The sequence below is a fragment of the Psychrobacillus sp. NPDC058041 genome (genome assembly GCF_042885655.1).
Lineage (GTDB): Bacteria > Bacillota > Bacilli > Bacillales_A > Planococcaceae > Psychrobacillus.
Genome location: NZ_JBHVRO010000003.1, coordinates 57,672 through 115,342, shown reverse-complemented (window position 1 = coordinate 115,342; position 57,671 = coordinate 57,672). Strand labels below are relative to the sequence as shown.

The following is a 57,671-nucleotide window of genomic DNA, read 5'->3' as shown; positions in this document are numbered from 1 at the left end:
GTTACACTAACTAAATATCATCTTAATGAAGATCTCATAGTAACTTGGTTAGAACAATTAAAGCAGTCTCTTGCAGATAATTATGCTGCTTCAAATGGTGAGTTGCAACCGTATTATGCTCAACTAGCATTTAAGAATTTTTTGAAATCCTCTTACTTTTTATTAGAAAAGGAAGCCATTCAAAATGGTATGAAAGAAACAATAAAACGTTTAGTTGTTCAAATGATTTATTAACAACTAAGGCTGCTCCAACATTATTTGAGCAGCCTTAACTGTTTATTCATTTGTTCCTAAAGGTGAAAGCGCCTTTGTTTGATCGATATAAATAAAAGCATCGTATCTCGCCGCTATTTTAGAAGGTACATAATTGCCATATGCTTCGTAATCAGGATTATATACTACCCCAATGGCGCGATGACCAATCAGCTCATTAAACATTGAACGATTTTTTTCATTAAAAATCAATAGCTTATCAAATGCCCCAGCAGCATATAATGCATCTTCCCAAGTGTCTTTTTTCGCAGGAGGTACATCCATACGTTTATAGGGAGCATCCCATTCATTCGCCGCGATAACAGTACCTCTATGCGTCCCAAATCCAACAGCAAAAACATCTTCTATTCTATTTTGCAATCGAAGAGTTTGCCCGACATTCACCATACCTGAAGCAGCCATATCCGTTGCGGAAGCATCTCCTATATGCGTATTATGTTCCCAAATGATTATTTTCGATCCTTTCCCATGGTAGTCCATTATTTCATTAATCACCTCTACCATATGCTCATCTCGAATATTCCAAGACAACTCATCACTTCGAACCATTGCGCGATAATATTTTTCCGCATTCCTAGCAACCAGTGCATTTATTTTTAAATTTAAGTCCGCCTCTTTTATGTCACTATAATTTTCCTCTTTAGTACGAATGGTAGTCAGTAGTTTTGACACCTCATCTACACAAGCTTCAGAAATGTTGATAGAAGAAATAGCATAAGTTTCAGGATGGCGATTATATGGTTCAAAGCAAGAGAATGCTTTTTTAGCATACTCCAATTCAATTCCTTTTGGATTTGTATTACTTAAATATGTAATCACTTCATCTAAGGATTCCCACAAGCTGTATACATCGATTCCATAGAATCCAACTTTCTCTTTCGTCTCATTTTGTCCATTATGCATCTTTAACCATGAAACAAATTCTGCTATTTCTTCATTTGCCCACATCCAAGTCGGCCACCGATTAAATGCTTTTAACACTTCTTCAGCGTTGGTTTGGTCATCCGTGTAGCCTTTAATAAATCTGTTTATATGCTGAGTCGAAGGCCAATCTCCCTCCACGCCAATAAGCGTAAATCCCTTCTCTTCAATTAACCGTTTGGATATTTCCGCACGAACTTTGTAAAACTCAGATGTGCCGTGACTCGCTTCTCCCAAAAGGACAATTTTAGCATCACCAATTGCTTCTATTATGGCTGTTAAATCTTGTTTTGTTTTGAATGGTTGAGCATTTTTCTTTATATCTTCAATTAAACTCAATGAAAGCACTCCTTTTCAGTACAGTTTGAGTTTTTCTAACCTCATTCATTCAACAATCACAAATAGATGTCAATAAGTGGTGTCCTGTTTAATAAAAAATGTAGACAACTCATTTTATAGAGTTTGCCTACAGTCTGATGAAATGATTGTTAAAATCATAGCCATTTCTCTATTTTACACAAGAAAAAGCCAGTACAACGGGAATTCTTTGTCTTCTTTTGAATTCCTCTTCACTGGTAAAATGCTCACGCAGTGGTGTACCTTCTCGTAAATCTACTACTTGGAAGCCTGCCATTTTCAAAGCATGGAAATATTGTTCTATTGTACGGTGGTACTTGACAACCACTTCATCAATCCATGGTTCTTTTCGTTCTCCCTCGATAAAATAATCGTCTACTATCCAATTCTCACGTCTGTCTCCTGACTGTTTACTGACAAAAGAAGAAGTCGTAAGTGGATGTTGAACGCTAAATATGAACCTACCGTTTTCTTTTAATGCACTGTATACATTAGTGAATAACTTTTGGACATCTTCTATGTAATGAATGGCAAATCGTGAGGTCACTATATCTAATTCATTTTTTGGAAAATGAAAAGTCTCCATTGTATCTAAATGTATGGTTCCGTTCATGCCAGAGATGTGATTATTTGCTGCTTCCACCATTTGTTTGGAACCCTCTACTCCGTGGTAGTGCTTTGCACCTTTCTCCAATAATTCCTTCCCAAAAGAGGCATCTCCACACCCTAAATCTAGAAAGCTCTTTTCTTGAAAGTTTCCAATAAGTTCATACATTATTGGTCCTTCAATAGCATTGTTCGGACTGTCTTCTCTACCCTTTCTTTTCATATAATTTGCGAAAAACTCCGATTGGTCATACACACTCGATCCTCTATATTCCATTATTTTTCCCCTCTTCTTCTATACAAGTCTTTGGTCTTATATCCTTCTCCAAGAACTATCTCCATCTCAAATAGTCTTTTTTCTTGCGTTTCTTTTCGTTTGGCACTATATACGTAACGCGCCCAATCCTTCTGATAGCCCGGAGTTAATTGATTATACAGGTTAAGTAATTTCTCATTTCTTTCCAAATACTTTATAATATCTTCAACGTTCTCTATATAATCATCTACACATTGACTAGTACTTGCACTCTTTTTCAATTTCTTAGGCGTTGATTTTAGACCAACAACGGTAAAAGTTTCATTCATACTAACCATTCTTGAAAATTTTAAGTCGCTTTGTAGAACATATCCTTCTTCATCTGAAACTATATAGGCGAGCATACTATCTCGCTCAATATATTCCGCATATGTTGGATTATTCTTTTTAGGATAAGCAATGTACAAATAACCGTTTTTCTCAATTAACTTCTTTTCAATCACATTTTTTAATGTATTAGCATAATCCTCTAGATTAAATACAAATATAAATACAAGATCATATTTATCCTTTTTTATAGTAATATCGAATTCTAATTCATCAAAATCACATATATCTTCCGGTTTATGAAGTATCAACTTTTTCAAATACTTCTCCATATTTAATTTTTCAATGACAGTTTTAGTTGAATTCACACCGTTTTCCCCTTTCACATGCAATTTTATAGGATTGAATAAATAACTGCTTTATATAATAGTATAAATTGAAAGCACAGGTGAAGCATGAAAAAAATAATAAATAATCTCACAAAGAAGCAATGGCTAATATGGGGTGGCTCACTATTATTTGCACTGTTTTTTCTAATGAATAGAGAGCTAATCATGCTGCTTATTGACGGAAATATAGATGCGGCTCAAACTTTTTTAAAGAAAAACATGGGGTATGCACTACTCTTCTTATTTTTAGTTATGCTAATTCAAAATTCCATTACCATATTTCCGTTAATACTTGTTATTTCTCTTAATATTACGTTGTTTGGTTTTATTAATGGTTTTTTATGGAGCTGGCTAACAAGCATTCTTGCTTCGATTGTTGTCTATTATTGCGTTCGCTATATTTTCCAAGAAACCATTTTGGAAAAATTTCACCCAAAACTAATCGAAAAATTAGATACTAATGGTTTTGCTTATGTATTCCAGGCAAGAATCTTCCCCTTTGTCCCGACAAGTTTGGTCAACATATTAGCCGGGCTAAGTACCATCCGAATCCTTCCTTATTTACTTGCAACTACAATTGGAAACTTTCTTTATTTTTTTGTGTTGTCATTAATTCCCGCTGGTATATTTTTTGCTGATTGGAATGAATACGTTATTTGGATTATTATAGTGGCAGCAATCGTACTATATTATTTAATAAAAAAGAAAAAGAAATCTATTAAAAATATAGATACCGCAGATTAGCTGAAACTTTTAGGAGTGGAAATATATGAAACTTGCTATCATTACAGACATTCATGGGAACGAACTAGCATTAAAAGCAGTTCTTCATGCAATTGATAAACGTAAGGATGTTGAAGAAATATGGTGTCTAGGGGACATGATCGCGATGGGTCCAGATACAAACGAAATACTCGATATACTGTTTGCACGTCCAGATATTCGTATGATTACGGGAAATCATGACGAAGCCATTTTATCGCTTATTTCAGGAGAAGGACATCCTGAAAGTTATAAACATACTCGTGAACATCACAAATGGATTGCAGAACGATTATCAACAGACAATTTTAAGAAACTAAAAAAACTACCGCGAATGATTGAAAAACAAATAACTGGCACTCGTATCATGGGAATTCATTATCATATAGAATTAGCTAAGCGCAATGCCCATATAAATGATGAACCTTTTTATAGCATACTGGAACCATCTTTAGGGAATATGGAGAAAATGTACGCTAATTATCCCGCGGATATTGTTTGTTTTGGACATCATCATCCAGAGCATTTATTTTCCAACGAACACCAAACTTACTTAAATCCCGGTGCTTTAGGAGTGTCTAAAGAAAATATCGCTCCTTATGCAATTATTGATTTCTCACCAATGAAACCTTTAATCAGTATTGATCAAGCTACCTACGACAAAAATGCTTTCCTTGAAAAGTTTGATGCTTTAAAGGTTCCACAAAGAGAAGTCCTGTTTAAGCTTTTTTATGTTGGCGAATAAAACAAAACGAACTACTAAAAGTTTAATCTTTTAGTAGTTCGTTTTTTAGAGCACTTTTGGAAATGTAAGGGTAACAGAGGTACCTTGGCCTAACTGACTTTCAATAACTAAACTCCCTCTATAAGAATCCATCAGCTTTTGAGCAATGGATAGGCCGATTCCATATCCACCTTTCTTCCGATTGCGTGATTTTTCCACTCGATAAAATCGATCTGTAACGTGGGGGAGACTCTCCTCTGAAATTCCGATTCCAAAGTCTTGAACACTCAATTTCCGTTGCCGATAATTTATGTTCACTCTTGTATCATCCTTTGAATACTTTATCGCATTATCGATTAATATTGTAAGCAGTTGTTCTAAGTGTCCCTCTTTTATCGCAAGAGGAGTGTCATCATATAATTGAAAAGAAAAACCAAATTCAGGGTGTGTAATTTCAAAATCGTTTACAACTTTTTCAATCACCTTTTTTGGATTAATCAAAGGAATCGCAGCATTTATTGTTTTTTCAGAATCAAGTCTAGATAGCTCTAGTAAATCTTTTACCAATTTATCCATGCGATCCACTTCTTTCAAGGAAGAAGCTAATGATTTATTTAACACTTCCACATTGTCTTTTCCCCACCTGTTCAACATCATTAAGTTTCCATTCAATACAGATAAAGGAGTTCTTAATTCATGGGAAGCATCTTCCACAAATTGCTTTTGCTTATTGAAAGAAGTTTCTAATTGATCCATTAGCTCATTAAAGTGGATGGCTAATTCAGAAATTTCATCTTGTGTTGGTTGAACTTTTACTCTTTCTTCTAAACCGAATTTTTTAATCCTTGCAAGTGTTTTGGAAATATCCTGAATTGGACTAACTATTTGTTTGGAAAGAAAAAATGCCCCCATTAAACTTAAGAAAACTGCACCGATTCCTGACAAAAACATAACAAATCCAAATTGACTTAATAGACCATCGAAAATCTCTAGGTTGCGTACAATTTCAATTGTTCCAACAAAACTCGTGCCAACTAACGGTTCTCGGTAAATAAGCAGCCGGTCATCACCTGATTTGATCAACTCAAACTGATCATTTTGGACTAAATGTGAAGGTATGCCCAATAATTCTTCTTCACTCACCGCTACAATACTATTTCCCTCTTTATCTAAAATTCGAATTGTTTCCGACTTCTCATTGATGGATTTAACAAACGTTTCATTTTCTTTAATAAGCCGACTAGATAGTTTCTGATTAGAATAATAGTTTTGCAAAGTAGTCATCTTTTTTTCAATGGATTGCTCTTCATAATGAGTCATCCAACTGTTTATAACAAAGTATTGCAATATATTATAAGAAACAAACAAACCAATCATAAGCGCAGTTGCCCATAAAACAATCTTCCACTTTAGCTTTAACTTTTTCATCATTTCATCACGTAACCTACACCACGGACAGAGTGGATATAATTGTCATCATCTATACTAATTTTATTTCGCAAATATCTTACATACACATCTACCACATTCGTTTCTACCTCTGTTTCATATCCCCATATTTTCTCGAGAATTAGTTCACGCGGAAGTACACGATTTACATTTTGTAAAAACATTAAAAGAAGTTCATATTCTCTCTTTGTCAAAGGAATTTCTTCATTACCTTTCATAACTGTTCTTGAAATAGTGTCGACTTCAATTTCCTTGAATTTTAAATATTTTACAATACACTCTTCATGCCGTTCATTTCGGCGAAAAATTACTCGCATTCTTGCTAATAGTTCTTCAATTGAAAAAGGCTTTGACATATAATCGTCTGCACCAACATCTAAACCCATGACACGATCCATTACGCTATCTCTTGCAGTGAGCATGATAATCGGTGTTTCTTTCGCCACTCTAATTCTTCTACAAACTTCTATTCCATTTAAGTGAGGAAGCATTAAATCTAAAAGAATAAGGTCAAAATGTTGCATTAATGCAGCTTCTAATCCACTTCTACCATCATGGATAACCGTTACATCAAAGCCTTCGTGTTTAAGTTCAAGCTCTAGAAACTCTGTAATACTTTCCTCATCTTCAATGATTAATACTTTTTTCAATATGAACCCTCCAACGAATTGAGTTATCTACATGTTATCGAACAATGGTAGAACAGACAAATTTCTTTATTGTTTTTTTCTTGTTCTTGCGAAAAATAATAAAAGGAGCAATATTACAGGCATCGCAATTGAAACAATTTGTACAATAAGTGGATCAATTTTCGTATTCCCTAAAATATGTACGGGTATTGACTCACTAGAGTGTATTTGTTGATCATCGTCACTACTTACCGTTACATACAACTTATATTTGCTTGTATAAACAAAACGAATTGGTAATTCAACTTTTACAGATTGCTGGGGCTTTAATGTATCCAGTAAAACGGGTACATCTGCACCGTAGTCCTCTAAATTTACGGTCATATGTTTCCCGATATCGGCCATTGTAATATAAACCATCGCATTCTTCAGTTCTGTGCTCGATAGATTGGTAATTTCGACTTGCACTGTCGTTTCCAGGCCAGGATAATTTTCCACTGCATCGGGTGAAAGGATTTTTATATCAACTGTATCTGAAGCAGATACGACTCCACTCGTTTGCATTACTATAAAAGAGAAGAGAAATGCCAAAGAAATGAATATTTTTTTCATTCTATTCTCCTCCTTTAAGCGTGATTTTATTGTTTGCGAACAACAATAGTACAATACTAAGTATTAAGAAGATGAGTACTGGTAGTAAATCTACCATCAATACCATGAAACCAAGCCGATTTACAAAGTAATCCTTTAACGTAAGCATGGATCGTGATAACGGACTAATTGTATCAACGATATGTGCAAATCCACTTTTTTTCATCGTTGTTGATAAGAACATTGGAATTGCCGTTACTAAAAAGAAGACAAACGCTAAAAGTGTAGAACTCTTAGTAGATGAGAGAATTGCAGAAAAGCCTAGAGATAATGCTGAAAATCCAATGACTAATGGAAAACAAATGAAATAAAGAAATACAATTGCTTTCAAAAATATATCTGTACCCATAGCTAGTGCATAAAAATAAGGAAGAGATAGTAAAGAAATAATGAACCAAAATAAGAGCAAACCTACTAATTTTCCAAACGTAATTTGCGCTTTAGACAATGGGGATAATAAAAGACTTTCAAGCGTCTCTCTTTCTCTTTCCCCTGCATACATATTCGATCCAATAATGATCGTAACTAAAATACTAATACCTAAAACTACTTTCATGAAAGTCATATTTACTTCTACTTGAGCAAGTAAACTTAGTTCTTTCACAGAGACAAAACTTAATGCAAGACCACTAAACAAAATAGTCACAGCAAAATATATCCACAGACTTTTTTTAGAAAAGACATTTTCTTTTATTTCTTTTCGGATAAGCGCCGTTATCATAGATGTATCTCCTTATCTACTTGATCTGTAAGGTAAAAGAATACCTCTTCCAAAGTAATCGGTTCCGTTGTGTCTGCTTTCATTGGCCCATATTTGTTCAAAAGTGAATCTAAGTAATCTTCTTCTATTAAATTCCCTTCTTTTACAATAGCAACACGATTACATATTTCAGAAATTTCTTTGAGCAAATGAGAAGTTATGAATATCGTAACTCCATATTTTTTGTTTAAATCATGTAAAATCATTTGAATATCTCTTTGTCCTTGTGGATCTAAACCAAGTGTAGGTTCGTCTAAAAAAATAAGAACAGGTTCATGAATAATCGTTTTTGCAATTCCGATTCTTTGCCGCATCCCTCGTGAGTATTGTCCAATAGGAATATTTGCCTTACTTGTCATACCAACTTGATGAAGTACAGTTTCTACTCGCTCTTTTTGTCTACTTTTTTCCACTCCGTACAGTTGTGCAAAGAATAGTAAATACTCTGCTCCTGTCATCCAGTTATAGTAGCCATGTGACTCCGGTAAAACACCTATCACTTTTCTAATTTCCCGTTCATTCCTGATAACACTTTTCCCTTGAATTAGAACTTCCCCAGCTGTTGGCTTTAACAAACCATCTAACATACGAATAGTTGTTGTTTTACCAGCACCATTTGGTCCTAAAAAACCATAAATATCTCCTTCATTTACATGTAAACTTAATCGATTAACTGCAGTAAACCCATTCGGGTATTCCATTGTTAAATCCTTCGTTTGAATCATATTGTACCTCCCTCTAATAGATGTTTAAAAAAGAAATGAAAAGGAAAGGATGGGTCCAACCCACCCTTTCCTTTTAGAATCTGCAATTATTCTTTCCCTTCTTTGCCTTCGTTTTCACTATCCGATTCGACTTTTACTATTTTTCCAGAGGCAGCATCCACTTTCACGTCTTTCATTTCACCTGAAGCTGTTTTTACTTCAAATCCGTAAACCACTACACCATCTTCATCTTCTAGTTCCGATTTATTAACAGTTCCAGGTACTTCTTTTAATGCAATAACTTGTGCTTCATCTGAAGTCAATTTTGCTTTTGCCTGAAGATCTGCGATATTATCGTCATTTTCTTCACCATCTGTTTCATTTCCTTCTTTTTTTCCTTTGTCATTTTCTTCATCGTTTGCACCATTTTCGATTTTAACGATGTTGCCATCTTCTGCATTAACTTTTACATCACTTACGTCACCAGCTTTTGTTTTAATTTCAAAGCTGTAAACTACTACGCCGTCTTCATCTTCTAACTCAGAGTCTTTTACAGTACCTGACACTTTGTGTAGTGCAATTACTTGCGCTTCATCTAAAGTCAATTTTGCCTTTGCTTGAAGCACAGCAATATTGTCATCGTCTTTTTGATCTTCCACTTGGTTCGTTGCTGGTGTTTTGCCACTTGCAAAAGCGGTAGAGAATAGGCTATTCCCTGCAACCGCTCCTCCAATCAGTGTTGCTGCTAATGCCGGGATAATTATTTTCTTATTCATCTATATTCCTCCTAAAAAGTTTTGGGTGAAGCTTTCTTACAGTCACTATTCTGACAGGTGCTTATGAAAAGTTACCAAAGCTTTTTTAAGAAGTTAATGAAAGTTTAATGAGGAATTTCTCATATTTTTTATATATCCCAGTCCACTTGCCCTCTTTTACATATGCTACTTGGAGTGATAAAAAAGGAGTGAAGAAGAATGGTTCAACCATTTCAGGGAGGACAAATGCAACAAGGATATCCGATGCCTTATGGACAACAAGGATATCCTATGATGCCTTATGGACAACAAGGATATCCTATGATGCCTTACGGACAACAAGGATATCAGATGCCTTATGGACAACAAGGATATCCGATGTATCAACAACCATATCATCAACAGGGTTATCATGGGTACCCAGTCCAAGGTATGCCTTATGGCCAATATGGATATCCTCGGCAACAAGGATATCCTGGATACCCAATGCCACGCTAAATAGATTTCCAATAATTTCAATGCAAAAAGGATATCTCATATGGATATCCTTTTTGCATTGAAATTATTAATTATAAAATTCTTTAGGGATGGCACCAATATTTCTTCTATGGTATAACAGAGGCTCTTTATCCTCATTTTGAATATCTAGAACTTCACCAATCAAGATTGTATGATCTCCTGCTTCAATTTGTTTAAACACTTTACATTGCAAAGCTGCAAGTGAATTCGTGAGCACAGGCAAATTCAATGACGATTCCTTCCAATCGCATTGACTGAACCGATCCTCTACTTTACTTGAAAATAACGTACATAAATCCCCTTGATCAGCCGACAATATATTAACCGTGAATTTATCTACTTTTAAAAAATCATTATAAGAATATACTCTTTTATCAATAGACCATAATATGAGTAAAGGTTCTAGCGAAACCGATGCGAAAGAATTAACCGTCAATCCCATTGGTTTTCCGTCTTGATTAAAAGCAGTTACAACTGTAACACCTGTGGGATAATTGCCCATTGCCGCTTTATACCTCGCTATATGTTCCATTTTATTTTCCATTTATTCAACTTCCAATCTTTTTTTCTTTTAAGCATATCAAAATCATTATATTCTTTCACACTTTCGAATTCTCCTACCATCATTTTGTTTAAATTTCCCCCAGGCAGGGTAAAGATAGTTAGAACACAAAAAAGAAAAATGGAGGAATTTTAATGACACTCAAATTAACTGTAGAAAATGCCGTACAAGCAAAACAAGAAATAGAGAAACTTGAGACACAGGGATATTCACGAGATAACATTCATATATTCGCCCATTTCAAAGAAAGATCCGACGATATTAACGACGCTTTAGATACGAAAGACGTTGGCATTAAAGAACAAGGCTTCCTTGAGTCCATGAAAAATTTATTTACATCTCGCGGTGATGAACTACGAAGCAAAATGGAGGCAGCTGGTTTATCAAAAGAAGAAGCTGCCGAGGCTGAAAAAGAGCTTGATAAGGGCAAATTAGTTATTATTGCTCATAATTGATTTATATTAGATCCCATTCCCTTTCTAAGAGGGAATGGGATTTTTTTCTTTGGAGATTTACTTACAGCGGGGTATAACCATTTTACCCATTAAACCGATATCCGGAGCCCCATATCGTCTGGATGTATAGTGGGTTAGCTGTATCTTTTTCAATTTTTTTGCGAATTCTTTTTACATGAACGGTTACTGTAGCCGTATCCCCTATTGAATCGAAACCCCAGATTCTTTCGTATAATTGTTCTTTGGAAAAAGCGTGGTTTGAATTCTTCACAAGAAATTTAAGTAAGTCAAACTCTTTGGTCGTAAATAGTACTTCTTTTCCGTTAACAAATACTTGTCTGGATGCTGCGTTAATATGTAGTCCACGTACAAAAATCTCCTCTTTATGATTATCTGCATGGATTAGCCTTTCATACCGGATTAAATGAGCTTTTACTCGCGCCACCAACTCACTTGGGCTAAATGGTTTGACAATATAGTCGTCAGCACCTAATCCCAAGCCACGAACTTTATCAATATCTTCATATTTGGCCGTAACGATAAGAATAGGTATGTTTATTTCTTGGCGGATTTGTTTACAGAGATCAAAACCATTTATATTCGGAAGCATTAAATCAAGTAAAATCAAGTTAAAACGTTGGCTTAGTGCTGCCTCCAGACCACTAAACCCATCCGATGCAATTTCTACTTGAAATCCCTCTATTTCCAAGTAGTCCCTTTCTAATTCAGCGATACTTTGGTCATCTTCAATAACCAATATCCGTTTACTCATGCTTATCATCCTCTGACTTTTTTAGTATAAAGTAAACTGCGAGACCTTTATTTGATATATTCTCTGCCCAAATGATACCACCATGTGCATCTATAATTTGTGAGGCTATTGCTAAACCAAGTCCACTTCCTCCCGTACTTCTTGAGGAATCCGTTTGGTAGAACCTACTAAAGATTTTTGAGAGCTCTGCTTCAGAAACCCCCGGACCATTGTCATAAACACTCACTTTAATCATTTCACCTTGATCATATAGTGAAATACCGATTTGTGCCGTATCTTTGTCCATATATTTTACGCTATTAAAGATAATATTTTCCATTACTCGAATAATTTTATCTCTATCTAGTTGAACATATACATTCATTGGTTCAGCATCAAACGATATTTGCACACCTTTTTCACTAAGCCCATCTTTTATTTCGTCTAAATAATCTTTTATAAATTCCTTCATATCAACCAATTCAAAATGAAAAGGTAACTTTTTTACATCTAATTTTGAGAACAACGAAAGTTCTTCTATCAATCGGTTCATATACGTAGCCTTTGTGTGGATTGTTTCAAGGTATCGCCCCTGCTTTTCTATCGTATTTGCAACACCGTCCTGAATTCCTTCTACGTAACCAAGAATTGAAGTGACTGGTGTTTTTAAATCATGCGAAATATTAGCAATTAATTCCCTTCGATTATTTTCATATTTTTCCCTCAACTGAAATGATTCTTTTAATTGCGATCTCATCGCATCAAAAGTTCTAACAAGCTGGCCTAATTCATCCTTATTAATAGCAGTCAGGTTAAAATCCAAATCCCCTTTACTAATTCTTTTGGAAGCCTCTGATAATTGATTTACCGGGCGCAAAATACTTCGCGACATGAAATAGGATAATATTACATTCGTTGATACGAGTATAAGGATTAAAGAGATAAAAATAATCGGGAAGAAGGTTCTGGCAAATTTCACAAATGGTTCTGAACTATTTAGCAGAATTATGGATCCTTCAGTACCATCATCAAAGTAAAAATCATGCTGTCTTATTGAATAATGATTATTTCCTAAATTCATACCTATCGAGTCATATCCTTCATTACCGAAGGGAGGTAGTTTTTCAGTCGAAATGTCTTTTAATTGGATAGGATTATATACAAGATCATTTCCTTTACGTATTAAAACTTTAGCATGATTCTTTTCTAATTGAAGCGAGATTAAATCTAAATACGTCTGATTGAGCAATTTCCCTTGATCTAGTGAAGCTACTTTCTTTAAACTATTAAATAATTCAATATTTGTGTCATCGGAATCTAGCCAATGCTGTTTTAAATTATTGGGTCCATATCTAGTGCCGTCACCGAATACTATATTCACTAAAAAGAAAATTAAAATGATAGTGAAAATTGGCGTTACAATCATTGCAAAATTGGAAAGAAATAAACGCTTTCGAATAGACATATAAAACTCCTTCCAAAAAGAATTATTATTTATAAGTAAATCATACTATGACTTTTTACAAACAAGAAACCAGTCAATAAAAAAACCATTCAAATTCAGCTGAGTACACTGACTTTAGATGGTTATTTTCAATGCTTCTATATGATTTTATCCTCTCAATGTTTCTTTGATTTCTTTGTATTCTTCTATGCTCACTTCTCCTTTTGCAAGTCGATTTTCTAACACGTTCACCGCGTCAATTCGGTTGTTATAACAATTCCCTCTTCCCCGTTTCCACATAATAATGTTTGTTATTATTAATCCGATCATTACTAAAAAAAAGAAGAAACCAAATGGTGGAAAATGTCCATAATGCATCATCTTAATCAGCTCCATTTTTTATTTTTTGGTTGTTCGTTTACTCCATGGTTTGAATACAGAAATAGCAAATATAAAAATAAGTGATGTGAGTTGAACAATTATACCTACCCATAAATTTGTGTGGAAAGTCTGTATGGAAGTTTGTTCAAATTGATTTAATGCATTCAATGTCCAACTATACATTCCCCATATATTTATACCAATGAGAAGTAAGGTCATGACTTGTTTTACGATAATCCAATAATATTTGAATAACCCCCATTTTGTTAAAACAGAAAGAAGTACTCCAGTCAAAGTAGCCCCAATAGTAGATGCTTTTATTGATGTACTAGACAACAAATGCATTATTTGATAACTACTTTCTATAAGTATTGGATTATCTGTTGTAGCTATTTTAATGCTCAATATGAGGAAGGTCACCATATTACCAAACATAATCGCGGAAAATAGTATATGAATAATTAACAAAATCTTGCGCGTCGTCATCGAAATCTTCATCATCTCACCTCCCTGTTCTTCATTAATATAGCAAACAGATATAAACTATATCTGAAGAATTTATAAACAATTTATAAACTATTTAGCATGAAAAGAAATAGTGAAGTCTATTGGAATTTGATACACTATAATTAAGAACGAATGTTTTATTATTAAAACAAAAGAGGTGAAATTTCTTGAAACCAGTCATACTCGCTGAAAAACCTAGTCAGGCAAAGGCTTATGCTGATGCTTTTTCAGTCAAGAGACATGAAGGATATTTAGAAATTAATCCATGTCCAACTTTCCCCGAAGGTGCTTATATAACCTGGGGAATCGGCCATCTTGTTGAATTAAAAGAACCGAAAGCATACGACAAGAAATGGGATAAATGGTCGCTAAACAGTTTACCTATTTTGCCAGATCGGTATGAATTCCAGGTTGCCAAAGGAAAGTTCAAACAGTTCACCATTGTGAAAAAGCTAATGAAATCAACTGATACGGTTATAAATGCATGCGACGTGGACCGCGAAGGATCTAATATCTTCTATAGTATATACAATCAAACCGGAGCAAGACGGCAAACGATTAAACGATTATGGATTAACTCACTTGAAGTAGAGGAAGTTCGAAAAGGTTTTGCACATTTACAGGATAATCGTAAAGACCTTTTACTATACGAGGAAGCGAAAGCTCGCCAAATTAGTGATTGGCTCGTTGGAATGAACGGTTCTCGCCTTTATTCTCTTTTATTGCAATCACAAGGAATTAAAGATGTTTTTCCCATTGGTCGAGTACAATCACCTACTATTTATTTGATTTATCAAAGGCAAATGGAGATTGAGAACTTTGTTTCGGAGCCATTCTATGAAATCGAAGCAACATTTAATGCAGAACATGGAACGTATAAGGGGAAAGCAAAAGCGAAGGAACCGAAAAGAGAAATCATTCAGGAGCTTCTTGCAAAACATGCCATTCACCCAAATTCTCCTGGAATTATTACTTCTGTAGAGAAGCAGGATAAGCGCATACCTCCACCTCAGCTCCATTCCCTATCGACATTGCAAGCAACAGCTAATCGATTGTGGAAAACGAGTCCTGCGAATGTATTGAAGACAATGCAAGGACTTTACGAAAAGAAGCTTGTGACGTACCCTCGTACGGATTCACGTTATATTACACCTAGTGAGTTCTCTTACCTTGCAGAGCAAGTGACGGGTTATCAACAGCTTATCGGACAATCGTTTCCCATCAGTTCGCTCGTTCCGAAGAAGCGATATGTGGACAGTTCAAAAGTACAGGAACATTACGCCATTATACCGACGAAAAAGATCCCTTCACAAGCCGTAATTGATAAATTGTCCAGTATGGAAAGAAACTTATATGAAGAAATCGTTCGGACGACGCTTTCGATGTTTCATACCGACTATTTATATACAGAAACAAAAGTGACGACGGATGTAAATGGATTACCTTTCTTTACGACTGGAAAAACAGAGCTAGATAAAGGTTGGAAAGCATTGTTCGTTCGTTCTTCAAAAGAGAGCGAGAAAGAAGAACCGACGTTGCCCTCTTTATATGAGCAAGAAAAAGTAGCTAGTGAAATTGCAATAAAAGAAGGAAAAACAATGCCTCCTAAACCTTATACAGAAGGACAACTCATTGCCATGATGAAAACATGTGGAAAGCTTGTGGATAATAAAGATGAAACTGAGATTTTAAAAGAAGTAGAAGGTCTTGGTACAGAAGCAACACGCAGTGGAATTATCGAAACGATTAAACGTCATGGATATATTAATGTAACTAAAAATATTGTGTCTATTACGGATAAAGGACGGGTTCTTTGCCAAGCAATCGAAGGGAATCTTCTTGCTAGTCCCTCCATGACCGCCAAGTGGGAAACCTATTTGCGAAAGATTGGTAATGGAGAAGGTTCTCAAGAACGTTTTTTGGGTAGCATCGCTAAATTCATTCATAGCCTATTACAAGAAGTCCCGAATCAATTAAAATTGAAAAATATTGATATAAAACTTGTTCCTTCTAAAACTTCTAACTCTAAGTATTCTTCATATAAGCAAGAACCAATTGTCCTTTGCCCAAAGTGTAAAGAGGGTTCAATTGTTGCCCGAAAAGGTTTTTATGGATGCACTAATTATAAAAAAGGTTGTACACAAACATTTAATGGTTTCTTTTTAAAGAAGAAGATTACTCCTAGTCAGATTAAACTTCTCTGTACAAAAGGGAGAACAAATGAGATAAAAGGATTCGTTGCAGAAAATGGGCAAACATTTAATGCTAGTCTTTCATTTATAGAAGGTAAATTAAAGCTAGAGTTTAAAGCTTAAGTAACATTTCATAGTTAACACAATGGATGAGAGAAACAGTGTTTAAAATACAACAATTTGAAAACCGAAAGAAGCTATTTTCTTCTTTCGGTTTTTATTTAGGGATTTATTAGATCGTCCTCTTGTTTATTCAAACGGATAAGCATATGCGATATGGCCCTTACGTCCTTTTGTAGTGACCGATTGAGATAATGAATTTAGTATTGCCTCTTCGGCAACTTCAGCTGCCCCTTGAAAAAGATCATTCATAATCGGATGATCATCCCTTAGTTGCTGCCTTGTTTCAACACTTTCCTCTGAAAAATGCGAAATTAATTGTGCCGTGGAAAAAGCAATGACTATATCTCCGCTGCCATTACTAAAATGACTTCCAGTTCTTCCAAGCCCGATTCCGCATCTCTTTGCCAACCGCTTTAGCTGTCTACTACTAAGGGGTGCATCCGTCGCGAGTACAATCATAATTGACCCATCCGCTGGTTTTGGAAAAGTGGGCATGTCTGATTTTTCTTCGACTTTATAATGATTGCTTTGAAAGTCTTCTTTTCTGCCAAAATTACTTAGAACTAAGCAACCTAATGTATAAGTTACATCCCCGTCCTGAACTATACGCGAAGAAGATCCTATTCCACCTTTGTAACCAAAACAGATCATCCCTTTTCCTGCTCCAACCGCACCTTCTGAGGAGGGATCTGTGGAAGCTTTTTGAATACATTCAATCGCATGCTTTGGCTGAATGGCCAGTTTCCGAATCGAGTTTAATCTACTGTCATTACATTCTCCTACAACCAAATTGACCGTTCCAGTAGATTCTCCAATCTCTACGTTTTGCTCTAACATATACTCCAAAGTGCCTTGCGTGACCGCAGGAATTGCAAACGTATTTGTCAGCATGATGGGCGACTCAATTAAACCTAATTCATCCACTTGCACAAGCCCAGTTGTTTTACCAAATCCATTTAATACATAACTTGCACCTACTACTTTTTGCTGAAACAAGCTACCGCTATGCGGTAGAATTGCTGTTACACCAGTGCACACATATTCTCCATCTTCTAAAGGAAGGTCCAATGTAACATGCCCTACTTTGACACCTTCAACATCGGTAATACAATTCTTTTTTCCAACTGGTAGACGCCCTATTACGATTCCTCTTTGTCTAATTTTTTTTGGCTGTTCTTTCATTGAACAACTCCCTCTATAGATGATTCTTTCCATCTATTCACATATGCTTTTTCAATAAACTCATTGTTATTAGCATATAGACGAATAACATCTTTTATTTCTTCTGCTAGATATTTTTCATTTCGATTGTTTGCAAGACTTTCATATCCTGAGCCTCTTTGTAAATAATCGGAACTTGCCACTGTATACCATGTTTCATCTTCTAGCAGTAATTCATTCACATAAATTTCTCGTATATGTTTTCCGTCATGAACAACTTCTACTCCTGCTATATGCAAACTTCCAACAAACCTACCTCTAAAGCCAGGCCCTCTTCCATCAGCTAAGCAAACTTGTGCATCAAGTGATTGTTCCAGTGCTTCTTTTATATATTTCCCTTGTATTTCAAACGAAGTAGGATTTAATGGAGATGGGCATACTTCAATCAATTTTTTCTTAGTCATTTCTTGAAATATTCCTGCATTACAAATTCCACTATTGATAAGACCGATATCGCATTTCAGCATATCCTTTAAACCATCTGCGATTAAATTCGTTAATGGATTTTCTTCGATAACATCATGCCATAAAGGCTGTTTGAGTGAATAGATTGGTTGGCTAAGTACTTCAATTGATTTTTCTTTATTTGTTTTTAATAAAGTTAATATATGCTCATCTTTTTCCGCATCCTTTGATGAAATAGTTTCTGAATGAAGCAGTTTTATTTCGCCTTCTTTGATATCCAGTTCAAGAATTCCTAAATGCTCCCCATAATTTCCAGCACTGTTCATGATTATGTTATTAATTACTTTTGCTTCGCTAAAAAGTTTATGATCATGTGCTGAAATAATAATATCAATTTCGGGAATTTCCAATGCGAGAGGTTCATCGGCAAATGTTCCAACGTGACTTAAGAGAATACAAATATCATAATTCCCAGCATTTCTTTTTATTTCTTCTTCAATGGCTTCTTTATAATCCGTCATGTGAATCCCAATACCATCATTAAACTCACCCATATTAGGAGATGATCCAGTGATTAGTATTCGGAGTCCATTTTTATTCAATATTACGCTTTTGAAGACACCATTAATCTACGTTTTGTCTTTTTTAAATAGATTGTTGCTAACGAAAGGAAAAGAACTATTACTAGCCATATGCTCAAGTGTATCTACCCCATTGAACATTTCATTGTTTCCAATAGTAAGGGCATCATAACCAACAGCTTCTAATAATTCAATTGCAGCTATACCTCGTGTTCCTTGCAACTCAATACTTTTAAAATCAGCAAAATCTCCACCATCCAGTATTAACGTGTGTTCATCCTTAAATTGCCTAATGAGTGTTGCAACTCTAGCAAAGTTTTCGAAATTACTATGTACATCGTTCGTATGTAAAATTTTCAGTTTCATCATAATCCTCCAAACACACTTTTTTCCATATTATAACACAAACATTACAAACACATTACTGGCGCCTGGCACCAGTAATGTGTCTGTAATACTTTAAGTTGAATATTGATGTTTATGGTGTGCAAGTCTAAAGAACTATTACATGACCAATTACCTTGTCTTATTTAGTTTTTTTAAAGATTAATAATTTATTGTGCATTCTTTGTATTCATTCCACTGTAATTATTTTTTCATAGCAGAAATGTAAATATCAACTACTTCTTACCTGTTTTTATTTTAATTTTAAATATTTTACAATTTCTTATTAAAACGGTAATTTTCTTTTGCTATAATCGACTGGCAGTACAAACATAATTCGAGGAGTGGAATAAATGACGAAAAATTGGAAACATTCTTTCTGTAAGATAGCTCTATCTTTATTATTAGTAATGTCAGTATTTTTACCATTTGTTACTGTATCAAATGTACAAGCTGCTGAGTCTATAACGGTTGCCGAAGCTATTGCGAATAATTCGGGTACCTCAACGGTTAAAGGATTCATTGTGGGTACAGCAAGCTCTGGAACTTCTTACGATCAAGAAGCACCTTTTACAGTAAATACAAATATCGGTCTTGCCGATTCTCCTAATGAAACCGATCCAACAAAAATTTTACCTGTACAGTTGCCAACCGGTTCTGTTCGAACAGGATTAAATTTAGTTGATAATCCTAGTTTATTTAAAAGTAAAGTGACAATCACTGGTACACTTTCTGCCTATTTCTCGGTGCCAGGCTTAAGAAATGCTAGTGCATTTACAATCATTTCTGAAGGTGAAACACCCCCTCCTACTTCTGAAGTAGAAGTAATGGACACTATCGTTGCTGCCCGTGCAGTATCAGATACAAATAAATTAATAAAAATTAAAGGGACTGTAACAACTGACATTGGATTCTGGGGAGGGAAAGCATTTTACCTCCAAGACAATACAGCTGGGATTTATGCATTTACATCTAACGCAGATGTGACTCCTGGAGATATAGTAGAGCTTGAAGGAAAAGTAAGCCCATATAGCGGGGAGCTTCAAATTCAACCTACTAAAATCACGAAAATTTCTTCAGGAAATGAACTCCCTGAAATACAAGTAATTACGCCTGCCGGTGTGAATGAAGAGACGCAAGGTGAACGAATTCAATTAAACAATGTAAAAATTACAAACCTAATCAAAACAAACGACTTTGGAACATTTGAATTCACTGCAACTCATGAAAACGGTGAATCTGTTATTATTCGAAACGACAACCGAAATGGGCTAGATTTCATTACATTTGAAAAACTTTTTAAAGAAGGTGATTCAGTTAATGTATCTGGAATCGCTTCTAAGTTCAACACAACATATCAAGTAAAAACTCTTGGACTCGAAAGCTTTGACCTAGTAAACAAACCTGCAGTTTATACTGATATCTTACCTGGAACAGTATCTGAAGGAACACAAATCAAATTAATTACACCAATTGAAAATGCTACAATATTTTACACAGTGGATGGTTCAACTCCGACATCTACAAGTACTAAATACACAGCACCAATAAACTTAATAAAAGATACAACTATTAAAGCAATTGCAGTAAGTGATACTACTTCAGAAGTTTTCTCATTCACTTATAACGTACTTAAATCACATGACTTGGTAATACGAGACATTCAAGGACGAGGACACTTCTCAGAGTACGAAGGAGCAACTGTTCAGAATATAACGGGAGTTGTAACTCACCTTTACAATTCTGCAAACTTTGTCATCCAAGATATCCATCCGGATAATGACAACACAACTTCTGAAGCGATAATTGTCAATAAAGCCGCTAACGGATTCAAAGTTGGTGACTTAGTTACAGTAGCAGGTACTGTGGAAGAATGGTATTACGCAGGGTATTCAGATATGAAAGAAAATGACCTTCCAATCACACGAATTCGCGCAACCTCTGCTGTAAAGACTGGAATCGCAGAACTACCTGCTCCATTAGTAATTGGACAAGATATTTTCCCCCCATCTGAAATTATTGACAATGACGGTTTAACATCATTTGATCCAGAAGAAGATGGTATTGATTTCTGGGAGTCCGTTGAATTAATGAGAATTGCCGTACCAAATGCTAAGGTCGTTGGACCACAAGGGCATGGAGAGATTGTTGTAGTAGCGGAAAACTCTCCTAATACAACATTCAATGTCCTAGGAGGAATTAATATTTCTCCAAATGATTACAATCCAGAACGAGTTACGATAGATATTGGCAATGACAAATATGATGCAAAATCTGGCGACTATTTTACTGGAAATATTGTAGGAGTAATGGGCTTTAGTTTCGGAAACTTCAAATTATGGACTAGTGAAGCTTCTCTTCCTCCAATCAATCGTATCGAAAAGCCAGTTGTTGTAACTGATATTAAACCTACCGATGATAAACTAACAGTTGCTTCATACAATATTGAAAATTTCTCTACAAATAAAGAAAATACACCTGATGAAAAAGTAGAGAAAATCGCGAAATCTTTTGTGGAAAACATGAAATCTCCGGACATTATTACATTAGTAGAAGTTCAAGATAATGACGGACCTATAGAGTCTGGAAAAACAGATGCATCCGCTAGTTATGAGCGCTTAATTGCGGCAATTACCGCAGCTGGTGGACCAGTCTACAAATGGACAGATATTGCTCCTGAGTATAACCAAGATGGTGGACAACCTGGTGGGAACATTCGAGTGGGATACTTATATAATCCACAACGCGTTACATTAGTAGAAGGAACAAAAGGTAGTTCCACAGACAAAGTGGAGTGGGACGAAGAAGGTAATTTAACTTTAAATCCTGGACGCATTCTTGATTTACCACAAGCAAACACACGTAAACCGCTTGCAGCCCAATTTGATTTCCAAGGGGAAAAAGTAGTTGTAATTGGAGCACATCTAAACTCTAAGGGTGGAGACCAACCTTTATTTGGAAAACATCAACCTCCGTTTTTAGGTTCGGAAGCACAGCGTATTGAACTAGCAACTATGATCAACAACTTTATTAAAAAAGGACAAGCAAAAGATCCTAATCTTAAAATAATTGTTGCTGGAGATATGAATGATTATGAATTCACTCCAACACTTGCCGCTTTAAAAGGTGGAATATTAACTAATATGGTAGAAAAAGTACCTGCGGGGAAACGCTTCTCTTATTACTATCAAGGAAACAATCAAGTGCTAGATCATATTTTGGTAACAAATAACTTAGCAGATTATACGAAAGTAGACATGATTCATATCAACGCAAACTACATGGACATTCACGGTCGTGCATCTGACCATGACCCAGTGCTGATCCAAGTGGAGTTTAACAAACCTAATACGTATACACTTTCTGCTAATAAAACATCGTTGGTATTAGAAGCAGGTCAATCTGAAACTATTAAGTTAACTGAAACAACAACAAAACACGACGGCTCTACTTCCATTAAAGACGTGACATCAGATGCAACTTATAGTGGATTTAACACAAAAATCCTTTCAGTAGAAAAAGGCATTGTTACCGCTAAAGCAGATGGAAAAACCGTAATAACTGCAACTTATGGAGAAAGTAAAGTTTCTATCGAAGTTTCTGTGCAATCAGCAAAAGCTGGCGAAGTAATCATAACTTCTGATGAAGTGGATACCTCTAAATCTGTAATTACGGTAGATGGAGCTGTACTACACGATGCTGGAAACGTTTATATTCGTTTCACAGAAGATGCTGTAAGTAAAATTGAAAAGGTAAATAAAGATGTAGTAATTAAACTAATGAATGGTTCATTCACGATTACCGCTGAAAACTTTGATATCCTTGCTACACATGGTGAATTTACACTCCACCTAAATTATCATGTTCCACCTGGATTATTAAAAGAAAAAAATAAAGACAAAATAAAAGACGACCTAAAACTAGAGGATATTGCTTTTCTTGATGGAAACAATAAGCAGATAACATCAACTTTTAAAGATTATTTCGTTATCGTTATAGAAGGCAAAAAACAGTCGGTTGAAGGTGCATATTATGATTCAAAATCAAAGAAATGGAAGTTTAAGAATTTGAAATAATAATAAAGCTGATATTAGAAATCACCTAGTTTATTCAATTCCTACATGAAAGCAAGATCTGACCGTTTTTAGTTGGTCAGATCTTGTTTTTATTACTTTTATTTAATTCGCATATACTCCACTACTTTTGTATCAATTAAGCCTCTTGTTTGTACTCGTTCATCAAAGTTTTCAATAAGATGATACGACTGAACTGCATCCAACAAATCATCATGTTCTGTTAAATCACGGTTCAAATGACCGTTTTCATATAATAGATTTTGAAGTTCTTCTGCCAGTTCACCTTCTATTGCCACTACATCTTCCAATAATGTTGCCTCAAAATAAAGCTGGTGCAATTTTAACAATCTGGCTAATTCTTGGACAGGGTCTTCATGGTCGTCCACTCTCAAGTCTATATAACGATCATTATATCCTCCATAGCTACCGTTCTCTTTTACGATCAATAATGCTGCAGACTGTTTTCCTCTGCTATCGCCACCTGCGATATCTCCAGCATGTAGTGCAGCTAGTAAACGTTCTGCTAATGAACCTTCTGTTTGTATAAATGTTGTTTTCATAGCCTCAACAGTATCTTGATCTACTAATATATTTCCTTGAGCAGCAAAGTTCTCTCCTGCAAAACCACCTGCCCAGTCAAAACAATCCTCGCCAGTGAACGTAATACTTTGCCCACTTGCGTCTACAATTCCTACTTGTCTTGAACCGGATTTATCATCATTTTGAACGAGCACTTTGAGAACTTCATCAGGAGTCATACCTTTTTCGAGCATCTCCAAGCCGTTCTTTCCATAATCTAAGTTTGCCCATGATTGTGTAGCTATTGCCCCTACTCCTGCTTTTGCAAACGGAACAACAGCTCCGACACTTAAAAATTTTGATGCTACCGCTACTCCTAATTCTTTTGTTTGTGGATCAAATCCAACAATAGAAAATGTCATAACCAAACCCCTTTCATTTTCATAACTCTTCTAATCTATATTGTATCTTTATATTCTGATAATTAAAAGGAAGATTCCATCCCTATTTTAAATATAGATCAAGCTCTCTCTTCTCCACTTGAGCAAATTATTAAAGGGTGTGTAATTAGTTTATAAGAAAAACACAAGCGTCCTTAAAGTGCATCTTGTCTTCACTATTTCTAGAGTGCTTTGGACGAAACATTGGCTACACTTTTTCGATAATCTTGTGGTGGATGTTTGTCCGTCGCCCTCTTGGAATTTGTGAGGACATGATGCGTTTGGTTTGGCTAATTAGAGAAAAAATTCTTCCCTACTCTCTTAAAAGCTTCCGAAGATACCATTTCGGAAGCTCTTCACTTCTTTATCGGTAGATGCTATCTATTTTTCTCTGTTTTCGCTTGCCAGATAAACAAAGAAAAGTACCAGTTCATTATTTCGATTATGCATATTGCCTTTATTATTTGCACTGTTGATTGAAGCGGAAGGCAGCGACTCCTAGGAGATTAGCAAGCAAATCAAGACCCTGGACGGAGCGTTCAATTGTTCAAAGGCTAAGAGCGCCACATCGTGTGGCAACGCCTTTGTGACCAACGTCGTGTTTGCCCGAATCGGCTTGATGCTTGCCCCGAAAGCGTCCGCCTGAAGCGGAAATTAACCCTTTCACGGCATAAAAACTTTATATAATTTTTTTAAAAAAAGACCTTCCAAAAGTTTTTAAACTAGTTGGAAAGTCTTTCTTATTTCACTGGGCATTACTTAGTATTTTTAGTTATCGTTTGATTTTCATAAACAATTTTTCCACCTAAATGACCAGTAGTAGCTAATGTAGTGATACCTGAAATACTTAATATTACGATCAGAACGGTTATTAACCCTTTTCTTACAGTTATGTTTTTAAGAATTTGAAATTTAGTATTTGGATGTTTAAATAAAATTTTTATTACTGCTAACAATCCAAAAATAATGACCGAAATATTTGCTAGTAATGAGTGTAACTCGACTGTATCGTGTATGGATCTTCCCCAATGTTCATACGCAAATCCTTCTGCCCCATCTCCTGTAAGCAAACTAAAAACTCCAGTAATCACACCAATTATAATTAAAACCGTACCAACCTTGTTCCAAAAGTCACTCTTTCGATATACATTCACAATTTCAATAATGCCACCTAGAACTAGAAGAGCAATTGGAAAATGAACAATCAGCGGATGTAAAGGCATAAATATTAGGCTCCTTTTAGTAGATTTAAATTCATTATAAAAAACAAAAATGAAATATTACTGAAAATAGAGTACAAATTTTATTCCGAAGCGAAATTAAAAGGCTTAAATGAAATTTGCGTTTCAGTCTTCCTGAAACTAACTAATTTTATTGACAATTACTTTTCTATTTGATAAATTCAAATACAATATCAAAGATAAAGAGAGTAACAACATCGGATAATTAAGCGAGCTAGGGATGGTGAGAGCCTAGTTAGGAAGAGTTGTGAACCGCACTTTAGAGATGCTTTATATGAAAAGTATTTATTAATACTTTTCATATTGCCGGAGACTCACCGTTATGGAGAAAGTGGCCTAAAATAGGCAAATTGAGTGGTACCGCGGGAGTGCAAGCTTTCGTCTCATTTTATTATGAGACGAGGGCTTTTTTATTTTTAGGAGGTGTTTAGATGAAACAGAAACTATTAAGCATTCTTCAAAATTTCACCATTGATTTAATCGAGGAGCATATGATCGAAGTACCCGTATATGAACATTTAGGAGACTACTCCTTACCATGCTTTTCGTTTGCTAAAAAACAAAAAAAGTCACCTTTTTTAATTGCACAAGATCTGGCGTCTCGTATTCAAGATGAAAACATCGAAAAAGTAGAAGCGATAAATGGATACGTGAATATTTTCATGAAAAGAACATCATTTAGCGATACCATCTTAAATACAATTCGCAAAGCAGGAAAACAATATGGTTCTACAAATTTAGGAGATGGCGATGTTGTAACAATTGATATGTCCTCTCCAAACATTGCAAAACCTTTTTCCATGGGCCATTTGAGATCCACAGTAATTGGAAACTCTATTGCATTACTACTAGAAAAAAGTGGATACCAACCTGTTAAAATCAATCACCTTGGAGACTGGGGTACTCAGTTTGGTAAATTACTTGTAGCTTATCGATTATGGGGTGACAAAAAGAAAATCGAAGAAGCTCCCATTCAATCATTATTAAAACTTTATATTCGCTTTCACGAGGAAGCGGAAAAGGATGAATCATTAAATGACAAAGGTAGAAGAGCTTTTAAATTGTTAGAAGATGGTGAACAAGACGCGTTGGAGCTTTGGGACTGGTTTCGAACAGAATCCTTACATGAGTTCCAAAAAATCTATGATTTACTTGGCGTAACTTTTGATTCGTTTCATGGGGAAGCATATTATAACGATAAAATGGATCCAATTGTGGAGGAGTTGCTTCAAAAAAACTTATTATTGGAGTCCGACGGAGCACTTGTAGTAGATGTCGGCGAGAACATTCCGCCATGTTTAATAAAAAAGTCTGATGGCGCAACCCTATATGCAACAAGAGATATTACTGCTGCAATTCATCGAAAAAAAAATTATCATTTCAAAAAATCTTTGTATATTGTAGGAAATGAACAGAGCTTGCACTTCGTTCAGTTAAAGAGTGTATTAAATAAAATGGGATATGAATGGTCAGAATCTCTTCAACATATTCCTTTCGGATTAATATTAAAAGACGGTAAAAAATTATCAACTCGGAAAGGCAAGATTATCTTATTAGAAGAAGTGTTGAACGAAGCAATTCAATTAGCGGAGAGAACAGTAGAAGAAAAGAATCCTTCATTAGTAAATAAAAAAGAAGTTGCTAAAAAAGTAGGAGTCGGTGCTATTATTTTTAGTGATTTAAAACAACATCGAAAGCATGACATTGATTTTGATTTGAAGAAAATGCTCCAAACTGATGGAGAAACAGCGCCTTATGTTCAATATACTTATGCAAGAGCATGTTCTATTTTAAGAAAAGTTCAAGATGTCGATACCATAGATGTTACTGTGGTAAATGATTTTGAATGGAAAGTAATTAAATCACTTCAACAATTCCCTAGCATCGTTAGACGAGCAACAGATGAGTACGATCCTTCGCTAGTGGCAAAGTACTCAATAGATTTAGCGCAATCATTTAACTCTTTCTACGGAAATGTTCACATCGTTAACAGTTCCAGTCATTTGCCATATCGCATTGCGCTTGTTCAATCAGTAGCTATAGTATTAGAAGAAGCTCTACGACTTTTAGGAATTAAAGCTCCAAGTGAAATGTAGCACCTTAAGAGCCTTTCCAAAGTGCTAAAGAATAAAGTGGCTAAGCTCTTATCTGAAGAATTTGAAGGCCCCAAAAGTACACCTTTTGGGTGCCTCTTTCATATTCTTTTCTCGTACTTATACTTCACTTGTTTCCCAATTCTTGACCGAATATTATATTTTCGGAGAAAGAGCTGCCGGCATCACTTTTGGTGGCAATTTCCCACCGCTAAGAGCATAATCAATATAGCTAGCAAATGCCTTTTAATTTATAGCATTAATATACTTACAATTATTAGGAATTGTATCGAACTAATCTTAAAAAGTCTTGTTCTCCGACGATTTCAATTGGTAATCCATGACTGATCATTTCTTCTACTTTCTTCATTTTTGTACTTTTAATCCCCTGTACATACTTTACTAAATCATTGTCTCCAACGACTAAAACGTTTGTAGTACTATCAACATTACCCTTACATTGGGCTCCACAATTAACAGCTAGTTGAGCTGCTTGAATCCTAGTCATTGAAACCATTCTCCCTGTGAACACAATATTAGCTCCGTAAAATGGATGCTTTGTTTTCGTCATTTTCACTTCGGTTTCAAGAAATTGCATAGATGTATCTTCTTTATTTTGTTTTGATCGGGTGAGATGTTTTTTCGTAGGATTTGGGCTGCCTATTTTTAGTTTGTGTAGGTTTAATAGTTCTTGCACAGAATTTGTTCTCGTTTTCTGCATAGCCTCTAATGTTATTAAAGCCGCTGCTCGAGCATCTTCCAGAGCATCATGATGCCTTAGGCTAATGCCTAAATAATTCGCCAAAGTAGAAAGTTTGTGATTATACAAATTTGTCCAAACTTTCTTTGCGATTTGATAAGAGCAACCATATTGGAAATTAGGGTAAGGTTCATGAAAGTTGGTTAATGATGCACGTAGAACGCTAATATCGAAACTAGCATTATGTGCAATGATTGTTTGATTTTCGACGAATCCTTTAAAATTTGGCCAAAATTCTTCAAATGTTGGAGCACTCATGACCATATCTTCTGTAATACCATGAATTTTTGTATTGTAGTAATGAAACTCACTTAATGGATTGATCAACGTATGTATCTCTTCTTTTATCTTCCCGTCTTTTACTTGCACTATTCCAATGGAACATACACTCGTCCGTAAACTATTGGCTGTTTCAAAATCAATTGCAACAAAGTCCATTTGTGCTCCTCCTCTTCAATTACTTAGATTTAGATTATCTCATATTCTATCAAACACTCAAAACCCCTTGCAGCTTTTTAATTCTACAAGGGGGTTGTCCATTATATTAGTATGTTTAATAAAGTCTATTCATAGGATTGATATCATCCAGTTGTCTTTGTCTTTCTAGTTTTTCTTCGTGTTGCTCCTGTACAGGATTTTCTTCTTCCTTCAAAACTTCACTTTCAAATGCATCTCGCCCTAAGTTAGGATCTATACCTCGAGACTGCTCACCATATTTTTTATCTTCCTCTGTAATACTTTCATCAATCGTCGGACGATGTTCTCGTACAATCTTATCTTCTTGCATAGAAGATCCAATATGGTTTACCTCTTTTGCTAAGTAAGGATCCGTGGCAAATGTCTCACCTCGAACAAAACGATCTTGTGGTTCATCAAATTTCCCATCTGTTTCATTGACAAATTCGTTAGTAGACTTAGTAAATCCTTGTTCTTTTGAATAGTCACTCAGTAGTTCTTCCTCTCCAGAAAATCGAGATTGGAAAACATCTGTTCCAACAGTATCTGTATATTCAATATCATTTTGATCCGTTCCAAAATTATCCGCATGAGTTAAAACTTCTGTGTATAGAACGATACTTCCATTTGAAACTTCTTTTGAGTAGCGTTCTGTTTCCTGAGCATTTAAATCTAATTTCCGTAAACCTTCTGTAACTGCATCTTCACCAGTAAACCAGGATTTAAATGTATCCATAAATGACCCAGCTTCATGGGTAGAGACATCAGAATGACGATTAAGCGTGTGTAAGTGTGCATGCTCTTTTGATATAACATGGATATCGCTTTCCGCGTAACCTTGCTTTTGCAGGAGTTCCAATTTTTCATACATCTCTTCCTCTGTACGAGCTATCTCAATTCGTCGATTTGATTCAATGTTCATGGTGATTCCTCCTTGTTTATGTCCTTATTTACTGTCTACCCTTGCAAGAACGCGGAAAAACCTATATATCATTTTTTAATATTCTTGTAATAAATAGATTAGAAATGCGCAGGGCCTTCCGCTCACCTGACGCTTCGCTTTCGGTACAGAAAACATCTACTATTCCCGCAGAAGTCGGCCCGCTCTCCAATCAACTAGTATATATGGGACGATTTATAATTGCTTAGTAACAACGATTACAGGATGGTATTATCACTACGTTTACTTAAACTTAATCCATCCTCTGCTAACTCTTCTTGTTAATTTCTATTAACTTAATGGATTGTAGTGAAAGGTGGCGATTCCAGCCGGAGGCCAACAGGATATTGGTCACGAAGGCGTTGCCACACGATGTGGCGCTCTTAGCCTTTTTTCCTCTGTGAGGCAGATGAAACATCACAACGAACGCGTAAGCGGCGGTGATGGTTTATCGCTCACCCCGCGGAACGCGTCCACCTGAAACGGAAACCCACGGTATTATCTATGAACACTGTTTTCTCAGAACGATAATTTATATGCTTTCTTGTCCTTTAAAAAAAGAGTTGCATCCGCATCTCTCCTCTTAACTATTTATATTAGCTTTTCTAAAACCTTTAATTACATCAATAATCGCAAAGACTATGAATAGGATGATAAGTCCAATTGTAAATGAATTTCTCATGTCAAAAGAAGTATTAAACAATCCTTCTAAATACGCTATAAAATCAGGATTTATCAAACTAGAATTACTCAATAAAACAATTAAAACGATAGAAGATATTACATGTCTTACTAAGTTAAATATTGCTACTCTCATAGTCCATTGACCTGCAATGAATTTATAGCATACTAAAGAAACTTCTACACCGATTGCTACGATGACAATAAACCAATAAGATTGCAAAACTTCTTGATTGAAGGAAGGTAATATCATCTGTAATTTACCGTGAATATATTCATACACACCGAGTAACCGAACTGCATTAAAATATACAGCTGTAAAGATTCCTATTTCCAATAAACTTACGAATACCATAGATTTAGATATTTTTTTCTCTTTCAAAATAGGAGAAATATTTTTCAAGTCGTCTGGTGTCCACTTTTTTAAACTAGTTGTTAATGGCAATTCATCTTTTGAAGTATCAGTACGCTCCAATATTGCAAAAACTAGGGTAATCCAAAAGAATGACTGGATCGAAGTACTTAGAATTTCCAGTATACCTTTCCCAATAGTAGCAAGAATGATATTAATCACTGTTTCATTTGCGTTATACGTGAATACACTCTCCGATATCGAAACTATGAGAGCAATAGTAGCTGCAATTGGTAATATCATTTTCAATAAAGTTACATATACATCGAAATAACGTGGTCCTATCAAATGCATTGGTCTATCTAAATAGCCGCCTGCAAGAGTTACGGGGCTCCCAAGATTAACAAGGGCTTCTTTCACATCTTCCTCTGAATAATTTTCTGGTAGCATATCCTCAATTGTCGACTGTAACTCAAGTGCAATATCCTTTCGATTCTTTTCAGGAAGTCTACGAGTTACTTCCTGGATATAAATATCAATTAGGTGCATCGCCTTCATCTCCTTTTAATAATGTATAAAGTTCTTTTGACGTTTTTTCCCATTCAGCTTTCAACTGCTCGAATATTTTAATTCCATATTCGCTCAACACATAATACTTCCGGGGTCTGCTTTCCGTTGTATCCCAGTTGCTTACTACTAGCTCTTGTTTCTCTAATCTTCGAAGCAACGGATATAGAGTGCTTTGATCAATTTTAACTTCAGACTTTTCCAACAATTGAACAAGTGAATAGCCGTATTGCGGAGTACGTAGCTGACTGAGTACCGCTAAGGTCAACGTCCCACGTCTTAACTCTGTTACTAATGAATTTAATAGTTTAGTCATTTTCCACCTCGCTATTTATACTATGTGACATACACTATACTTTATACTATGCATCATACACTATTGTTGTTCCTACATCAATTTTTTCATCACAAAAAAGCCAAGTCATGTAATTTAATCACGACTTGGCTTACTTTATTTCTTTTTTTTATCTTTGTATACTTTATGTTTTCCATCTGAAAATTCAACCTCTAAGTCGAATTTTGTGTAATCTTCCACATCAAATGCTTTGGATACTTTCTTTAAAACATCTTCTTTGCTCATATCTTTTGATAAGTCTATTTTTTTAAACATTGGCTTCATCTCTTCGTATGCTTTATCGCCTTTTAACTTCTTCGGTTCAATTCGATTCACATATTCAGCCTCTATTGTCGAACCTTTTGTTTCCATCGACGCTTCAATTGCATCTTTATGATCTGCTGTATCTACGCTTAAATCGAAAGATCGAAAACCAAATTCACTCTTTTCTTTCTCTTCTGCTGTTGACGCACTTTTCACTTTTTCTTTATCTCCGCAAGCGCCCAATAACAATGCGATAACTAATAAAGCACATCCATATATCGAGTATTTTTTCATTTTCATGATATCCCCTCGTTGTGTTGTTTTATTGCTAACTAAGGTATATCCATAAAAATAGTTTCGTAAACGATATGATTAATCGGGATAACGTTCTTCACTTGATGAAGTTGATTTTGTCTCACGCTTATGTTCTTCATCTTTTACTTTTTCATTTAACTCTTCTACAGGAATTGGATCTACAGTTTGCATCTCTTCATCCCTGTCAAAGATACTTTCCTTTTCTGTTTTTATCAAATCAGGATTATCCAATATTCGTCCTTTTATGTCTTGACGATCGCGATCTTCTGACGATTTATCCATCATAATTATCGCTCCTTTTCTTATTGTTATCCTTTATTTAACCTCTTTCCTATACGTTAAACTTCTTTGCAAAAATTAATTAATAAAATCTTGAAAACATTGACCACCATTTGTTTCTTTGGACTGGCCCTGAACGAGCTATGAGCAAAGAGACTTGTGCCATTGTTATCGGCAATGATGACTTTTTTCGAAGCGCCAAATATTTCGGTTCCCATTGATCCGCATATTTTTCTTTAAACATCTTTAACCCTTTAAAGTGGTAGACTGCCTGACCGTATAAGAAAATTTGATATGCAATTTTCTCCGTTAAGAAAGAATATTTAGATAGACCTACGTTTGCTAAGGGAGCCATTCCTAAATTGAACTTTAAGTAATTTTCTTCTTTGTACCACTCAAACAATTTGATAAACAAATAATCCATTGTGGCATTTGGGGCATTCTTTCCATATCTCATCAAATCAACGGAAACCATTTTTCCGCCATCGTATGCAGGCATTATATTACAAAAAGCTATGGTTTTCCCTTCAATATCAGTTACTAAAGCAATTGGAATAGATTTTAAATAGGAGGGATTAAACCATCCTAGAGAAAATCCTTTTTCTTTACGTCCATCTAACCACTCATCAGAAATTGGTTTTAAACTCGCAATAAACTCATCAGAATGAGGAGGTTGAATTACTTTAAGTTGATACCCTTCCCTCTCCAATTTATTTTTATTGGCACGCAAATTTTTCATTTTCTTTCCAGCCAACTCAAAGGTAGGAAGATTAACAAAAGCTTCTTCTCCAAGTTTAAAAAAATCATATCCATTTTCATGAAGATAAGGGAACATTTTAGAAGTAACTTGATAATATACCGGCGTATAGCCATATAAATTAGCACGATCATGAAATTCTTCCATTGCTCGAAGAATATCTTTTTTCTCCCCTATTAGATCGCCTAAAACGATTAATTTATCAGAATATTTTTGAAAAGTAACCATCACAGTTTTAGATTGATTCCAATATATATACTTATCATGTAGAAAAATTAAATGTGATAGCACGGTACCTCCATATCTTTCGAGATGTTCTTTAATTTCACTTTCATATGTTGTAGATTTTTCAAAAGGAAAATGCCGTGGTTTATTAAGTAAGTATCCAAAGGACATGTAAAGGATTGCAAGAATGATCCCTATAATCGCACTAGTAAATAAATCCGTTGAATCTGTTATAACGTATGGCTGCAATTTTACTGGAATTGTAATAATTGAAGACGGTAAGTTAACATATCCAATAAACAAAAATATCCCTAAAATAATTGTAATTCCAATAATATCGACAATTGATTTCCCCCAAGTAGGTACAAAATTTTCTCTATAGAAACGCTTCTTAGACATAAGAAGTATGAGGAAAACAACTAATACATATGTTGCATCTTCGTAGTCAAACCATTTGGATAAAGAAAAAACTGCTGCAATTACTAAAGCAACTAGGGTCAAATCGTAAGCCCATTTCACTCGATATTGAATTCCTCTAGTTAACATTAAGAGAGAAATCCCTAAACCAACCGTAAACTTATGTGACAAATTCATCACAGGTAATGCTAAAATTTCGTTTGCCAACTTTACTCTTTCAAGTGCTGCGGGAATTGCTGCAGATAATAATAAAATTATTCCAGCCAATAAAACAAAAATAGTAACAAACCAGTGGCTAATATTTTGCAAAATTATTGTTGGTATTCGATTTAACTTTTGATTTAGTTCTCCCCAGAAATAAAGTAATAAAGTAACTGCTCCCAGTAAAGCGGGAATGATGAAATAACTAATTCTATATAAAAGCAATATCAAAAGGGTAGTTTCCGTTGGAACCCCAAGCCCTTCCATTCCCAGTAAATACATGAGATCAAACGAACCTATTCCACCCGGTAGCATACTTATAATACCAGCGAAGGATGCCACAATAAAAGTCGCAAACATACTAGGAACCGATATTGAAACCCCTAAAAAATTTGAAATAATATAAATCAATAGAAAAGCAAAACTCCACTCCAAGAGAGAAATAACAGCTAAAGAAATAATACTCTTTTTACTAATACGTTCTGGCGCTAAAGTATCCTTCTTTCTCTTTATACTAATTAGTAAGATCGGAAAATATAACGCTATTCCTACAAGGGCAACGTGTATCCATTTAACTTGATTAAAAATAGGTGTATGAATAATTCCAAGTAACGGTAACCAACTTAATAGGGACATTCCAGATAAGTAAAAGAGAGTAATTAATCCTACCCCTTTCACAAGTGCTTTTTTCTCATAGCCGTGTTGGCCATAAAAAAAAGTTCGTATCATCATTCCTGAGATACCACCAAAACCTATGAAGTTGGACACAGTGTTAGCGGTCCAAGAATAAACTATTGTCTTTTTTATTGGCACATTCATCTTTAAATGCCTTCGTAAAACAAAGTCATATAGAACCATTGGAGAGACCGCAATTATTCCTGCAAAAACAATAATAAAAATGTGATTTATAGCTAACTTATTAAAATTATTTTTCAAAAGGGAAAAATCTAAATTTCTTAACGCTTGATTTGATTCAAAGTAGAATACAAATAGTATTAAAAATGGAAGAACTATTTTAATAAGGCGGGAAAACCAGGGGAGCTTCCAAAATTGTCTCATTGTTTATCAACTCATTTCTTTCATATCATTTCCAGTTAAGTTTATTTTATCATTAATCTAGTCGTATTGTTTCATTTAAAGTTTATTTTACAACAAACAGGGTAACATACATAACAATAAGAAAGGAGCGATCCATGATGAAAAACAAGCTAGCATTAACAGCCCTTGGGCTAGGCGCAGCATACCTAATGCGAAACAAAGATGCACGTGAAAAACTGTCTAAGCAATTCAATAATTTTGTCAATACACCAATAAGAGGGATGAAAGAGGAATATTCATCTGAACACTTCACACAAAAAAAGAATTCGTAGTTTATACTGTTTAAAGTATGGCATGGACTGTGAATATAATTCATAAAAAAAACGCCAAGGAGAAGTTTTCACCTTGGCGTTAATTATTTTATTAAACAACTTGCGTACGTTCATAGTACATAATTAGTTCATTGTAGTATTTATTTAGAGAAGATGTGGATACATTAAAATTCTCTGCAATTTCTTTCACTGTTAATTCAAGTGATTCAAAAAGACCTTTTTCTTGCCCAAAGCGAATTGCCCCAGCAGCTATTGCCACTTCCTTACGAGCATTCGGTTGTTGTTCGAATAAATAATCTTCTACTATTTCTATTAAATCATTATATGTACGATTATGTTTTACTAAGAAATCCATAGCAACTTGTAGAACACCAGCTTCAAAGAAAGTATACTCCCCACCTTCATAGCCATTTTCACCAAGTACGCGCCAAAGATCTATGCCGTTTTCCTTCACAAATTCTTGAACGGATTGTTCATTTTGTGACTTAAATCGTTTTGCAAAATTTACAAACAGTTCTTTATGGTCAGTTGGGAAAAATACTAAGCTAGAAACTGCTAAGTAATGGTTTTCTATAAATGTTCCATCAGGTAATAAGAAACAATACACATGCATACCAACAGGAACTGGCTTTTCACTTTCACGTCTTAGTTGAATAATCTCGTCCGTCAAAATATGCTTTACTGTCATATATGTTTCCTCTACGTCAACCACTTCACCGATTAAAACACGTGGTTCATTCCATTGTTCTAATACATTTAAAGTAGAAGGGCGAACTACTTTCTTGCGTTGTTTTTCTAAATAGCCTTCCCAAATCTCTTTTTTATGATGGAAAAAGAATTCATCCATTACAATTGCTTCAATCATTTCTTGATCTAAGTATTGTTTTAAAGGTTCACTCCATATTTTCACTAAGTCCAGATAATCAGGTAGGTCTATTCTTTCAGGATACTCATCATAAAAAGTTTGCAATATACGTTCCAACTCTTCTGATTGTACTTCTTCTATTGTAATTACCTCTTTGAATTCACAACACTTCTTGAATTTTTTTCCACTACCACATGGACAAGGATCATTTCGTCCTACCATTTAAACACGTCCTTTTATTAATAAAGATATCGTTTTAGTCTACCATATTTAAAACGGACTTTTAAGGACCGAACGACTTGGTGCATACTTCATAATTTGTCTTTTCTTTATTCTTACTAAGTGCTCTAAAATTTCAACTATATAAGTGGAATTATAAAGGGTTAGAAATTGGTTGAGTGCTTTCAATTTCAAAACTAGAGCGTACCAAATAGTATCAATCTGCAATCGTTTCTCATAAAAGTGTTATCTTCAATTTACAGACTTCCACCCATTCCATTAAGAAAAACCGATCAAATGACGCCGGTTCTTTCAAGAAGAGTAGCATATGAATGTCGTTGCTTTCCGCTATGGCGGACGCTTTTCGCGGGCATGGCTTCAGTCTCCTAGGCCAACAGGATGTTGGTCATGAAGGCGTTGCCTCAGGGAAGAGGCGCCTTTAGCCTTCCTTCCCCTGCATTCCTGCGGGGCCTTCCGCTCATGCACCTGTCGCTTCACTTTCGGTGCAGAAAACATCTGCTATTCCCGCAGAAGTCGCCGCCTGCGCTCCAAACTAGTATGTATGAGACGATTTAGAATTGCTTAGTAAGATAGATGACATTTAATCCTTTGAACATTAGTTAGGGAACTATATTTTATCCAGATGAACAGAATTTCACCAAGCAATTGCATCTCTTATTCAACAACGATTACAGGTTGGCATGATCACTACGTTCAATTAAACTATTTCTATCCGGTAAGCGATAGCTGGGCTAAACCTCTTTTAGGTACTACTCACTTAATGGATTGTAGTGAAAGGTGGCGACTCCAGCCGGAGGCCAACAGGATGTTGGTCACGAAGGCGTTGCCACACGATGTGGCGCTCTTAGCCTTTGTTCCTCTGTGAGACAGATGAGCAATCACAACGAACGCGTAGCGACGGTGATGGCTCATCGCTCACCCCGCGGAACGCGTCCACCTAAAACGGAAATCCAGTATTATTTAATTCTTTAAAGTACTATATAGAACACTGGTTTCCTAGCATCCCATTTCATATGCTTCCCATAAAAAAATGCACTGAAGTCGCTTTATCTCGACAACTGCGCATTTTCCATTCTATTATTGAGCTGTATAACCGCCGTCCAAAATAATTGCTTGTCCAGTCATACCTCTTGCAGAATCACTTGCCATGTATAGAGCCAAATCAGTAATCTCCAAAATATCGAGTAATCGCTTTTGCGGTACTAGCGGGTATAGAACCTCTTCCAATACTTGTTCCACTTGAATATTACGAGTTTTTGCTAAATCTTCAAATTGATTTCGTACGAGTGCTGTGTCTACATAACCTGGACAAATTGCGTTTACTGTAATACCATCATTTGCAGATTCTAAAGCAGCTACCTTAGTTAATCCAATGACACCATGTTTAGCTGAATTATAAGCTGCCTTGCCGGCAAATCCGATAACTCCATTAATTGATGCCATATTAATAATTCTTCCAAAACCTTGGCTCTTCATATAAGGAAATGCATGTTTAATGGCAATAAAAGGTGCAGTAAGCATGATTTTCACTAGTAGCTCAAACTTCTCTGTAGGAAAATCTTCAATCATCGATACATGCTGCATACCTGCATTATTCACGAGAATATCTATTCTTCCAAATGTTTCTACTGTGAACTTAATCGCTCTTTCAATGTCCGCTTCTTTCGTTACGTCACATACGATTCCTTTAACATTTCCGTTAATTTTAACAACTGCTTCATCAATCACTTCTTGAGACAAGTCCGATATAACTACTTGTGCACCTGCATTAGAAAATGCCTTTGCAATATCGAATCCGATACCTCGTGCTGCTCCAGTAATAAACAAAACCTTTCCTTCCATTAATAGAACCCTCCTCAAGTTTATAAACGAATATGTTGCACTGCCTCAATAATTCAATATAACCTTATATCCACTTCTGGCATTAAAGCCCTCTTCCAATAGCAAATTACTTTTGAGATTATTTACCTTGAATATCTTGAAGTTAACTCTACTCGTGCAAATAGCATTGTTAAAACGGAGAAGAGTCCAGATAAAAGAAAACTTATCCAAATCGTTTGTAATGATGTTAAACCACTAAATAGCGATACACTAATCAACCAACCAGCTACAATGGAATAAGGCAATAATCTGGATATTTTACGTTTTGAAAAAATGATGATTAACATGACAGGAATAGAAGCAGCATAAAGGTGCCCATAGAAAAAAAGAAAATCAAGCAAACTAAATCTTGCAAAATGTGTCACAATTAATAGAAAAAACAATAACAATCCCGAGAATATATACGATTCTTTCCTCATTTGCTGGTCATTCATCGAGATCTTCATAGGCAGACGGATATGCTTAATAAAATGAATTGTAGTAGCATGAATCTCCGCATTTATCGTTGTAGATAAAACACCAAAACAAAATAAGAAGAATAGTACCGAGAGAAAAATAGGATCTATTTTTGTTATTAGTTGAAACAAAAGTGTATATGTTTCTCCAAAAGATCCTTCAAAAATCACAATCAACAGCATTGCAGAAAGTGCTATAGGTATAGTGCTCCAAACAAAAGCGGTTGACCAAAAAGTAATACGGACTTTTTTCTGTTCAATCATATATAATCTTTGCCACGTCGAGCGGTCTGTAAGTACTTGTCCACAGCCCACTAACATAAAAGTCATAATAAAAAAGTAAGCCTCATGGTTTTTAGCAAACAATAAGTAGGGATGATATAGTCGAATACCGTCGTAAACTTTGAAAGCTCCTTCTTGTATGAAAAAGTACAATGGAATAAAAATGATTGCAGCAAAAATAAAAAAAATAGAAATCCCTTCAAATCTTTGTATCCACTTCATACCACCTAGCCCTGCTATGATAAAGCAATACAAGAAGAAGAAAAATAGAGAAACTATAAATGGTATGTTAAATAACATATCAAATAAGACGGCTGCTCCAACGGCTTGCATGAATAAAGAATCTAACCCTAAGAATAAAATTACAATCGTCATAAACCAATAGCCATCTTTTCGAAGCCTCTTTTGAAAAACATCACCGAGCGTTTCAACATCCGGAAATCTATATCTAATTTTATTAGCAAATGTTCCGAACATAAAAATCGAAAATGCACCTACTAGAGAATAACCAATACCACCTAAAAGACCATATTTTACTAATGATTCCGGAGAAGATAAAATTGTATTTCCTGTAATCCATCGTGCCAAAAGACTAATCATTCCCGACGAAATTCCAAAAACTAAAGAACCCGTAATATAGTGACGATAGGTTTTCATATTCCAAAACCTGTTGCTTTTTTGGGATTTACTCGATATTCTGATGGGGTTACACCATTTTGTTTTTTAAACATCGAACTAAAATAATGCTGACTGTTAAATCCCGCTTTTTCAGAAACAACAGCCATACTCCACTCTTTATGCTCTAATAATATTTTTTTTGCCATTTCCAACCGATATGCATTTAAATAATCTGCAAATCCGATTCCCACTTCTTCAAAAAATTTACGACTTAAATAAGTTGCATTCAAGTGAATACGATTTGCTACTATACTAAGGCTAAGTTTTTCGTAATATTCCTCTCGAATAATACGTAGAACTTCTTGAATGGAGTCATTTTGAGATATCCATTTTCTATACTTTTCAAGTAACCCCAACAATTCATTTTCTACTATAGGCTTTGTTAAATAGTCATTGACACCTATTCGTAAGGAAGATTGAGCATATTCAAACGATTGATAGGCAGTAACCATAATTATGTCCATTTTATAATTTTTCTTTAATTCTTTTGCCAACTCTAATCCGCTTTTTCCTGGCATTTGAATATCTAGAAATGCTAGAGAAATATTAATCTTTCCCGCAATTTGAAGAGCAATAGACGCATCTTGTGCTTTGTAGAACACCCAATTCGGAAAATGTGGTTTCATAATATATTCCAATTGATCTAGCTCTAATATTTCATCATCTACAAGTAGAATATTCATATCCATTCCTCCTTTCTCCTTTATTTAGTTAACGGAAATTTCACTTCAACAAGTGTTTCGTTACCAATGTATCTCATTTTTAAATAATGGACTTGTTCTGGAAATAAAAGATCTAATCTCTTTTGTATGTTTCGAACTCCGTATCCTTCTTCTTGTGGGCTATATTCTTTCTTTTCATTGATAGGTTCTATAAGATAGGAGTTCCATACTTCTATATACATAAATCCATCTGAATGATACACATTTATTTTCAAGCGTGCGGGTCCAATATTTTTCTCAAAACCATGTTTAAATGCATTTTCGACAATAGTTTGTATCATAAAGGGTGGCAATAAAGCATTTTTGCAACAAGCTTCGACATTTTTTATTACTTCTAGTCGCTCCCCAAACCGTAAACTTTGGATATCTAAGTAATTGTTTACATATGCAATTTCATCTTCCACTTTAATAAGAGAAGCATGCGTAACATATTTAAATTTAAAGAACTTCGCCATTACTTCTAAACCTTTTATTAGTTCTTCTTTTCTATCTAATCGGGCCAAACTTAACATAGTATTAAGCGTATTGAAAAAAAAGTGAGGCTGTATTTGCTGGTTTAACTGATCATAATTTGCGTGTTGTAACTCTTTTTCCAAAGCTAACTTAGAAGCTTCTTTCTGCAAATTGTCAATTTGTCGTTCAAAGATCATTACAAATGAAAGTGTAAAAGCTCCTACAAGAGGAGCTAATACACAAATTAAGACGTATAATGAGAAAGATTCCAAAGGCATCATGATGCATACGTCCTCTCTTTTATAACCGGTATTTCATTATATTAACTTCATTAATACGAATAGTAAATCTCTTATGCGTGCATTTTTAATAAGCTTTGTTAATGGTGATGGCTTTCCTCAGGAGTAATAGAGCCTTTATAAAAGTAATTCCTCTGCAAAATGACATGCAACCGAATGGATTGTATCAAGTTCTCTCAATACAGGTTCCTCTTGACTGCAGCGTTCCTTAGCGTATGGGCAACGAGTATGGAACCTACACCCTGTCGGAGGATTTAAAGGAGATGGAACATCACCTTTTAAAATGATTCTCTCCCCTTTCTTTGTTTCATCTATAACAGGGATAGCTGATAGTAGAGCTTTCGTGTAAGGGTGCATAGGTTTGTTAAATAAGGAAGACTTATCTGCAATTTCTACAACTTTTCCTAAATACATAACCATAACACGATCTGAAATGTGTCTTACAACACTTAAATCATGAGAAATAAATAAGAATGTTAGATCAAACTCCTTTTGGAGCTTTTTCAATAAGTTTAATATTTGAGCTTGAATAGATACATCAAGAGCAGAAACTGCTTCATCACAAATAATTATTTCCGGATTTACCGCGAGAGCTCTAGCAATTCCAATTCGTTGGCGTTGTCCCCCAGAAAATTCATGCGGATATCTTTCCAAGTATTCCGGGCGTAAACCAACATGTTTCATAAGCTCTAACATCCGAGCCTCTCTCTTATTGGGAGGGAGTACTTTTTGTATTGCCATTGCCTCCTCTAACATTTGACGTATCGTTCTTCTTGGATTTAAAGAAGCATATGGATCTTGGAAAATCACTTGAATATTTCCTCTAACATTACGCAACTCTTTTTTATTCATTTTTATAAGGGATTCACCTTTAAATAATACGTCACCATCAGTAGGTTCATCTAAACGTAAAATAGATCTTCCTGTTGTTGATTTCCCACAACCAGATTCACCTACTATACTTAATGTTTCTCCAGGATACAGTTCAAAATTTATACCATCAACTGCTTTTACAACTTGTTTCGGTTGAAATATAACTTCTTTTTTCAATACAAAGTGTTGCTTCAAATCAGAGACTCTTAATAACGGACTTTTCTGTTTGAGAATATTACTCATTGTGCAACCACCTCTTTTGTTAAACTATCTTGCCATTCATCAGAATACTTCCAGCATCTAACTTTGCTGTCTTCAGCGTATTGGATAAGATTTGGTTGCTTTTGAATACAAATATCCTTTGCAAAAGGACACCTTTCCGCAAATCGACAACCTTCTGGATATTCATATGGACTCGGTACAGTTCCTTCAATAATTTGCAGTTCTTCCTGGTCTTCATAAAGCTTAGGTAGTGATCCGATTAGACCTTGTGTATAAGGATGTAATGGATTTTTAAATAAACCTTTTGTCTCTTGATGTTCTACCACTTGTCCTGCATACATTACGCCAACTTGATCACACATTTCAGCTACTACACCTAAATCATGAGTGATGAAAATAATACCCATTCCAATTTTCTTTTGTAAATCTTTCATGATTTCTAATATTTGAGCCTGAATAGTTACATCTAAAGCGGTTGTTGGCTCATCCGCAATTAGAACTTCAGGTGTGCAAGCTAATGCCATTGCAATCATAATTCTTTGTCTCATACCACCACTAAGTTGGAATGGTTCCTGCTTCGCTCTTTTTTCAGGCGAAGGGATTCCAACAAGACCAATCATTTCAACTGATTTATCCCATGCTTGCTTTTTGGACAATCCTTGATGTAATCGGAGCGCTTCTGCTATTTGTTCCCCTACAGGTATAACTGGATTTAAACTAGTCATTGGTTCTTGAAAAATCATCGAAATGCGATTCCCTCTTATTTTTCGTATCTCTTCTTCAGACATCGTGACTAAGTCTTTGCCTTTCAATAATACTTGTCCATCGACAATTTTCCCTGGCGGAGATGGTATTAATCGAAGGATAGATAACGAAGTCATTGATTTTCCACATCCGGATTCCCCAACTATTCCAAGTGTCTCGCCTTTTCTTAAAACAAAATCTATGCCATCCACAGCCTTTGCCGTACCTTTATTGGATATAAAATGTGTTTTTAAGTTTTTTACTTCTAATACTACTTCATTTTTCATCTTTCTCCCCCCTAGTTCAAATCCATTCGTTTATTAAAAACTTTATACATAACGTCTACTAATAGATTCACGAAGACAAAGACTAAAGAAGCAACTAATACCCCACCCTGCACCATTGGAATATCTCTTGTTCGAATTGCATCGACAATCATTCGACCTAATCCATTTATAGCAAATACAGACTCTACTAAAACAGTACCACCAAGTAAACTACCAAATTGTAGCCCTACAACAGTAATAACAGGAATTAATGCATTTCTTAATGCATGTTTATAAATAATGACATGTCCTTTAAGACCTTTTGCTTTCGCTGTCCGTATATAGTCTTGGCCAACTACCTCAAGCATACTTGAACGAGTCATACGAGCAACAATAGCTGCTCCTCCTGCTCCAAGTGTAATTGCGGGTAAAATAATATGTGCTGTACTATCCCATCCAGCAACCGGAAGCCACTGGAGTTTTACAGAAAATACATACATTAGTAATAGTCCTAACCAAAAACTTGGAAGTGAAATTCCTATTAATGCGACAACCATTACACTAATATCGGAAAATGAATATGGTTTTACCGCGGAAATAATACCTGCGATTAACCCGAGTACAATTGTGATTAAAATACTAAAAAACGCAAGCTCCATTGTAATAGGTAAACGAATCATAATTTCATCCATAACAGGTTGATTGTTTTTGAGAGAATTTCCTAAGTCGCCTCTAAATACATTCCCTACGTATGAAAAATACTGTTCATGAAGTGGTCTATTTAAACCTAAATCTTCTCTTAGCTCGTTAACCGTTTCTTTAGATGCCCCTTCACCTGCCATAATAACCGCTGGATCACCTGGTACCATTTGCATAATTAAAAACACAACTAAAGTGACTCCTAATATGACAGGAACTATTTGTGCTAAACGCTTCAAAATAAATAAAAACATAAGTAATCCTCCTTTTATTTTTTCGTTCTAGGATCTAAAGCATCACGCAAACCGTCTCCAAAAAGGTTAAAGCCCAATACTAAAATCGCAATCATCAGACCTGGGAAAATAGCCATATAAGGAGCGCTGAAAATGAAATCTCTTCCACTAGAAAGCATTGCACCCCATTCAGGTGATGGTGGTTGAGCGCCTAGTCCTAAGAATGACAATCCTGCTGCTGATAATATAGCTGTTGCAAGTCTTAATGAGCCTTGAACAATAATCGGTGATAATATATTTGGGAAAATGTGTCGGAAAATAATAATGAAATCATTTGCCCCTAATGTTCGAATAGCATCTATATACTCAAGCTTTTTCACTTCCATCGTCGAACCACGAACAATTCTAGCAAACAATGGAATTGAAAAGACTCCTACTGCGATTGTTACATTTATAAGACTCGGACCAAGTGCACTAATAATTGCTAATGCCAATAAGATCCCTGGGAAAGCGAGCATCACGTCTAAACAACGACTAATAATTGTGTCCACCCATCTACCATAGTAGCCCGCTATTAGTCCAAGAATTATTCCAAAAAAAGCTCCAAAAGATACTGATGAAAAACCTACACCAAGCGATAACCTAGAGCCGTATAAAATTCTACTTAAAATATCCCTTCCTTTGTCATCCGTTCCCATCCAATGATGTATTGATGGAGATTGTAACTTGTCCGGAAGGTTAATCTCATATGGGTCATATGGTGCTAATATTGGTGCTAAAAAAGTGAGCGATATATATAGAAGAATTATTACTCCCCCTACAACTGCTGCTTTATTTTGACCTATTGTCCCAAAAAATGCTTTCCATTTTTCTTTTCTAATTTTCTTTCTAGCCAAGACTAACATCTCGGAATTGACTTCTGTATTATTAATCGTCATTTGATAAACCCCCTTGTTCTGCTTCCTTTTCGTAATAAGGTAACATCACGATATATAAGAAAAGAAAGAATGTAAATAGACATAGAAAGAATAGTCAAAATACTTTAAAAAACAGTAAATATTTTAAAAACATTATTAATTCTTTTATTTATAATTGAAAATTAGCAACACAAATAAGAATCATTTGGAGGGGAACTCATTGAAGAAATTTAAGTGGATTCAGTTTTTCGCATTAATAACTATTTTGATGCTAATAATGCAAGGATGCTCGACAGGAAGTTCAAGTAAAGGTGAACAAAAAGAAGAAGGACAAGTATCAACTGGCGACAAATCCGGTGGGAAGCTTGTTATAGTACGTTTATCAGATGCAACTGGTCTTGACCCACATTTCATTACAGATATACCTTCCGCAAACGTTGTTCACGGAAAAGTATATGAAACACTACTTGCTTTTGATAAAGACAGAAATTTTGTACCATTACTTGCAACAGAATGGAATCAAGTAGATGATTTAACTTGGGATTTCACATTAAGAGAAGGTGTTAAATTTCATGACGGAACACCATTTAATGCAGAAGCAGTAAAAGCTACTTTTGATAGATTACTAGACCCTGCAACAGGATCACCTCAAAAAGATAAATTAGGAATGATCAAAGAAGTAATTGTAAAAGACGATACACATGTAACACTTAAATTATCAACACCATATGCTCCACTACTTTCTATTTTAGCAAGCAATGAAGGAAGCATTCTAAGCCCTAAAATGATTAAGGAAACTCCTGATCAATTAGCAACACATCCAGTAGGTACTGGTCCTTTTGTATTTGATTCATGGAAATCTGGTCAAGAAATAACCCTAAATAAAAACAATGATTATTGGGGAGAAAAAGTCAAAGTGGATAGTGTAGTATTCAAAGTAGTTCCAGAAGATGCAACTCGTCTAGCAATGATTGAAAGTGGAGAAGCACATATTTCCGATCAGGTTCCAGTAACTGAAATTGATCGAATTGAGAATTCTGATAAGATGAACCTTTTCCGAACGGATGGTTTAGCGGTAGAATATGTAGGCTTTAACACAACAAAAGCTCCTTTCGACAATGTGAAAGTTCGTCAAGCAGTTAGTTACGCAATTGAAAGAGAAGCAATTATTTCTGGTGTTTACAATAATGTTGGAACACTTGCAAACGTTGCGATGAGTCCACAAGTATTTGGATATAGCAAAGACGTTAAAGCATATCCATATGATGTAAACAAAGCAAAATCTTTATTAAAAGAAGCAGGATACGATAAAGGTATCAAAGTTACTTTATTAACAAGCGACAGAAAAGAACGAATTAATATGGCTGAAGTTATTCAATCTCAGCTTAAGGGTATTGGTGTAGATGTTGAAATTCAAGTAATGGAATACGGTTCATATATTCAGCAAATAGAAAATGGAGATCATCAAATGCTTATTGGCGGTTGGGGCAACGCGACTGGTGATGGTGACTACAATCAATACAACCTCTTCCATTCTGCATCTATTGGTGCACCGGGGAACCATTTCTATTATCAAAACCCTGTAGTAGATAAACTTATCGAACAAGGACGTGTAGAAACTGACCCAAGTAAGCGCCAAGAAATCTACAAGCAAGCAATGCAAATTGAAATGGATGACGCTGTATATGTTCCAATTAGAAACTACGAGCATTTAGCAGTTTATAATAACAATGTAGAAAATTTTAGATTAGACGCTTCGAACTACTTGATTTTAAATGAAGTGACAGTAAAATAATTCACTTCAAAGAGACTGGTAATACTCCAGTCTCTTTGAACTTATTGGGAGGAAAAAAGATGAAATCTCTACTTATTAAAAAAGCTCGCCTTGAAACTGGATTTACTTATGAAAATGGGCGTGTTATTCAAACTGAAACAGATCTATTGGATGTACTTATTCAAGATGGAAAAATTATTGAAATAGATAAAAACATTGAAAGCTCTGATTATGAAGTAATCGAGGCTAATGGCAAATTATTAATGCCTTCCTTTAGAGAAATGCATATTCATGTAGATAAAACGTATTTTAGTGGTCCTTGGAAAGCATGTAAACCTATAACGAAAGGAATTCTAACGAGAATAGAAGAAGAGCAGGAACTACTACCAGCACAACTTCCATTTGCATTAAACCGAGCAGAAAACATGATCCAGTGGTTAATCTCACAAGGACACACACATATTCGTTCTCATTGTAATGTAGACCCACAAATTGGAACGAAGCATATTGAAATTACAAAAGAAGCTTTCAAAAAGTTTGAGGATCAGGTTACATACGACATTGTAGCTTTCCCTCAGCATGGGTTATTACTTTCAAAAGTAGAACCATTAATGAGAGAAGCTATGAAAATGGGTGCAACATTAGTTGGAGGAGTTGATCCAGCTACGATCGATCGCAATATAGACCTTTCCCTTAACACTACAATGGATATTGCAGTCGAATCTGGAAAAGGAATAGACATTCATATTCATGATCCGAATTCCCTTGGTGCTTTTGAATTTTATAAATTAGCAGAACTAACGAAACAAGCTAAAAAAGAAGGACAAGTTACGATAAGCCACGCAATAGCTTTAGGCGATCTTCAAGGAAAAGAATTAGAGGAATTAGTTGCAGTGCTCGCCGATACGAAAATTGACGTTACGTCAACTGTTCCAATCAACCGCCCTACTATTCCAATTCCTTATCTACACGAAAATGGAGTATCCGTTTCCGTTGGCCACGACAGTTTGACTGATCATTGGTCTCCTTTTGGTACTGGAGATACAGTAGAAAAATTAAGTATATTAGCAGAAAGATTTAAATTCATCGATGAGTATTCATTAAACCGTTGCTGGAAGTATGCTTCAGGAGGAATTACTCCTCTTAATGATGTAGGTACGAGAGTTTGGCCACAAAAAGGTGATTTAGCAAATGTACTTCTCCTTGATGCCGTATGTTCAGCTCAAGCAGTAGCTAGAAGACGTCCTATAACACATGTAATTTCAAACGGAAATGTTGCATATACAAATGAGGCTATTCTATCGAAGGAGGTTACAAAATGAGTAAAGTAAAATGGCTTTCTAATGTTAAATTAGAAACTGGAGAAAGATTATTAGACAATGGAACAGTTGAAACAGAAACCTCATTATTTCATCTAAAAATAGAAGATGGGAAAATTGTAGATCAATTAGCTGTTAATGAAACAATCCCTACCGGCCATGAAGTAATCGATATGCACGGAATGCTTGCACTTCCAACTTTTAAAGAAATGCATAATCATTTAGATAAAACATATATGACGTTAGATTGGAAAGCTTGTATTCCTGTCGCAAACTTAAAGGAACGATTAAATCTCGAAGCAAAAGAGTTATCTATTTTAGCCGATAGCGCAGAGCAACGAGCAAAGAAAATGATTGAAACTTTACTTCAATATGGTTCAACGCATATTCGTACACATGTGAATATTGATCCGTATATTGGTCTGAAAAATTTGGAAGGTATTATTGCTGCACTAGATTCATTTAAAGGCAAAGTAACTGCAGATATTATCGCATTCCCACAACATGGGTTATTACGTGAATCCGTACCTCAATTAATGCGGGAAGCGATGAGAAATGGTGCAACAATGGTCGGTGGATTAGACCCTGCTGGAATTGATAATGCGATTGAAAAATCGCTATACGAAGTAATGGATATTGCAACTGAGTTTGATGCCGATGTTGATATCCACTTACATGATGGTGGATTTGTAGGTTATTATACCGCGGATAAGTGGATTGATATCGTAGAACAAGCAAATTATCAAGGAAGAACGGCTTTGAGTCACTCCTTCTGCCTAGGGGATATTCCAGTTCCGCAGCAAGTTGTTGTTGCAAACCGACTTTCAGAAGCAAATGTTGCTATTATGTCTACTATTCCTATTAATATCAATCGGGTAATACCACCAATTGATCTGTTAGATGCCCATGGAGTAAAAGTACACTTCGGTTGTGATGGTTTTTATGACTCGTGGAGCCCATATGGAACGGGTGATGTATTAGAAAAAGTTACTCGCTATTGCGAACTTACACGAAAAATTGATGAGAAATCATTGAGGAATGCACTTAAATGGGTTACTGGTGGAGTTGTTGCTTTAGATGAGGATGGCAAAAAAGTTTGGCCGGAAGTTCAAGATGATGCAAGTTTTGTTTTTTGTGATGCAGCTTCCTCCGCTGAAGTGGTTGCTAGAAAACCAAAAAAACGTATAATAATGGTTAAAGGTGAACTAATCTAGAGTGAAAAGAGAGAAAGGGTTTATGCCTCTTTCTCTTTTCAATTTTTATTTATTGAAAGGAAGATATAACCATAAATATGAAGAAGCAATTGTTTACTTACTTAATTCTGTTACTCTGTGTCATAGCTTGGGGTAGCAACTTTGTTTTTGGATCAATTTTAGTCGCTATATTTGACCCAAGCATAATAGCATTTTTTAGACTTATATTTATCCTCATTTTCTTGTTTTTCATGACCTATAGAAATATTAACTTCCGGGAATTAACTTTACACAATTACATATGGTTAGGTGTAGCAGGTTTAGTAGGTGTATCGTTGAACCAATGGAGCTTTTACGCAAGCCTTCAATATACTGAACCTGTCACAGCAGCACTAATCCTCGCTTTATCGCCAATAGTTACCGCATTACTCTCCTCTTATTACTTTAAGGAAAGAAAGACTTTTCCATTTTGGATCGGCTCATTAATCGCTTTGCTTGGAGTTTGGTTAGTTATAACAAAAGGATCATTACTTATTCCGAGCTTCGGTAGAGGTGAGATATTAATAAGTATAACGATGCTATCCTTTTCAGTTTTCTTAGTTTTTGTTCAACATTTATCTAAATCGATACACCCTTCTACCATTACCTTATTCAGCAATATCTTTGGACTGATTGGTCTACTTCCTTTTGTTCCTTGGAGTAAAACCTATCTTGTGTTGTCTGTTCCACTGTCCTATTGGCTATTACTTATTATCACTGCGATTATTATGCATGGATTATGCACTTACTTATGGAATAGCTCTATTCAAAAAGTCGGTGCTTCAAAAGCTGCACTTTTATTAAACCTTGAGCCATTTGTTGCAATGGTTTTCGGGCTTCTGCTGCTAGGAATTACAATTCAACCATTACAACTGGTTGGTGCTTTTGTTATTATTATCGGTGTTTCTATTTCGCTCCGGACAAAATCAAGTAATTCCCTTTCCAACAAAATATAATGCTTTAATCCAACAGGAAATTCAATTGTTAGAAGCAACAAGAAACAAAGGCAGTGTTATATTAAAGTCTACTATTACATTTTTAGCAAAAGTGAGGGAAACTTTATGAAAGAACTAACAAAAGAAATACTTAAATTCAGTAGCGATCGAGGCTGGGGAGGAAATCACGATGCTCGTAGTCTTGCTATTTCTGTATCTTTAGAAGCAAGTGAACTATTAGAGCACTTTCAATGGGTTTCAGCTGAGGAGGCTATTGAAAATGATAAGGAAGCAATTGTTGACGAAGCAGCTGACGTATTTATTTACCTTCTACAACTTGCAAATGTGTTAAATATTGATCTAAAGGAAGCAGCACAGCAAAAAATGAAAAAGAATGAGATGAAATATCCGCTACCAAAACAAACAATGTAATATATAATAGTAAGGGTGGTTTAATTTAGTAAATTTAATAACAAAATATGTATATTAACCCAGTTATTTTTACTATCCTTAAACAAAAAAATACAATATTCTTAATAAGGCTTACTTAATACAATTATTGTAGGTCTAATATAATTTTAGGGGAATCCGTATGAAAAAATTATTGACTATCTTGGTGGTAACCGGAATAGTAGGAGCTAATATTTTTACTCCATCTAAAGTGGAAGCAGCTTCTGTTTCACAAGCAGAATCGCTTGTAAAAATAGCTGAACAAAATGCCGGTGCCTTGAAATGGCAAATTTCTTATGAACTGACGAAAGAAATAAAAAATCCCGATATGAAGGTATTTAACGCAACAAAAAGTTCTTATTTAAAAGCACAGCAAGAAATTGCTAAGCTGAGCGCTAAAGATAAAGTAAAATTAGAAAAACGATTGGAAGATAATGTAGGAATTCATTATCAGCGCGCAATGGGCTATATTGATGCAATCACTTCTGGGAAAAAAATTGTGGATAAAGCAACTCAATTTAATACCCTATACGGAAAGGATCCAACTTCCGATGTAACAGAAAAAAGTTATCACGAATTATCTAGTGAGATTCGTAAACAAGCAATATTACTTTACCGTGTTTACGGGAAATCAACACGAGATGCAATATTAACTAAATATAAGACCCCTGGCGAAAAGTCTCTTCAATCGTCCAAATATGTAATTACAGCGAAGATGCATTTAGATAAATTGGACGATTTGATTACTAAAAAAGCAAACCAAAAAACTGTTGAAGCTAGTGTTTCAGATTTCTTTGATTTACTAGATACAATAGAGGACGAAGCAATCATAGATGATTTATACGCTAAATACCAACAAAGTATTAGAAAGGATTCACACTTCCTTGCACAAGAAAAAGAAATTGTTGAGTTCTTTAAAAAATCGGACGAATATGTAAACGCTGAAGATCTAGAGGCAACATTTAATCTATATAGCAAGGAATACCCTGATTATGATTCACTTAAAGAAATGATAGGGTCTGCCTTCAAAGATTACGATGTAAAATACGAGACATTAAGCTTAGAAGTTCATTATATTATTGACGGTATTGCCCTAGTTTCACAAACTCAAAAAGCAACTATCGATGAAAAACATACCCTCAAATATACGACTATTTTCCTTTTGGAAAAAGATGAAGCTGGTGACTGGAAATACCTAGACTCATTAGATTTATCTGATATGTAAAACGTAGAATAATATATTAATAACTGCAGTAATACTCGTAGAAATACGGGTAGCTGCAGTTATTTTTATTACTAGGAAAAGTGCAAGGCATCCTTCTAGCGTTGATTCTGCCTCCTCGCTTCGCTGCGTGGTCTTCTGCTAACGTTATTCCCGCAGGAGTGTCGCCTTTTTCAACGTTTTTTAAGAAATGAAAAACTAAAATAGAGTGTGGGAATTATTGAAGTTTCCCTTCTACTCTTTTTTATCTTTATAGATAACCCTCCCACAAAAATTCTCCTATTAATATTGTGGCCACTTTAGTTACTCGTAGCAGAAGAACGTTCCTGACCGATGTAGACTAGGCACATTATCTCTTTTAATGAATAATTCTTACCTGTGTTTACTATTTATAAGGGAAGGAAAAAAGATTTTTTAGTTGTAACGACAATGTGATTAATATCGTCTAATAAAATGTTAGATAAAACAATTTATGGAGGGATTATTGGGTGATTGGAAATAGTAAAAAGTTATTGATTGCAGGATTAACTATTATTTTGTTAGGTATCCCCTTTTCGCAAAACGCAATTGTTTTAGCAAAAGAACAATCGAAAGTTGAACAAACCTTAAAACAAAAAAAGGAATTAACACAAAAACAAGCTCTAGATCTAGCTATAGAATTTAATAAGGTATCCAATTATGTACAGCGTGGTGGTGATTATAAGAAAGATGAATATAAAACATTTTCTTATAATCAGAAAACATATCGCTACTTATCTAGCTCAATCGATACGGAAAAAAAGTTAAAAAGCTACTTAGAAAAGGTTATAGTCCCTTCGGAAGTAGAGCATTTTATTAAAAGTCGAGGAATTATTGAGTATAAAGGCAAATTAGCTCAAGTTGAAGCGGATAGCGGCTCCCTATTACAATGGGAAAAAGCAACAGCTAAATATGTGAAAACCGAAAAGAACACTACTTATTATCGATTAACCGTTCCTGTTTGGAATACTAATGAAAAGCAAGATTTTATGGTTGAGTATCAATATTTAAACAATATAGGATGGAAAATTAGTAAAGAGCCTAAACAAGAGATAAGTGCCGCAATTTCGGCAAAAATAGCTATCGAAATGGCCGCAAAATTCAAAGCAGCTTCAAGTTATGTGCAAGCCGGTGGTGAATATGGACCTGGTGAGTACAAAACGTTTTCTTTCAATGGCTCTACGTATCGTTACCTATCGAGCAAAATTGATACCAAAAACAAATTGGTAAACTACTTAACACAATCGATGACCCCCTCTGCTGCTGAGCAGTTTATAAAAGACCGAGGAATTATTGAATACAAAGGAAAACTGGCTCAAATTGAAGCGGACGGTGGTTCTTTAGAGGAATGGACAAAAGCATCTGTAGAGTTCATTAAGACAGATAAAAATACGACATTTTATCGAGTAACTGTTCCTTATGGAGAGATGAAGGAAAAACAAATGTATATTGTGGAATATCAATATGTTGAAAAAGCTGGTTGGCGAGTTAGCAAAGAGCCATATTGGGATTTGGATATACCAGGTAAAATTAATCCCGTTTCAACACTTTTCAATTACTTACTTGTTGACTCAAAAGTTGCTCAAAATCAGTTTCTTCCTTACTCTTCTTTTAACGTAGCTGAATTTAAAAAAGGAATTAAAAAAGTAGAGTTCATTAAGTTAACAGAAGTCGGCAGAAGTGGTTCACAAGTAGAATATATCGCTTCTATTAATGTGGAGCTAGATAATAATTATTTTGGACCTCTTATGAGTGGTGAAAATAAGATGTATTTCACTGTTCAACCAACCGGATATATGGAATTTAAAATAGATCAGGTTGGTATTGTGAATATGTATTAAGAAAAACTCAAGCTTCTTTTAAGTGCATTTTGTCTTTATTATTTCCAAGGTGCTTTGGTCGAAACATTGGCTACACTATTACCGTAAGAATTTAGCTCGTGAAGTGACTGTGTCACTTCACGAGCCATTTTTTTCGGTAGTCTTGTGGTGAATGTTTGCCCGTCGACTTCTTGAAATTTGTAAAGTCATAATACATTTGTTTTGGATAATTAGAGAATAAATCCTTTCCTATTCTTTTAAAAGCGGACGAAGATGGAATTTCGTCCGCTCAGCGCTTCTTTATGAATGGATACTATCTATTTTTCTACAAGTCCGCCAGCTATAATCATATTCACACTGAATCAGTTAAACCCTAAATCATTATTATCACTGACTCTTATGGAGGATTTAGAAATGTATGTCTGACTTCCAGATTCTCCTTTTCGGAGAATCTTCTGGTATTATTTTCACCTCTACATCCTCTTCAATCCGGGAAGGGTATAAATCTAGATCGAATCGTAATGGATTTGTAAAAGATTCGGTTGGAAGTTCGAATTCAAGTTTCTGTTCCACATTAGAAATTTTACTCAATGAGCCTATTACATAACTCTTAAGATATGGTCTAAGCCCCCGATCATATATTAAAAATTCTTTTCCATCTGAATCTTTGAATTTTGGAAAAAATGTCAAATCATCATTACTTCGTATCGAAAAACTAACTTTTCCATCCTTCACCTGTAAATCAGAGAAAATCGATTCAGAAGGTTGTTTCAAGATTTTCTTTGATTCAGTATCTATTAAAATATACGCTTCCTCTTTTTCCATTGCTGCAACTTTTCCAAATGTCAATGTTAATTCCTTTGGATTATGGAAATAAAAACTCTCCATAAGAGGAACTTCCCACAAGTTTCCTTTTGGCAATACTTTGAAAGAATTTCCAGGCATAGCTGACCAAGTTCTACCCATTTCGTCAATAAGTTTTAAATTATCAAATGCTCTCGAAAGAAGTTTCATTGAATTATTTGGATCTTCCTCTAATACAACAGTAGTTCGTACTGGATCAACAAATAAGTACTTTACTTTAATAAGTTGTCCTTCTATTATCACGTCTTTATCCACAACAATATTTTTATCTTCCACATTCATTACTTTGTAGGAAAATGGAATTTTAAAATGTTCAATCTTATCGCCGTTTTTTATACCTATACCCCAAGAGAGATCTTTTGAGAATGTTACTCTTTCTATAGTCTCCACTGAACTATAAAAGTCTGTTCCTTCTTTTGGAACCAAATTCAAAATGTAATTATTCAAATTCACAATATATCGAGGGTTAATTCCTGATGATAATTGAAGATACTTTAATTCTAGAGAGCTCAAATCAACTTCTTTTGAACGTACAGAGTAAAAAATAACTATTCCTGTATCATCAGCAATTACTCCATCCAAAGTCATCGTAATACCGTTTTTTTCTTGGGACTTATTTATAGGTTGGTAGTAGTCATTTTCAATCGCCGCTACCAACCCCTTATCTTGCTTTATGAGGGCAACTATCCTATCCAACCCAGGTATCGATGCAACTTTATTTGCGAAAGCAGGAGAAACACTGATGGATGTGATAAATGAGATGAGAAGGATTGCAGCAACTATAAGTGACCATAAACTTCGTTTTATTGTCTTTTTTCTTTTTAACACTCGTTCCTTTTTCGCTTTCTCAAAACCATTCCTTACTGCAAAATGAATCTTGTCTATTGGCACATCGACTTTATCAATCGTTTTTTTTCTTTGCTCCAATTTCTTTTCCTCTTCCTCAAACACGTTTAACCTCCCCTTTCTCTTCAAAATGGTTCCTAAATGCGCGTAATGCCTTATGTAGCCTCGTTTTAATTGTTCCTTCTGGTGTGTTCCACATAACGGCGATATCTTTTATTTTGACATCTTCAAAATACTTCAAGTGTAGTAACTCTCTTTCGTAATCAGTTAGATTTAGTAGAGCTTCCTCCACCTCTAAAAAAGTGAAATCTTCACTTACTCCTTGTAAGCCAATTATTCTTTCCTCCAACACTTCCCTTTTACTTTTCTTAATGACATCCTGGCAATAGTTCATCATAATCCGGATCAGCCACGTTTTAAAATAAGCAGGCTCCTTCACTGTTTTTATACTTCGATATGCCCTATATGTCACTTCCTGGACAGCCTCTAGTGCATCTCCTTCATTTTTCAAATAAGATATAGCTGTTCGGTACAATGCCTCTTCATAGGAGTGAATTAATTCTAAAAATGCATCTTCATTTCCTTTAATTGCTTGTTGCACCAGTTTCTTTTCGTTCAAGGTTTCACCTCATTTCAATTGCCTCTATGTATTAGACATACAACTTCAAGAAAAGTTTTCAGAAAATAAAATACATCCACTCTTTCTGCGAATTATTTCAGTGTAATAAAAAACCAGATTCTATTTTTTCAAAACCTGGTTTTTCTATATACTCAATCATTAAATCTTCTGCTAACTTTGCTAAATGTCGCACACTGATCTTACTCTTGCCTTTTCGATCACAACATTTAATACAAGTATCTGTTGTACAACACAAATATTGAATAAATTATACTTTGCACAAATTAATATAGCTATAAATTATTTTGTTATAAAATATCTCTGAATGTAGACAACCTCACTAAAAACGAGATATCCTTCCACATGAAAAAATATAATCAGGATAGGTTATATGCGAATGTTAAATGTTTGGTTTTATCAAATCTTCTTAGATCTAAACTGACCACAATTAGATTCCACTTAATTATTAAGAAAATATTCCCAAAATTGAAGATATTATATACAAGTTAGGGTATACTTATAGTACGAGTCCGTGTAAATGTAAAGGAGGTATTCATATGTCCGTAGCTAGCGCAGCATCACAAGTGAACCTTGATTTTCTTATAAATGATTTAGGTCTACGTCAAGTATCTAATACTTCGGTGTTTCGTAAAGGGAATATTTTTGTTATATCCCCATCTGTTCAAAATAAATCCAACACATTTGAACTAGGCGAGTCTCTTATAAAAAAATATAATCACGAAAAAGATGAAGGTTATTTACTTATTCGTGTAAAAGATAAGTTCCTCATGGCAAAACTACATCCTTTCCAAAAAAAAATGATGACTTCTGAAACAGAAAAAAGCACAAAGAGCAAACCTTCTTTTTGGAAATTTAATGTTATTGAGTCCATTATTCCACGAATAGAAAATAATGCAGATCGAGAGTTAATGTATAGAATTCAATCCCCTTCTACAAAACAGCTAATTTCTTTTTTCAATAAAGCCGATTAATCCAATAACACCCCTCTTATATAAAAATAAGATGGGGTGCTTTTTTATCACTTTTCATAATAGAATATTCAAAATAATTACTTAAAAAGGATTGTGTATTTCCCCTACTATAGTTACTATTAATTTATAAACATTAGTAGAAGAGGTATAAACTTGGAATTTATAACAATGCATTTTCTATTTAATCTGTCCTTATTAATCATTTTATTTTTCCTATGTTTTTCGATATTTAAGAGATTCGATAGCATCCGTTTACACCGACGAACTGCTCAATTTTATTTTGTTGCTTCTATAATACTGTGTTTCTTATTTCCGTATCATCTAAATGAAGATATAGTGTTAGATTTACGAATTGTTCCTTTTTTGATAGGCAGTC

The 57,671-nt window shown here is 35.0% G+C and carries 55 protein-coding genes and 1 other annotated feature (2 of these 56 cut by a window edge); of the genes, 18 read left to right on the top strand and 37 right to left on the bottom strand.

The features are described 5' to 3' along the window. Positions 1–234, top strand: the 3' portion of a protein-coding gene (locus ACFVR1_RS05700; protein WP_387581522.1) for a DUF2785 domain-containing protein. 582 nt of this gene lie to the left of the window's left edge; the window shows 234 of its 816 coding nt (coding positions 583–816); the start codon falls outside the window, past its left edge; the stop codon is at positions 232–234. A 42-nt stretch (positions 235–276) separates the two neighbouring features. On the opposite strand, the gene ACFVR1_RS05695 is transcribed toward ACFVR1_RS05700, so the two are convergent. The 3 genes from ACFVR1_RS05695 to ACFVR1_RS05685 form a co-directional block, all read right to left on the bottom strand. After that, positions 277–1,533 (bottom strand): erythromycin esterase family protein, encoded by a 1,257-nt coding sequence (locus ACFVR1_RS05695; RefSeq protein WP_387581520.1) that lies wholly within the window; start codon positions 1,531–1,533, stop codon positions 277–279. A 169-nt stretch (positions 1,534–1,702) separates the two neighbouring features. Next, complete coding sequence (locus ACFVR1_RS05690; RefSeq protein ID WP_387581517.1) at positions 1,703–2,434, bottom strand: class I SAM-dependent methyltransferase; 732 nt, start codon at positions 2,432–2,434, stop codon at positions 1,703–1,705. After that, entirely contained in the window at positions 2,434–3,108 is a 675-nt protein-coding gene (locus ACFVR1_RS05685; protein WP_387581514.1) for a YdeI/OmpD-associated family protein, read from the bottom strand. Before ACFVR1_RS05685 ends, ACFVR1_RS05690 begins: the two co-directional genes overlap by 1 nt. Before the next feature lie 87 nt (positions 3,109–3,195). On the opposite strand from ACFVR1_RS05685, the gene ACFVR1_RS05680 reads away from it, so the two are divergent. Then, positions 3,196–3,873 carry a TVP38/TMEM64 family protein gene (locus ACFVR1_RS05680; RefSeq protein WP_387581511.1) on the top strand — a complete coding sequence of 226 codons (678 nt, stop codon included), beginning with the start codon at positions 3,196–3,198 and terminating at the stop codon, positions 3,871–3,873. Between the two features lie 25 nt (positions 3,874–3,898). Next, positions 3,899–4,636 carry a metallophosphoesterase family protein gene (locus ACFVR1_RS05675; protein WP_387581509.1) on the top strand — a complete coding sequence of 246 codons (738 nt, stop codon included), beginning with the start codon at positions 3,899–3,901 and terminating at the stop codon, positions 4,634–4,636. Between the two features lie 45 nt (positions 4,637–4,681). Here ACFVR1_RS05675 and ACFVR1_RS05670 read toward each other — a convergent pair whose 3' ends face one another. From ACFVR1_RS05670 to ACFVR1_RS05645, 6 genes are all read right to left on the bottom strand, one after another. Then, the gene (locus ACFVR1_RS05670) at positions 4,682–6,046 is read right to left on the bottom strand and encodes a sensor histidine kinase (RefSeq protein ID WP_387581506.1); all 1,365 of its coding nucleotides are present in this window, start codon (positions 6,044–6,046) and stop codon (positions 4,682–4,684) included. Beyond that, the gene (locus tag ACFVR1_RS05665; RefSeq protein ID WP_387581504.1) at positions 6,043–6,714 is read right to left on the bottom strand and encodes a response regulator transcription factor; all 672 of its coding nucleotides are present in this window, start codon (positions 6,712–6,714) and stop codon (positions 6,043–6,045) included. The genes ACFVR1_RS05670 and ACFVR1_RS05665 overlap by 4 nt, the downstream gene beginning before the upstream one ends. A 66-nt stretch (positions 6,715–6,780) precedes the next feature. Then, on the bottom strand, positions 6,781–7,305 hold the full coding sequence (locus ACFVR1_RS05660) for a COG1361 family protein (RefSeq protein WP_387581501.1): 525 nt from the start codon (positions 7,303–7,305) through the stop codon (positions 6,781–6,783). 1 nt (position 7,306) lies between these two features. Then, positions 7,307–8,065, bottom strand: a complete 759-nt coding sequence (locus tag ACFVR1_RS05655) for an ABC transporter permease (protein WP_387581499.1) — start codon at positions 8,063–8,065, stop codon at positions 7,307–7,309. Next, on the bottom strand, positions 8,062–8,829 hold the full coding sequence (locus ACFVR1_RS05650) for an ABC transporter ATP-binding protein (RefSeq protein WP_387581496.1): 768 nt from the start codon (positions 8,827–8,829) through the stop codon (positions 8,062–8,064). Before ACFVR1_RS05650 ends, ACFVR1_RS05655 begins: the two co-directional genes overlap by 4 nt. Before the next feature lie 86 nt (positions 8,830–8,915). After that, positions 8,916–9,584, bottom strand: coding sequence for a PepSY domain-containing protein (locus ACFVR1_RS05645; protein WP_387581493.1), 669 nt, complete (start codon positions 9,582–9,584; stop codon positions 8,916–8,918). 198 nt (positions 9,585–9,782) lie between these two features. Between ACFVR1_RS05645 and ACFVR1_RS05640 the strand changes: the two genes are divergently transcribed. Continuing rightward, the gene (locus tag ACFVR1_RS05640; protein ID WP_387581490.1) at positions 9,783–10,061 is read left to right on the top strand and encodes a hypothetical protein; all 279 of its coding nucleotides are present in this window, start codon (positions 9,783–9,785) and stop codon (positions 10,059–10,061) included. Positions 10,062–10,128: 67 nt separating this feature from the next. Here the strand turns inward: ACFVR1_RS05640 and ACFVR1_RS05635 are convergent, their stop codons facing one another. Beyond that, positions 10,129–10,626, bottom strand: coding sequence for a flavin reductase family protein (locus ACFVR1_RS05635; RefSeq protein ID WP_387581487.1), 498 nt, complete (start codon positions 10,624–10,626; stop codon positions 10,129–10,131). Between the two features lie 152 nt (positions 10,627–10,778). Here ACFVR1_RS05635 and ACFVR1_RS05630 point away from each other — a divergent pair, with 152 nt between their 5' ends. Beyond that, positions 10,779–11,099 (top strand): YflT domain-containing protein, encoded by a 321-nt coding sequence (locus tag ACFVR1_RS05630; protein WP_387581484.1) that lies wholly within the window; start codon positions 10,779–10,781, stop codon positions 11,097–11,099. A gap of 82 nt (positions 11,100–11,181) precedes the next feature. On the opposite strand, the gene ACFVR1_RS05625 is transcribed toward ACFVR1_RS05630, so the two are convergent. From ACFVR1_RS05625 to ACFVR1_RS05610, 4 genes are all read right to left on the bottom strand, one after another. Beyond that, a complete protein-coding gene (locus ACFVR1_RS05625) occupies positions 11,182–11,877 on the bottom strand; it encodes a response regulator transcription factor (RefSeq protein ID WP_387582417.1) in 696 nt (231 codons plus the stop codon). Further along, the gene (locus ACFVR1_RS05620; protein ID WP_387581482.1) at positions 11,864–13,315 is read right to left on the bottom strand and encodes a sensor histidine kinase; all 1,452 of its coding nucleotides are present in this window, start codon (positions 13,313–13,315) and stop codon (positions 11,864–11,866) included. Before ACFVR1_RS05620 ends, ACFVR1_RS05625 begins: the two co-directional genes overlap by 14 nt. 147 nt (positions 13,316–13,462) lie before the next feature. Then, complete coding sequence (locus tag ACFVR1_RS05615) at positions 13,463–13,675, bottom strand: SHOCT domain-containing protein (protein WP_387581480.1); 213 nt, start codon at positions 13,673–13,675, stop codon at positions 13,463–13,465. Positions 13,676–13,693: 18 nt separating this feature from the next. After that, positions 13,694–14,173, bottom strand: a complete 480-nt coding sequence (locus ACFVR1_RS05610) for a hypothetical protein (RefSeq protein WP_387581478.1) — start codon at positions 14,171–14,173, stop codon at positions 13,694–13,696. Positions 14,174–14,349: 176 nt separating this feature from the next. Here ACFVR1_RS05610 and ACFVR1_RS05605 point away from each other — a divergent pair, with 176 nt between their 5' ends. Beyond that, positions 14,350–16,497 (top strand): type IA DNA topoisomerase, encoded by a 2,148-nt coding sequence (locus ACFVR1_RS05605; RefSeq protein WP_387581476.1) that lies wholly within the window; start codon positions 14,350–14,352, stop codon positions 16,495–16,497. Between the two features lie 126 nt (positions 16,498–16,623). On the opposite strand, the gene ACFVR1_RS05600 is transcribed toward ACFVR1_RS05605, so the two are convergent. The 3 genes from ACFVR1_RS05600 to ACFVR1_RS05590 form a co-directional block, all read right to left on the bottom strand. Beyond that, positions 16,624–17,679, bottom strand: coding sequence for a P1 family peptidase (locus ACFVR1_RS05600; protein WP_387581473.1), 1,056 nt, complete (start codon positions 17,677–17,679; stop codon positions 16,624–16,626). Beyond that, entirely contained in the window at positions 17,676–18,677 is a 1,002-nt protein-coding gene (locus tag ACFVR1_RS05595; protein ID WP_387581471.1) for a bifunctional metallophosphatase/5'-nucleotidase, read from the bottom strand. Before ACFVR1_RS05595 ends, ACFVR1_RS05600 begins: the two co-directional genes overlap by 4 nt. A 75-nt stretch (positions 18,678–18,752) precedes the next feature. Continuing rightward, on the bottom strand, positions 18,753–19,070 hold the full coding sequence (locus ACFVR1_RS05590) for a metallophosphoesterase (protein ID WP_387581469.1): 318 nt from the start codon (positions 19,068–19,070) through the stop codon (positions 18,753–18,755). Between the two features lie 371 nt (positions 19,071–19,441). Here ACFVR1_RS05590 and ACFVR1_RS05585 point away from each other — a divergent pair, with 371 nt between their 5' ends. Beyond that, complete coding sequence (locus tag ACFVR1_RS05585; RefSeq protein WP_387581466.1) at positions 19,442–23,164, top strand: DUF6359 domain-containing protein; 3,723 nt, start codon at positions 19,442–19,444, stop codon at positions 23,162–23,164. Positions 23,165–23,262: 98 nt separating this feature from the next. Here the strand turns inward: ACFVR1_RS05585 and ACFVR1_RS05580 are convergent, their stop codons facing one another. Both ACFVR1_RS05580 and ACFVR1_RS05575 read right to left on the bottom strand, forming a co-directional pair. Continuing rightward, on the bottom strand, positions 23,263–24,105 hold the full coding sequence (locus ACFVR1_RS05580; protein ID WP_387581463.1) for a DUF1028 domain-containing protein: 843 nt from the start codon (positions 24,103–24,105) through the stop codon (positions 23,263–23,265). A 773-nt stretch (positions 24,106–24,878) separates the two neighbouring features. Beyond that, positions 24,879–25,346 carry a DUF2231 domain-containing protein gene (locus tag ACFVR1_RS05575; protein WP_387581460.1) on the bottom strand — a complete coding sequence of 156 codons (468 nt, stop codon included), beginning with the start codon at positions 25,344–25,346 and terminating at the stop codon, positions 24,879–24,881. A 185-nt stretch (positions 25,347–25,531) separates the two neighbouring features. Next, positions 25,532–25,753 (top strand) — a binding site (T-box leader). Between the two features lie 42 nt (positions 25,754–25,795). On the opposite strand from ACFVR1_RS05575, the gene argS reads away from it, so the two are divergent. Continuing rightward, entirely contained in the window at positions 25,796–27,460 is a 1,665-nt protein-coding gene (gene argS / locus ACFVR1_RS05570) for an arginine--tRNA ligase (protein ID WP_387581458.1), read from the top strand. A gap of 274 nt (positions 27,461–27,734) precedes the next feature. Here argS and ACFVR1_RS05565 read toward each other — a convergent pair whose 3' ends face one another. From ACFVR1_RS05565 to mprF, 7 genes are all read right to left on the bottom strand, one after another. After that, entirely contained in the window at positions 27,735–28,655 is a 921-nt protein-coding gene (locus tag ACFVR1_RS05565; RefSeq protein WP_387581455.1) for an exonuclease domain-containing protein, read from the bottom strand. 115 nt (positions 28,656–28,770) lie between these two features. Then, the gene (locus tag ACFVR1_RS05560; RefSeq protein WP_387581453.1) at positions 28,771–29,595 is read right to left on the bottom strand and encodes a YflT domain-containing protein; all 825 of its coding nucleotides are present in this window, start codon (positions 29,593–29,595) and stop codon (positions 28,771–28,773) included. 601 nt (positions 29,596–30,196) lie between these two features. Beyond that, positions 30,197–31,195: an HAAS signaling domain-containing protein gene (locus ACFVR1_RS05555; RefSeq protein ID WP_387581451.1), complete on the bottom strand. Its 999-nt coding sequence runs from the start codon at positions 31,193–31,195 to the stop codon at positions 30,197–30,199. Next, on the bottom strand, positions 31,182–31,529 hold the full coding sequence (locus ACFVR1_RS05550) for a PadR family transcriptional regulator (RefSeq protein WP_387581448.1): 348 nt from the start codon (positions 31,527–31,529) through the stop codon (positions 31,182–31,184). Before ACFVR1_RS05550 ends, ACFVR1_RS05555 begins: the two co-directional genes overlap by 14 nt. 135 nt (positions 31,530–31,664) lie before the next feature. Then, on the bottom strand, positions 31,665–32,111 hold the full coding sequence (locus ACFVR1_RS05545; RefSeq protein WP_387581445.1) for a YusW family protein: 447 nt from the start codon (positions 32,109–32,111) through the stop codon (positions 31,665–31,667). Positions 32,112–32,183: 72 nt separating this feature from the next. Continuing rightward, positions 32,184–32,411, bottom strand: coding sequence for a hypothetical protein (locus ACFVR1_RS05540; RefSeq protein ID WP_387581442.1), 228 nt, complete (start codon positions 32,409–32,411; stop codon positions 32,184–32,186). Between the two features lie 76 nt (positions 32,412–32,487). Next, positions 32,488–35,064 (bottom strand): bifunctional lysylphosphatidylglycerol flippase/synthetase MprF, encoded by a 2,577-nt coding sequence (mprF, locus tag ACFVR1_RS05535; RefSeq protein ID WP_387581440.1) that lies wholly within the window; start codon positions 35,062–35,064, stop codon positions 32,488–32,490. A 137-nt stretch (positions 35,065–35,201) separates the two neighbouring features. Here mprF and ACFVR1_RS05530 point away from each other — a divergent pair, with 137 nt between their 5' ends. Then, on the top strand, positions 35,202–35,375 hold the full coding sequence (locus ACFVR1_RS05530) for a hypothetical protein (RefSeq protein ID WP_387581437.1): 174 nt from the start codon (positions 35,202–35,204) through the stop codon (positions 35,373–35,375). 91 nt (positions 35,376–35,466) lie between these two features. Here ACFVR1_RS05530 and ACFVR1_RS05525 read toward each other — a convergent pair whose 3' ends face one another. The 9 genes from ACFVR1_RS05525 to ACFVR1_RS05485 form a co-directional block, all read right to left on the bottom strand. Then, positions 35,467–36,462 (bottom strand): YecA family protein, encoded by a 996-nt coding sequence (locus ACFVR1_RS05525; RefSeq protein ID WP_387581434.1) that lies wholly within the window; start codon positions 36,460–36,462, stop codon positions 35,467–35,469. Between the two features lie 1,095 nt (positions 36,463–37,557). Then, positions 37,558–38,322, bottom strand: coding sequence for a 3-hydroxybutyrate dehydrogenase (locus tag ACFVR1_RS05520; RefSeq protein WP_387581431.1), 765 nt, complete (start codon positions 38,320–38,322; stop codon positions 37,558–37,560). A 122-nt stretch (positions 38,323–38,444) separates the two neighbouring features. Further along, on the bottom strand, positions 38,445–39,755 hold the full coding sequence (locus ACFVR1_RS05515) for an SLC5/6 family protein (protein WP_387581429.1): 1,311 nt from the start codon (positions 39,753–39,755) through the stop codon (positions 38,445–38,447). Continuing rightward, complete coding sequence (locus ACFVR1_RS05510; RefSeq protein WP_387581426.1) at positions 39,752–40,459, bottom strand: response regulator transcription factor; 708 nt, start codon at positions 40,457–40,459, stop codon at positions 39,752–39,754. The genes ACFVR1_RS05515 and ACFVR1_RS05510 overlap by 4 nt, the downstream gene beginning before the upstream one ends. A 20-nt stretch (positions 40,460–40,479) precedes the next feature. After that, positions 40,480–41,232: a sensor histidine kinase gene (locus ACFVR1_RS05505; RefSeq protein WP_387581424.1), complete on the bottom strand. Its 753-nt coding sequence runs from the start codon at positions 41,230–41,232 to the stop codon at positions 40,480–40,482. Positions 41,233–41,367: 135 nt separating this feature from the next. Further along, a complete protein-coding gene (locus ACFVR1_RS05500) occupies positions 41,368–42,366 on the bottom strand; it encodes an ABC transporter ATP-binding protein (RefSeq protein ID WP_387581422.1) in 999 nt (332 codons plus the stop codon). Further along, on the bottom strand, positions 42,363–43,376 hold the full coding sequence (locus ACFVR1_RS05495; protein ID WP_387581419.1) for an ABC transporter ATP-binding protein: 1,014 nt from the start codon (positions 43,374–43,376) through the stop codon (positions 42,363–42,365). The genes ACFVR1_RS05500 and ACFVR1_RS05495 overlap by 4 nt, the downstream gene beginning before the upstream one ends. Before the next feature lie 11 nt (positions 43,377–43,387). Next, on the bottom strand, positions 43,388–44,308 hold the full coding sequence (nikB, locus tag ACFVR1_RS05490; protein WP_387581418.1) for a nickel ABC transporter permease: 921 nt from the start codon (positions 44,306–44,308) through the stop codon (positions 43,388–43,390). A 14-nt stretch (positions 44,309–44,322) separates the two neighbouring features. After that, positions 44,323–45,225 (bottom strand): ABC transporter permease, encoded by a 903-nt coding sequence (locus ACFVR1_RS05485; protein WP_387581416.1) that lies wholly within the window; start codon positions 45,223–45,225, stop codon positions 44,323–44,325. Between the two features lie 199 nt (positions 45,226–45,424). On the opposite strand from ACFVR1_RS05485, the gene ACFVR1_RS05480 reads away from it, so the two are divergent. From ACFVR1_RS05480 to ACFVR1_RS05450, 7 genes are all read left to right on the top strand, one after another. Then, on the top strand, positions 45,425–46,999 hold the full coding sequence (locus ACFVR1_RS05480) for a glutathione ABC transporter substrate-binding protein (protein ID WP_387581413.1): 1,575 nt from the start codon (positions 45,425–45,427) through the stop codon (positions 46,997–46,999). 59 nt (positions 47,000–47,058) lie between these two features. Next, the gene (locus tag ACFVR1_RS05475; protein WP_387581410.1) at positions 47,059–48,300 is read left to right on the top strand and encodes an amidohydrolase family protein; all 1,242 of its coding nucleotides are present in this window, start codon (positions 47,059–47,061) and stop codon (positions 48,298–48,300) included. Beyond that, positions 48,297–49,511, top strand: coding sequence for an amidohydrolase (locus tag ACFVR1_RS05470; protein WP_387581407.1), 1,215 nt, complete (start codon positions 48,297–48,299; stop codon positions 49,509–49,511). Before ACFVR1_RS05475 ends, ACFVR1_RS05470 begins: the two co-directional genes overlap by 4 nt. Positions 49,512–49,588: 77 nt before the next feature. Next, positions 49,589–50,485, top strand: coding sequence for a DMT family transporter (locus tag ACFVR1_RS05465; protein WP_387581404.1), 897 nt, complete (start codon positions 49,589–49,591; stop codon positions 50,483–50,485). A 105-nt stretch (positions 50,486–50,590) separates the two neighbouring features. After that, a complete protein-coding gene (locus ACFVR1_RS05460) occupies positions 50,591–50,896 on the top strand; it encodes a nucleotide pyrophosphohydrolase (protein ID WP_387581401.1) in 306 nt (101 codons plus the stop codon). Between the two features lie 160 nt (positions 50,897–51,056). Next, positions 51,057–52,139 (top strand): hypothetical protein, encoded by a 1,083-nt coding sequence (locus ACFVR1_RS05455; RefSeq protein WP_387581398.1) that lies wholly within the window; start codon positions 51,057–51,059, stop codon positions 52,137–52,139. A gap of 485 nt (positions 52,140–52,624) precedes the next feature. Further along, positions 52,625–53,995, top strand: coding sequence for a DL-endopeptidase inhibitor IseA family protein (locus tag ACFVR1_RS05450; RefSeq protein WP_387581395.1), 1,371 nt, complete (start codon positions 52,625–52,627; stop codon positions 53,993–53,995). Positions 53,996–54,382: 387 nt separating this feature from the next. On the opposite strand, the gene ACFVR1_RS05445 is transcribed toward ACFVR1_RS05450, so the two are convergent. Then, on the bottom strand, positions 54,383–55,789 hold the full coding sequence (locus tag ACFVR1_RS05445) for a DUF4179 domain-containing protein (RefSeq protein WP_387581393.1): 1,407 nt from the start codon (positions 55,787–55,789) through the stop codon (positions 54,383–54,385). Beyond that, positions 55,782–56,303 (bottom strand): sigma-70 family RNA polymerase sigma factor, encoded by a 522-nt coding sequence (locus ACFVR1_RS05440; protein ID WP_387581390.1) that lies wholly within the window; start codon positions 56,301–56,303, stop codon positions 55,782–55,784. Before ACFVR1_RS05440 ends, ACFVR1_RS05445 begins: the two co-directional genes overlap by 8 nt. Before the next feature lie 557 nt (positions 56,304–56,860). Between ACFVR1_RS05440 and ACFVR1_RS05435 the strand changes: the two genes are divergently transcribed. Beyond that, a complete protein-coding gene (locus ACFVR1_RS05435; RefSeq protein ID WP_387581387.1) occupies positions 56,861–57,295 on the top strand; it encodes a hypothetical protein in 435 nt (144 codons plus the stop codon). A 153-nt stretch (positions 57,296–57,448) separates the two neighbouring features. Beyond that, positions 57,449–57,671 carry the start of a histidine kinase dimerization/phospho-acceptor domain-containing protein gene (locus ACFVR1_RS05430; protein WP_387581385.1) on the top strand. The gene runs 995 nt beyond the window's last position, so only the first 223 of its 1,218 coding nucleotides appear in the window; it begins with the start codon at positions 57,449–57,451; its stop codon lies off the right edge, out of view.

Bases quoted from the DNA above. Each gene is read 5' to 3' on its own strand.
- ACFVR1_RS05470 (WP_387581407.1), top strand. From the start codon at position 48,297: ATGAGTAAAGTAAAATGGCTTTCTAATGTTAAATTAGAAACTGGAGAA.
- ACFVR1_RS05525 (WP_387581434.1), bottom strand. From the start codon at position 36,462: ATGGTAGGACGAAATGATCCTTGTCCATGTGGTAGTGGAAAAAAATTC.
- ACFVR1_RS05475 (WP_387581410.1), top strand. From the start codon at position 47,059: ATGAAATCTCTACTTATTAAAAAAGCTCGCCTTGAAACTGGATTTACT.
- ACFVR1_RS05530 (WP_387581437.1), top strand. From the start codon at position 35,202: ATGAAAAACAAGCTAGCATTAACAGCCCTTGGGCTAGGCGCAGCATAC.
- ACFVR1_RS05670 (WP_387581506.1), bottom strand. From the start codon at position 6,046: ATGATGAAAAAGTTAAAGCTAAAGTGGAAGATTGTTTTATGGGCAACT.
- ACFVR1_RS05500 (WP_387581422.1), bottom strand. From the start codon at position 42,366: ATGAGTAATATTCTCAAACAGAAAAGTCCGTTATTAAGAGTCTCTGAT.
- ACFVR1_RS05560 (WP_387581453.1), bottom strand. From the start codon at position 29,595: ATGAACATTGAATCAAATCGACGAATTGAGATAGCTCGTACAGAGGAA.
- ACFVR1_RS05555 (WP_387581451.1), bottom strand. From the start codon at position 31,195: ATGCACCTAATTGATATTTATATCCAGGAAGTAACTCGTAGACTTCCT.
- ACFVR1_RS05515 (WP_387581429.1), bottom strand. From the start codon at position 39,755: ATGAAAACCTATCGTCACTATATTACGGGTTCTTTAGTTTTTGGAATT.
- ACFVR1_RS05540 (WP_387581442.1), bottom strand. From the start codon at position 32,411: ATGATGGATAAATCGTCAGAAGATCGCGATCGTCAAGACATAAAAGGA.
- ACFVR1_RS05655 (WP_387581499.1), bottom strand. From the start codon at position 8,065: ATGATAACGGCGCTTATCCGAAAAGAAATAAAAGAAAATGTCTTTTCT.
- ACFVR1_RS05510 (WP_387581426.1), bottom strand. From the start codon at position 40,459: ATGAATATTCTACTTGTAGATGATGAAATATTAGAGCTAGATCAATTG.
- argS (WP_387581458.1), top strand. From the start codon at position 25,796: ATGAAACAGAAACTATTAAGCATTCTTCAAAATTTCACCATTGATTTA.
- ACFVR1_RS05545 (WP_387581445.1), bottom strand. From the start codon at position 32,111: ATGAAAATGAAAAAATACTCGATATATGGATGTGCTTTATTAGTTATC.
- ACFVR1_RS05600 (WP_387581473.1), bottom strand. From the start codon at position 17,679: ATGAAAGAACAGCCAAAAAAAATTAGACAAAGAGGAATCGTAATAGGG.
- ACFVR1_RS05595 (WP_387581471.1), bottom strand. From the start codon at position 18,677: ATGGGTGAGTTTAATGATGGTATTGGGATTCACATGACGGATTATAAA.
- ACFVR1_RS05640 (WP_387581490.1), top strand. From the start codon at position 9,783: ATGGTTCAACCATTTCAGGGAGGACAAATGCAACAAGGATATCCGATG.
- ACFVR1_RS05565 (WP_387581455.1), bottom strand. From the start codon at position 28,655: ATGGACTTTGTTGCAATTGATTTTGAAACAGCCAATAGTTTACGGACG.
- ACFVR1_RS05645 (WP_387581493.1), bottom strand. From the start codon at position 9,584: ATGAATAAGAAAATAATTATCCCGGCATTAGCAGCAACACTGATTGGA.
- ACFVR1_RS05650 (WP_387581496.1), bottom strand. From the start codon at position 8,829: ATGATTCAAACGAAGGATTTAACAATGGAATACCCGAATGGGTTTACT.
- ACFVR1_RS05550 (WP_387581448.1), bottom strand. From the start codon at position 31,529: ATGACTAAACTATTAAATTCATTAGTAACAGAGTTAAGACGTGGGACG.
- nikB (WP_387581418.1), bottom strand. From the start codon at position 44,308: ATGTTTTTATTTATTTTGAAGCGTTTAGCACAAATAGTTCCTGTCATA.
- ACFVR1_RS05680 (WP_387581511.1), top strand. From the start codon at position 3,196: ATGAAAAAAATAATAAATAATCTCACAAAGAAGCAATGGCTAATATGG.
- ACFVR1_RS05495 (WP_387581419.1), bottom strand. From the start codon at position 43,376: ATGAAAAATGAAGTAGTATTAGAAGTAAAAAACTTAAAAACACATTTT.
- ACFVR1_RS05520 (WP_387581431.1), bottom strand. From the start codon at position 38,322: ATGGAAGGAAAGGTTTTGTTTATTACTGGAGCAGCACGAGGTATCGGA.
- ACFVR1_RS05575 (WP_387581460.1), bottom strand. From the start codon at position 25,346: ATGCCTTTACATCCGCTGATTGTTCATTTTCCAATTGCTCTTCTAGTT.
- ACFVR1_RS05460 (WP_387581401.1), top strand. From the start codon at position 50,591: ATGAAAGAACTAACAAAAGAAATACTTAAATTCAGTAGCGATCGAGGC.
- ACFVR1_RS05435 (WP_387581387.1), top strand. From the start codon at position 56,861: ATGTCCGTAGCTAGCGCAGCATCACAAGTGAACCTTGATTTTCTTATA.
- mprF (WP_387581440.1), bottom strand. From the start codon at position 35,064: ATGAGACAATTTTGGAAGCTCCCCTGGTTTTCCCGCCTTATTAAAATA.
- ACFVR1_RS05675 (WP_387581509.1), top strand. From the start codon at position 3,899: ATGAAACTTGCTATCATTACAGACATTCATGGGAACGAACTAGCATTA.
- ACFVR1_RS05580 (WP_387581463.1), bottom strand. From the start codon at position 24,105: ATGACATTTTCTATTGTTGGATTTGATCCACAAACAAAAGAATTAGGA.
- ACFVR1_RS05585 (WP_387581466.1), top strand. From the start codon at position 19,442: ATGACGAAAAATTGGAAACATTCTTTCTGTAAGATAGCTCTATCTTTA.
- ACFVR1_RS05635 (WP_387581487.1), bottom strand. From the start codon at position 10,626: ATGGAAAATAAAATGGAACATATAGCGAGGTATAAAGCGGCAATGGGC.
- ACFVR1_RS05610 (WP_387581478.1), bottom strand. From the start codon at position 14,173: ATGAAGATTTCGATGACGACGCGCAAGATTTTGTTAATTATTCATATA.
- ACFVR1_RS05590 (WP_387581469.1), bottom strand. From the start codon at position 19,070: ATGAAACTGAAAATTTTACATACGAACGATGTACATAGTAATTTCGAA.
- ACFVR1_RS05690 (WP_387581517.1), bottom strand. From the start codon at position 2,434: ATGGAATATAGAGGATCGAGTGTGTATGACCAATCGGAGTTTTTCGCA.
- ACFVR1_RS05660 (WP_387581501.1), bottom strand. From the start codon at position 7,305: ATGAAAAAAATATTCATTTCTTTGGCATTTCTCTTCTCTTTTATAGTA.
- ACFVR1_RS05630 (WP_387581484.1), top strand. From the start codon at position 10,779: ATGACACTCAAATTAACTGTAGAAAATGCCGTACAAGCAAAACAAGAA.
- ACFVR1_RS05485 (WP_387581416.1), bottom strand. From the start codon at position 45,225: ATGACGATTAATAATACAGAAGTCAATTCCGAGATGTTAGTCTTGGCT.
- ACFVR1_RS05455 (WP_387581398.1), top strand. From the start codon at position 51,057: ATGAAAAAATTATTGACTATCTTGGTGGTAACCGGAATAGTAGGAGCT.
- ACFVR1_RS05620 (WP_387581482.1), bottom strand. From the start codon at position 13,315: ATGTCTATTCGAAAGCGTTTATTTCTTTCCAATTTTGCAATGATTGTA.
- ACFVR1_RS05505 (WP_387581424.1), bottom strand. From the start codon at position 41,232: ATGATGCCTTTGGAATCTTTCTCATTATACGTCTTAATTTGTGTATTA.
- ACFVR1_RS05615 (WP_387581480.1), bottom strand. From the start codon at position 13,675: ATGATGCATTATGGACATTTTCCACCATTTGGTTTCTTCTTTTTTTTA.
- ACFVR1_RS05465 (WP_387581404.1), top strand. From the start codon at position 49,589: ATGAAGAAGCAATTGTTTACTTACTTAATTCTGTTACTCTGTGTCATA.